Annotated in this window: 49 protein-coding genes, 2 tRNA genes and 5 pseudogenes (1 of these 56 cut by a window edge); 32 read left to right on the forward strand and 24 right to left on the reverse strand. The window is 70.9% G+C overall.

What is annotated here, in order from left to right; translation table 11 throughout:
• Positions 1-104 precede the first annotated feature (104 nt).
• The 4 genes from QA802_RS20625 to QA802_RS20640 all read right to left on the reverse strand — a co-directional run bounded on the left by QA802_RS20625 (position 105) and on the right by QA802_RS20640 (position 3,609).
• Positions 105-653 carry a SigE family RNA polymerase sigma factor gene (locus QA802_RS20625; RefSeq protein WP_334524780.1) on the reverse strand — a complete coding sequence of 183 codons (549 nt, stop codon included), beginning with the start codon at positions 651-653 and terminating at the stop codon, positions 105-107.
• 411 nt (positions 654-1,064) lie between these two features.
• Positions 1,065-2,234 (reverse strand): lipid-transfer protein, encoded by a 1,170-nt coding sequence (locus QA802_RS20630; protein ID WP_334524783.1) that lies wholly within the window; start codon positions 2,232-2,234, stop codon positions 1,065-1,067.
• Positions 2,231-2,674, reverse strand: a complete 444-nt coding sequence (locus QA802_RS20635) for a MaoC/PaaZ C-terminal domain-containing protein (protein ID WP_334524786.1) — start codon at positions 2,672-2,674, stop codon at positions 2,231-2,233. The genes QA802_RS20630 and QA802_RS20635 overlap by 4 nt, the downstream gene beginning before the upstream one ends.
• Positions 2,671-3,609, reverse strand: coding sequence for a bifunctional MaoC family dehydratase N-terminal/OB-fold nucleic acid binding domain-containing protein (locus QA802_RS20640; RefSeq protein ID WP_334524789.1), 939 nt, complete (start codon positions 3,607-3,609; stop codon positions 2,671-2,673). Before QA802_RS20640 ends, QA802_RS20635 begins: the two co-directional genes overlap by 4 nt.
• Before the next feature lie 227 nt (positions 3,610-3,836).
• On the opposite strand from QA802_RS20640, the gene QA802_RS20645 reads away from it, so the two are divergent.
• Complete coding sequence (locus tag QA802_RS20645) at positions 3,837-4,766, forward strand: bifunctional DNA primase/polymerase (protein ID WP_334524792.1); 930 nt, start codon at positions 3,837-3,839, stop codon at positions 4,764-4,766.
• Positions 4,767-4,942: 176 nt separating this feature from the next.
• On the forward strand, positions 4,943-5,248 hold the full coding sequence (locus QA802_RS20650; protein WP_334524795.1) for a hypothetical protein: 306 nt from the start codon (positions 4,943-4,945) through the stop codon (positions 5,246-5,248).
• A 630-nt stretch (positions 5,249-5,878) separates the two neighbouring features.
• Here QA802_RS20650 and QA802_RS20655 read toward each other — a convergent pair.
• Positions 5,879-5,965: transfer RNA gene (locus QA802_RS20655), tRNA-Ser, on the reverse strand.
• A 992-nt stretch (positions 5,966-6,957) separates the two neighbouring features.
• Between QA802_RS20655 and QA802_RS20660 the strand changes: the two genes are divergently transcribed.
• The 4 genes and pseudogenes from QA802_RS20660 to QA802_RS20675 all read left to right on the forward strand — a co-directional run bounded on the left by QA802_RS20660 (position 6,958) and on the right by QA802_RS20675 (position 9,797).
• Positions 6,958-8,457 (forward strand): ice-binding family protein, encoded by a 1,500-nt coding sequence (locus QA802_RS20660; RefSeq protein WP_334524798.1) that lies wholly within the window; start codon positions 6,958-6,960, stop codon positions 8,455-8,457.
• A 233-nt stretch (positions 8,458-8,690) separates the two neighbouring features.
• Complete coding sequence (locus QA802_RS20665) at positions 8,691-8,981, forward strand: hypothetical protein (RefSeq protein ID WP_334535213.1); 291 nt, start codon at positions 8,691-8,693, stop codon at positions 8,979-8,981.
• Positions 8,960-9,178 (forward strand): annotated as a pseudogene (locus QA802_RS20670) (hypothetical protein); the annotation flags it as partial. The gene QA802_RS20665 and the pseudogene QA802_RS20670, both read left to right, overlap by 22 nt.
• 112 nt (positions 9,179-9,290) lie before the next feature.
• Positions 9,291-9,797 (forward strand): DinB family protein, encoded by a 507-nt coding sequence (locus tag QA802_RS20675; protein WP_334524801.1) that lies wholly within the window; start codon positions 9,291-9,293, stop codon positions 9,795-9,797.
• Between the two features lie 165 nt (positions 9,798-9,962).
• On the opposite strand, the gene QA802_RS20680 is transcribed toward QA802_RS20675, so the two are convergent.
• A complete protein-coding gene (locus QA802_RS20680) occupies positions 9,963-11,645 on the reverse strand; it encodes a S1C family serine protease (RefSeq protein WP_334524804.1) in 1,683 nt (560 codons plus the stop codon).
• 294 nt (positions 11,646-11,939) lie between these two features.
• On the opposite strand from QA802_RS20680, the gene QA802_RS20685 reads away from it, so the two are divergent.
• The 3 genes from QA802_RS20685 (at position 11,940) to QA802_RS20695 (ending at position 14,884) form a co-directional block, all read left to right on the forward strand.
• Complete coding sequence (locus tag QA802_RS20685) at positions 11,940-12,776, forward strand: glycerophosphodiester phosphodiesterase (RefSeq protein WP_334524807.1); 837 nt, start codon at positions 11,940-11,942, stop codon at positions 12,774-12,776.
• Between the two features lie 245 nt (positions 12,777-13,021).
• Complete coding sequence (locus QA802_RS20690) at positions 13,022-13,663, forward strand: ATP-binding protein (RefSeq protein ID WP_334524810.1); 642 nt, start codon at positions 13,022-13,024, stop codon at positions 13,661-13,663.
• A 255-nt stretch (positions 13,664-13,918) separates the two neighbouring features.
• A complete protein-coding gene (locus QA802_RS20695) occupies positions 13,919-14,884 on the forward strand; it encodes a DUF5926 family protein (RefSeq protein ID WP_334524813.1) in 966 nt (321 codons plus the stop codon).
• A 290-nt stretch (positions 14,885-15,174) separates the two neighbouring features.
• On the opposite strand, the gene QA802_RS20700 is transcribed toward QA802_RS20695, so the two are convergent.
• Both QA802_RS20700 and QA802_RS20705 read right to left on the reverse strand, forming a co-directional pair.
• Complete coding sequence (locus QA802_RS20700; protein ID WP_334524815.1) at positions 15,175-15,942, reverse strand: hypothetical protein; 768 nt, start codon at positions 15,940-15,942, stop codon at positions 15,175-15,177.
• A 56-nt stretch (positions 15,943-15,998) separates the two neighbouring features.
• Positions 15,999-16,664, reverse strand: coding sequence for a bifunctional DNA primase/polymerase (locus QA802_RS20705; protein ID WP_334524817.1), 666 nt, complete (start codon positions 16,662-16,664; stop codon positions 15,999-16,001).
• Between the two features lie 524 nt (positions 16,665-17,188).
• Here QA802_RS20705 and QA802_RS20710 point away from each other — a divergent pair.
• The 4 genes from QA802_RS20710 (at position 17,189) to QA802_RS20725 (ending at position 23,566) form a co-directional block, all read left to right on the forward strand.
• Positions 17,189-18,742: a PP2C family protein-serine/threonine phosphatase gene (locus QA802_RS20710; protein ID WP_334534778.1), complete on the forward strand. Its 1,554-nt coding sequence runs from the start codon at positions 17,189-17,191 to the stop codon at positions 18,740-18,742.
• Positions 18,743-19,148: 406 nt separating this feature from the next.
• Positions 19,149-20,642, forward strand: coding sequence for an aminopeptidase P family protein (locus QA802_RS20715; RefSeq protein WP_334524820.1), 1,494 nt, complete (start codon positions 19,149-19,151; stop codon positions 20,640-20,642).
• A gap of 134 nt (positions 20,643-20,776) precedes the next feature.
• Positions 20,777-22,144: a MocR-like pyridoxine biosynthesis transcription factor PdxR gene (gene pdxR, locus QA802_RS20720; RefSeq protein WP_334524823.1), complete on the forward strand. Its 1,368-nt coding sequence runs from the start codon at positions 20,777-20,779 to the stop codon at positions 22,142-22,144.
• Positions 22,145-22,225: 81 nt separating this feature from the next.
• Complete coding sequence (locus QA802_RS20725; protein ID WP_334524826.1) at positions 22,226-23,566, forward strand: MFS transporter; 1,341 nt, start codon at positions 22,226-22,228, stop codon at positions 23,564-23,566.
• 71 nt (positions 23,567-23,637) lie between these two features.
• Here QA802_RS20725 and QA802_RS20730 read toward each other — a convergent pair whose 3' ends face one another.
• From QA802_RS20730 to QA802_RS20740, 3 genes are all read right to left on the reverse strand, one after another.
• On the reverse strand, positions 23,638-24,471 hold the full coding sequence (locus QA802_RS20730) for a triphosphoribosyl-dephospho-CoA synthase (RefSeq protein WP_334524828.1): 834 nt from the start codon (positions 24,469-24,471) through the stop codon (positions 23,638-23,640).
• Between the two features lie 9 nt (positions 24,472-24,480).
• Positions 24,481-25,461, reverse strand: a complete 981-nt coding sequence (locus tag QA802_RS20735) for an intradiol ring-cleavage dioxygenase (RefSeq protein WP_334524831.1) — start codon at positions 25,459-25,461, stop codon at positions 24,481-24,483.
• Between the two features lie 155 nt (positions 25,462-25,616).
• Positions 25,617-26,072 carry an ATP-binding protein gene (locus tag QA802_RS20740; RefSeq protein ID WP_319165728.1) on the reverse strand — a complete coding sequence of 152 codons (456 nt, stop codon included), beginning with the start codon at positions 26,070-26,072 and terminating at the stop codon, positions 25,617-25,619.
• A gap of 241 nt (positions 26,073-26,313) precedes the next feature.
• On the opposite strand from QA802_RS20740, the gene QA802_RS20745 reads away from it, so the two are divergent.
• From QA802_RS20745 to QA802_RS20785, 9 genes are all read left to right on the forward strand, one after another.
• Positions 26,314-27,291, forward strand: a complete 978-nt coding sequence (locus QA802_RS20745) for a hypothetical protein (RefSeq protein WP_334524840.1) — start codon at positions 26,314-26,316, stop codon at positions 27,289-27,291.
• Between the two features lie 130 nt (positions 27,292-27,421).
• The gene (locus tag QA802_RS20750; RefSeq protein WP_334524843.1) at positions 27,422-28,204 is read left to right on the forward strand and encodes a YcnI family copper-binding membrane protein; all 783 of its coding nucleotides are present in this window, start codon (positions 27,422-27,424) and stop codon (positions 28,202-28,204) included.
• A gap of 220 nt (positions 28,205-28,424) precedes the next feature.
• Positions 28,425-29,072, forward strand: a complete 648-nt coding sequence (locus QA802_RS20755) for an SCO family protein (RefSeq protein WP_334524846.1) — start codon at positions 28,425-28,427, stop codon at positions 29,070-29,072.
• Positions 29,069-29,572, forward strand: coding sequence for a copper chaperone PCu(A)C (locus tag QA802_RS20760; protein ID WP_334524849.1), 504 nt, complete (start codon positions 29,069-29,071; stop codon positions 29,570-29,572). Before QA802_RS20755 ends, QA802_RS20760 begins: the two co-directional genes overlap by 4 nt.
• A gap of 13 nt (positions 29,573-29,585) precedes the next feature.
• Entirely contained in the window at positions 29,586-31,760 is a 2,175-nt protein-coding gene (locus QA802_RS20765) for a copper resistance CopC/CopD family protein (RefSeq protein ID WP_334524852.1), read from the forward strand.
• Between the two features lie 7 nt (positions 31,761-31,767).
• Complete coding sequence (gene efeB / locus QA802_RS20770) at positions 31,768-33,132, forward strand: iron uptake transporter deferrochelatase/peroxidase subunit (protein WP_334524855.1); 1,365 nt, start codon at positions 31,768-31,770, stop codon at positions 33,130-33,132.
• A 246-nt stretch (positions 33,133-33,378) separates the two neighbouring features.
• Positions 33,379-34,311, forward strand: coding sequence for a prephenate dehydratase (gene pheA / locus QA802_RS20775; protein WP_334524858.1), 933 nt, complete (start codon positions 33,379-33,381; stop codon positions 34,309-34,311).
• A gap of 559 nt (positions 34,312-34,870) precedes the next feature.
• The gene (serS, locus tag QA802_RS20780; RefSeq protein ID WP_334524860.1) at positions 34,871-36,148 is read left to right on the forward strand and encodes a serine--tRNA ligase; all 1,278 of its coding nucleotides are present in this window, start codon (positions 34,871-34,873) and stop codon (positions 36,146-36,148) included.
• Entirely contained in the window at positions 36,145-36,963 is an 819-nt protein-coding gene (locus tag QA802_RS20785) for an HAD family hydrolase (protein ID WP_334524863.1), read from the forward strand. The genes serS and QA802_RS20785 overlap by 4 nt, the downstream gene beginning before the upstream one ends.
• Before the next feature lie 265 nt (positions 36,964-37,228).
• Here QA802_RS20785 and QA802_RS20790 read toward each other — a convergent pair.
• From QA802_RS20790 to QA802_RS20815, 6 genes are all read right to left on the reverse strand, one after another.
• Positions 37,229-37,313, reverse strand: a tRNA-Ser gene (locus tag QA802_RS20790).
• A 330-nt stretch (positions 37,314-37,643) separates the two neighbouring features.
• Positions 37,644-37,889, reverse strand: coding sequence for an SGM_3592 family protein (locus QA802_RS20795; protein ID WP_319165738.1), 246 nt, complete (start codon positions 37,887-37,889; stop codon positions 37,644-37,646).
• A 116-nt stretch (positions 37,890-38,005) separates the two neighbouring features.
• Positions 38,006-38,725: an ABC transporter permease subunit gene (locus tag QA802_RS20800; protein WP_334524866.1), complete on the reverse strand. Its 720-nt coding sequence runs from the start codon at positions 38,723-38,725 to the stop codon at positions 38,006-38,008.
• A gap of 12 nt (positions 38,726-38,737) precedes the next feature.
• Positions 38,738-39,649 carry an ABC transporter ATP-binding protein gene (locus QA802_RS20805; protein WP_334524869.1) on the reverse strand — a complete coding sequence of 304 codons (912 nt, stop codon included), beginning with the start codon at positions 39,647-39,649 and terminating at the stop codon, positions 38,738-38,740.
• Entirely contained in the window at positions 39,646-40,554 is a 909-nt protein-coding gene (locus tag QA802_RS20810) for an ABC transporter permease (RefSeq protein WP_334524871.1), read from the reverse strand. Before QA802_RS20810 ends, QA802_RS20805 begins: the two co-directional genes overlap by 4 nt.
• Positions 40,544-41,521: an ABC transporter ATP-binding protein gene (locus QA802_RS20815; RefSeq protein WP_334534779.1), complete on the reverse strand. Its 978-nt coding sequence runs from the start codon at positions 41,519-41,521 to the stop codon at positions 40,544-40,546. The genes QA802_RS20810 and QA802_RS20815 overlap by 11 nt, the downstream gene beginning before the upstream one ends.
• Positions 41,522-41,802: 281 nt before the next feature.
• Here QA802_RS20815 and QA802_RS20820 point away from each other — a divergent pair, with 281 nt between their 5' ends.
• Together QA802_RS20820 and QA802_RS20825 are read left to right on the forward strand one after the other, a co-directional pair.
• A complete protein-coding gene (locus QA802_RS20820; protein WP_334524874.1) occupies positions 41,803-43,698 on the forward strand; it encodes an SDR family oxidoreductase in 1,896 nt (631 codons plus the stop codon).
• Between the two features lie 218 nt (positions 43,699-43,916).
• A complete protein-coding gene (locus QA802_RS20825) occupies positions 43,917-44,495 on the forward strand; it encodes an RNA 2'-phosphotransferase (RefSeq protein WP_319165746.1) in 579 nt (192 codons plus the stop codon).
• A 161-nt stretch (positions 44,496-44,656) separates the two neighbouring features.
• Here the strand turns inward: QA802_RS20825 and QA802_RS20830 are convergent, their stop codons facing one another.
• Both QA802_RS20830 and QA802_RS20835 read right to left on the reverse strand, forming a co-directional pair.
• On the reverse strand, positions 44,657-45,919 hold the full coding sequence (locus QA802_RS20830; RefSeq protein ID WP_334524879.1) for an ABC transporter permease: 1,263 nt from the start codon (positions 45,917-45,919) through the stop codon (positions 44,657-44,659).
• Complete coding sequence (locus QA802_RS20835; RefSeq protein ID WP_334524882.1) at positions 45,916-46,800, reverse strand: ABC transporter ATP-binding protein; 885 nt, start codon at positions 46,798-46,800, stop codon at positions 45,916-45,918. Before QA802_RS20835 ends, QA802_RS20830 begins: the two co-directional genes overlap by 4 nt.
• 251 nt (positions 46,801-47,051) lie before the next feature.
• On the opposite strand from QA802_RS20835, the gene QA802_RS20840 reads away from it, so the two are divergent.
• Entirely contained in the window at positions 47,052-47,183 is a 132-nt protein-coding gene (locus QA802_RS20840) for a hypothetical protein (protein ID WP_334524885.1), read from the forward strand.
• Between the two features lie 56 nt (positions 47,184-47,239).
• Here the strand turns inward: QA802_RS20840 and QA802_RS41630 are convergent.
• Positions 47,240-47,353 (reverse strand): annotated as a pseudogene (locus QA802_RS41630) (class III lanthionine synthetase LanKC N-terminal domain-containing protein); the annotation flags it as partial.
• 99 nt (positions 47,354-47,452) lie between these two features.
• A pseudogene (locus tag QA802_RS20845) lies at positions 47,453-48,138 on the reverse strand (LLM class flavin-dependent oxidoreductase); the annotation flags it as partial.
• A gap of 23 nt (positions 48,139-48,161) precedes the next feature.
• Between QA802_RS20845 and QA802_RS20850 the strand changes: the two are divergent.
• From QA802_RS20850 to QA802_RS20880, 7 genes and pseudogenes are all read left to right on the forward strand, one after another.
• Positions 48,162-49,595: a recombinase family protein gene (locus QA802_RS20850; protein ID WP_334524888.1), complete on the forward strand. Its 1,434-nt coding sequence runs from the start codon at positions 48,162-48,164 to the stop codon at positions 49,593-49,595.
• 253 nt (positions 49,596-49,848) lie between these two features.
• Positions 49,849-50,040: a hypothetical protein gene (locus QA802_RS20855; RefSeq protein WP_334524891.1), complete on the forward strand. Its 192-nt coding sequence runs from the start codon at positions 49,849-49,851 to the stop codon at positions 50,038-50,040.
• Between the two features lie 138 nt (positions 50,041-50,178).
• Positions 50,179-51,705, forward strand: coding sequence for a DnaB-like helicase N-terminal domain-containing protein (locus QA802_RS20860; protein ID WP_334524894.1), 1,527 nt, complete (start codon positions 50,179-50,181; stop codon positions 51,703-51,705).
• A 403-nt stretch (positions 51,706-52,108) separates the two neighbouring features.
• Positions 52,109-53,098 carry a DUF2637 domain-containing protein gene (locus QA802_RS20865; protein WP_334524897.1) on the forward strand — a complete coding sequence of 330 codons (990 nt, stop codon included), beginning with the start codon at positions 52,109-52,111 and terminating at the stop codon, positions 53,096-53,098.
• A 129-nt stretch (positions 53,099-53,227) separates the two neighbouring features.
• Positions 53,228-53,881: a MobC family plasmid mobilization relaxosome protein gene (locus QA802_RS20870; RefSeq protein ID WP_443042154.1), complete on the forward strand. Its 654-nt coding sequence runs from the start codon at positions 53,228-53,230 to the stop codon at positions 53,879-53,881.
• Positions 53,878-55,576: pseudogene (locus tag QA802_RS20875) on the forward strand (mobilization protein). Before QA802_RS20870 ends, QA802_RS20875 begins: the two are co-directional and overlap by 4 nt.
• Positions 55,577-55,946: 370 nt before the next feature.
• Positions 55,947-56,258, forward strand: a complete 312-nt coding sequence (locus QA802_RS20880) for a hypothetical protein (RefSeq protein WP_334524903.1) — start codon at positions 55,947-55,949, stop codon at positions 56,256-56,258.
• Here the strand turns inward: QA802_RS20880 and QA802_RS20885 are convergent.
• The 3 genes and pseudogenes from QA802_RS20885 to QA802_RS20895 form a co-directional block, all read right to left on the reverse strand.
• Positions 56,236-56,436, reverse strand: a pseudogene (locus tag QA802_RS20885) (IS30 family transposase); the annotation flags it as partial. The gene QA802_RS20880 and the pseudogene QA802_RS20885 sit on opposite strands and share 23 nt — an antisense overlap.
• 80 nt (positions 56,437-56,516) lie before the next feature.
• Positions 56,517-57,074, reverse strand: a complete 558-nt coding sequence (locus QA802_RS20890; protein ID WP_334524906.1) for a hypothetical protein — start codon at positions 57,072-57,074, stop codon at positions 56,517-56,519.
• On the reverse strand, positions 57,071-57,671 hold the final stretch of the coding sequence (locus QA802_RS20895) for a DUF7224 domain-containing protein (protein WP_334524909.1). The gene runs 650 nt beyond the window's last position; the window shows 601 of its 1,251 coding nt (coding positions 651-1,251); its start codon lies off the right edge, out of view — the gene reads right to left on this strand; it ends in the stop codon at positions 57,071-57,073. Before QA802_RS20895 ends, QA802_RS20890 begins: the two co-directional genes overlap by 4 nt.

The raw sequence follows: 57,671 nt of genomic DNA on the forward strand, positions 1-57,671 counted from the left end.
GCACATACCGCGCGGTATGTCACTAGGCGGCGGTGATCGATCAGATCACGTCCCAGCCCCGGCCCGTCACGTTCAAGCCCTGGTCAAAACACCACTTCGGCCCGCTATCTCACAAGTCCCAGCTCAGGGTCCTCGCGCAGCTTGCCGAGCGCCCGCGACACTGCCGACTTCACGGTGCCCACGGAGACGCCTAGCACTTCGGCCGTTTGGGCTTCGCTGAGGTCCTCGTAGTACCTGAGGACCACCATCGCGCGCTGCCGCGCGGGCAGCTTCATGATCGCGTGCCACATCGCGTCGTGCAGTGCCTGCCGCTCGGCCGGGTCGTCGCCGCCGACGTCGGGCTCCGGCTCCGGCAGCTCGTCGCACATGTACTCGTCGACCTTGCGCTTGCGCCACTGCGACGTGCGGGTGTTCACCAGGGCCCGGCGCACGTAACCGTCGAGCGCCCGGTGGTCCTCGATCCGCTCCCACGCGACGTACGTCTTGGCGAGGGCGGTCTGCAGCAGGTCCTCCGCGTCGTTCGGGTTCGCGGTCAGCGACCTGGCGGTACGCAGCAGCACCGGCTGACGGGCTCTGACATACGAGGCGAAGGACGGATACGGTGAGGGCCGCGTCCTGCCGTTCGACGCGCTGGTGCAGACGGATGTGGTCATGGCTCCACGCTAGGTTCGCCTGCCGGGCGGGCGGATCGGCCGCAGGTCCCTAAGACGCGTCCCTCTCAGGTTGTAGGGGTGGCGCCTGCCCCACCTCCTACAGGTGGACGAGCCACCACCCCCCGTCGGGGATGACCCTGGCCCCATCGCCCTTCGGGGATGGCCCTGGGCCCTTCCCCGTCGGGACGACCCTGGCCCCTCCACCCCTCGGGGAAGCCCATGGCCCCTCCACCCCTCGGGGATGACCCTGGGCCCCTGAACCTCGCGGCCGTGCGCTCCTGGGCGTACGCGGGCTCCTTGACCGTGCACACCAGGCCGCCGTCGCGCCACCCCTCGCGCCATCGCCGGATGCTGCCGGCGGCACGGACCCGCTGGGTCCGTCCTCGGGCTCTCAGGACGCCACTCGGGCTCTCAGGCGTCCGAGACCAGTACCAGGCCCGAGGTCGGCACGCCGGTTCCCGCCGTCACCAGCGCCCGTGCGGCGTCCGGCACCTGGTTCACGGACGTGCCCCGCAGCTGCCGTACGGCCTCCGCGATGCCGTTCATCCCGTGCAGGTAGGCCTCGCCGAGCTGGCCGCCGTGGGTGTTCAGCGGCAGCCGGTCCTCCGTCACGAAACCGGCGGCCTCGCCCGGCGCGCAGAAGCCGAACTCCTCCAGCTGCATCAGCACGAACGGGGTGAAGTGGTCGTACAGGATCCCCACGTCGATGTCGGCCGGCGCCAGCCCGGAGGTCCGCCACAGCTGACGGGCGACCACGGACATCTCCGGCAAGCCCGTCAGGTCGTCGCGGTAGAAGCTGGTCATCTGCTCCTGGGCCCGGGCCGCCCCCTGCGCCGCGGCGGCGATCACGGCGGGCGGCCGCGCCAGGTCGCGGGCCCGCTCCACCGAGGTGACGACCAGGGCCTGGCCGCCGTCGGTCTCCTGGCAGCAGTCCAGCAGCCGCAGGGGTTCGGCGATCCAACGGGACGCCGCGTGGTCCGCGAGGGTGATCGGACGGCCGTGGAAGTAGGCGGCCGGGTTGTGCGCCGCGTGCCGGCGGGCCGTGACGGCCACCGGGCCGAAGGCCTCCTGCGCCGTCAACCCGTACGCGTACAGGTACCGCTGGGCCGCCATCGCCACCCAGGACGCGGGGGTGAGCAGCCCGAACGGCAGCGCCCAGCCGAGTGCCGCCCCCTCGGCCGACGGCTCCCGGTGCTGCACCCCCGAGCCGAAGCGGCGTCCCGAACGCTCGTTGAAGGCGCGGTAGCAGACGACGACCTCGGCCACGCCCGCCGCCACGGCCAGCGCCGCCTGCTGCACGGTCGCGCAGGCCGCCCCGCCGCCGTAGTGGACCCGCGAGAAGAAGGACAGCTCGCCCATCCCGCAGGCCTGCGCCACGGTGATCTCCGGGCTGGTGTCCATCGTGAACGTCACCATCCCGTCCACGTCGGCCGGCACGAGGCCCGCGTCGTCCAGTGCGGCTCGTACCGCCTCCGCCGCCAGCCGCAGTTCGCTGCGCCCGGAGTCCTTGGAGAACTCCGTCGCTCCGATCCCGACGACGGCGGCCCGCCCCCCGAGCCGATCGCGCTCCCGCACACTCATCGAGCCCCCGCCTCCGACCCGGCTTCCGCTCCCGCTCCCGCTCCCGCTCCCGCTCCCGCTCCCGGGACGGTGAGCGTGACCGTGCCGGTGACATGACGGCCGACGCCGTTGTCCCCGGTGACCCGCACCACGGCGGTGTCCCCGTCGACCTCCTCGATCCGGCCTCTCAACACCATGGTGTCGCCCGGGTGGTTGGGCGCCCCGAGCCTGATGGCCACCTTGTGCAGCACGGCCGTCGGGCCGAACCGGTCGGTGAGGTAGCGGCCGACCAGGCCGTTGGTCGTGAGGATGTTCATGAAGATGTCGGGCGACCCCTTCTGCCGGGCGAGTTCCGGGTCGTGGTGGACGTCCTGGTAGTCGCGCGAGGCGAGGGCGCCGGCCACGATCAGGGTGCGGGTGACCTCGATCTCCAGCGGCGGCAGCACGTCACCGGCCTTCATACGGCTCCCTCACGCGCGCGGAACACGGGCAGCGTCAACTCGTCGTCGTACGTACGGAACTCCAGCTCCACGGGCATGCCGACGCGCACCTTGTCGTAGGGGACGTCCACCACGTCGCTGATCACCCGGACGCCCTCGGCGAGTTCGATCAGCCCCACCGCGTAGGGCGGGGAGAACGCCGGGAAGGGCGGGTGGTGCATCACCACGTACGAGAAGACCGTCCCCGCGCCGCCCGCCTCGACGACGTCCCACTCGGCCGCGCCGCACGCGTTGCAGCCCGGGAGCCACGGGAACCGGAGGGTGTCGCAGTCGGCACAGCGCTGGATGAGGAAGCGGCGGTCGCGGACGCCCTCCCAGAAACCGGCGTTGTCGCGGTTCACGACGGGGCGGGGGCGGTGCTCGCGCGGTCGCGACGTCCGCTTGGCCGGGGCGTACTTGAGGATGCGGAAGCGGTGGGTGCCGACGAGCGTCCCGGCCACGCGCACATCCGTCCGGGTCGTGACGAAGTAGCCGGCGCCCAGCTTGGTGGTCTTGCGCGGCGAGACCGACTCGATCACCGTGTCGAATGCGACCTCGTCACCCGGCCGCAGGGGGCGCAGATACTCCTGCTCGCAGTCGGTGGCCACCACCGCGGTGCAGCCCGCGCCGTCGAGCAGGGTGAGCAACTCGTCGTAGGCCTGCGCACGCCCCTGGGTGGCCTGGGCGGCCGGATCGTCCCCGCCGCCCAGGCCGCCCAGGCCACGCATGATCCACGCCTGCAGCATGGTGGGCGGGGCGATCGCGCCGAGACCGGTGTACGCGGGGTTGCGATCGCCCATCGCCTCGCACCAGTGCCGGATCATGGGCACGTTGACGGGGTCCCGGCCGGTGCCGGCGACGGCGGCGGGACAGCCCTCGTAGGCCTTGAGCCGCGCGTGGAGATCGTCGTCGTCCACGACCGCACTCCTTCCAGGACCGGGACGGGAGAGGCGTGAGGAGACTGATTGCCGAAGACAGAAGGATTTCTGACTGTCCGTCAGATGACGACCTCTGTCAAGCCTTCGCCAAGCCTTCACCAAGGTCACCGACGCCTCGCATCCCGCCCCGCACCGCACCGCCGCAGACCCCCCGCGCCACCGGCCATCCCCTTCCCCATTTCGAACATATGTACGACAATAGAGGTATGGCCACCACCGACCGGTTCCCCCGGCAGGCCACCACGCTGGCCCTCGCCCATGCCCTGTCGGCCGCCGAACGCGGCCTGGCCGTCATCCCCCTGTCCCGGACCAAGCTCCCGGCCCTGCGCTCCCCCCACCGGGCCGAACACCACGACGACCCCCGCGACGCCCCCACTGCCTCCGCCACCCCCGCCGCCCCGCCCTGCCACGGCGAATGCGGCCGCCCCGGCCACGGCGTGTACGACGCCACCACCGACCCCGCCCGCATTCGCGCGCTCTTCGCCGCCGCCCCCTGGGCCACCGGATACGGCATCGCCTGCGGCCTGCCCCCGCACCACCTCATCGGCGTCGACCTGGACACCAAGTCCGGCACGGACTCCTCATCGGCCTTGCGCGAACTGGCCCTGCGGCACCTCTTCACGATCCCGCCGACGGTCGTCGTCCTCACGCCGTCCGGCGGACGGCACCTCTGGCTCACCGGCCCGCCGGACGTCGTCGTCCCCAACTCGGCCGGCCGGCTCGCCCCCGGCATCGACATCCGCGGCGCCGGCGGCTACCTGGTCGGCCCCGGATCCCGCACCGCCCACGGCGTCTACGCCGCCGACCCCGGCAGCGCCCACCTCCCGCCGGCGCCCTGTCCGCCCTCCCTGCTGCGGCTGCTGGTCCCACCGCCGCGCCCCGCCCGCCCGGGACGGCAGCCTTCGGCGGGCGGTGCGCACGGCCGGGGCCTGATCCAGTTCGTCCTGGCCGCGCACGAGGGTCAGCGCAACACCCGGCTGTTCTGGGCGGCCTGCCGGGCCCACGAGAACGGCATCGCAGCGGAACTGACCGAGGACCTGATCACCGCGGCCGTCCACACCGGCCTGACGGCCCGCGAGGCCCGGGAAACGATCGCGTCAGCCGCCCGAATGACGGCCCACCGCCCAGCTTCGTGAACCCCGCCCACCGGCCGACGCAGCGCCCGTCAGCCCCCTGCCTCCGAGGATTGCTCGTCGGAAAAAGGAACGTCACCCCGGGCAAGGCACAACGAACAAGTGGTCATGATCAGGCGCGCGACTGGTCAAGAATCAGCCTGAAAAGGCTCGTTACCCCGACCGGACTGGAGAGCACCATGCCCCGATGGGCCGTCCTGCAAACCGAAGGCGAGGCGGAGGGCTTCCGGTACTCCGTCCGCGGCGAACTCGAAGGGACCGAGGCCGAAGCGCTGGCCGGGATGCTGTACATGCTCGACACCTTCGAAGAGGCCCTGACCGCCGCGGGTCGGCGACGCCAGCAGAGACAGGTCTACCGCGTCTCCGAACGCAGCTACTTCGTCCGCGTCGAGAACCGGCTGTCGCGCAAGGAGGCCCACTTCACCCTCGCCGAACTCATAGCCGACACCCACGACGAGGGCCTCCCCGACACCGCGTACGCCTGACACGCAGACAAGCCGTCCCGGCCACGCCCTGGCCGGATTCCGGCGCCCACCAGAAGGGACGGCCCTCGTGGGGCTCAGGCTTCTGGCGGGGGGCACCGTTCGCGATCGCCGGCCGATCGGTGGCGTGGCGGGGAGCCACGGCCGAGGTCCAGGGTTCCGGTCAGCGGAAAATGAGGGGAACCGCTTGCACCAGCAGGGGCCAGAAAAACCGAACGCCGATCCTGATGCAGCAAGAGAGCGCTACAACTCAGACATGCAGGCATCACGAGCTGCGGTGCGGAATCTGTTTCGTGTGGAACTGTCCGTCGCCCACATGGGCTTGGCGATCACGATCACCGCAAGCGTCCTTGCAGGGGAAGGCTTGGTCGCCGAGTACGGGCGTGATCATCGCTGGCGGCTTTGCCGCGCTCTTCGTCGTCGCCCTGGCTGTAGTGCTCCTGGCCGGTAGCCGCGGGCGGAACGCCGTACGCACCGCATACGAATCTACCTTCGGCTGGGCAGAGTGGATCTAGCGCCGTGCCCCGACCGTGCCCGATGAACCGGGAAGTCCCAGGGAACAGCGGTGTCCTTCAGCCAAGGACCACGGCGACGGCCCCCGACCGTATTTCCTGGTCGGGGGCCGTTTCGCTGCGGTGGGTGTGGGATTTGAACCCACGGTGACATCGCTGCCACGACGGTTTTCAAGACCGTTCCCTTAGGCCGCTCGGGCAACCCACCTACGCCCCGGCCCACCTGGGGCGGAGCGGGTACAGAGTACCCGGCGCGGGCGGTGCTCGGGGGGCGTGGTCCACACGGGGTCCACTGGCTCTGTCCACACCCGTGCCCAATGCGCCGATCACCAGCACCCGGCCCCCGCGTCACCCAGCCGACGCGAGCAAGCCTGGGGGCTGCGCTGACCTTGTTTGCATCCCCAGAACGTCCGTGTCTACCGAGTTACGACTTTGCTACTGATTCATGGTGGCTCGCCCCGCTCCGCGCCCGCGGAGCGGCCCCCGGTCGACCTGCGCTCAGGTCTCCGCCCCGCTCCAGCCCGGCCGGCGTCCGGGCCGCACGTTCAGCAATCGGCCGCCTGACGCTGGAGAAGGGATATGCCGTGGCTGGGGCTGTCGGCTCCAAGGCCCTACGCACCCACTTGGCGCGAGCCTCGAAGATCACGGCACCAGCGTCGTGCTCACCTGACAGGCCCACAGGCTCCCAACGCGCCGGAGGCTTAAGGGGCCTGATCACTCCCGCCAAAGCAGCTCCAGCCCAAGCCGCTACGCCGGCCTTGCTCGCACTCACGGCAGCCGTGCTCGTTCGCCCCTGAGCCGATACCACCTACTCCGAACGGGAAAGGGCCGAACCCGGAACGGCCTGTCTGAGCCGGTCGGTTCGGCTTTGATCCGGCCGACGCCCGGGCCTCCCGAGACCAAGCCGATGGCTCGGAATCAAGCACCGACACCACCAGCAGGGTGAAAAAACGCACCCCCTTACCCCCTTCAGCCTCTTATCTTCATGTACTTTCATACGCTTATTGCTAGTTTTCGATTGGTAAGTGATGTTTCATCACCCCATCTCCAAGCACTCGCGCCGCGGACCTCTATTCACGGCTACGGCCGCAGAACCTCGACACGAGACACGACTTCTGGCCTGACCGGAACTCACTAGGAGAGCTCGGAATCCCTTTGCCGGGGCGACTGAGCTCAACGGCGACAAGAAAGGTCACCCCCATGGCAGTGGTTGCCAACTCGTCCCGTTCGCCAGGCAAAATCCGTATAATCCATCGCCTCAAGACACGTCTTGCACTCTTGCCGGGTGTAGCGCTGCTGGCCACGGCCACGGTCGCGCTCACTTCAGGCGTAGCGCAGGCCGCAGAAGCCCCCGTCGAACTGGGGACGGCCAAGAGTTACGCGGTCCTGGCCGGTTCCACGATCACCAACACCGGCCCCACCGTCATCAACGGTGACGTGGGACTGAGTCCTGGCTCTTCGGTGACGGGCTTCTCATCCTCGACGCCCTCCGGCCCCGGGCAGATCTTCGGCGATCTGCACGTGGCCGACGCCGAGGCCGCTCAGGCGAAGACGGATCTGACCACCGCCTACAACGATGCGGCTGGCCGAGGCCCTGGAGCCGCTGTTACAGCCGATCTCGGCGGACAGGTACTGGTCCCCGGCGTCTACACGGCCTCGTCGTCAATGGGACTCACCGGAGCCCTCACCCTCAACGCCAAGGGTGATCCCAACGCCGTCTTCATCTTCCAGGCCGGATCGACACTGACCACCGCTTCGGCCAGCAGCGTCATCCTCGTCAACGGTGCACAGCCCTGCAACGTGTTCTGGAAGGTGGGCAGCTCCGCTACTCTCGGGACCAATTCCACCTTCGTGGGCACCATCATGGCCGACCAGTCGATCACGGTAACAACCGGCGCCAAGATCCAGGGCCGTGCCCTTGCGAGAATCGGCGCGGTAACGCTGGACGACAACGTCATCACAACGCCGATCTGCGCGACTGGCCCCACCGGCCCCACTGGGCCCGCCGGACCCGCCGGACCCGCCGGACCCGCCGGACCCGCCGGGCCTGCCGGGCCTGCCGGGCCTGCCGGGCCTGCCGGGCCTGCCGGACCCACGGGAGACACCGGCCCTGCCGGACCCGCCGGACCCGCCGGACCCGCCGGACCCAAGGGCGACACCGGACCTGCCGGACCTCAAGGTCCTGAAGGGTCCCAGGGACCCGCCGGACCTGCCGGACCCACGGGAGACACCGGACCTGCCGGACCTGCCGGACCCAAGGGCGACACCGGACCTGCCGGACCCACGGGAGACACCGGCCCTGCCGGACCTCAAGGTCCTGAAGGGTCCCAGGGACCCGCCGGACCTGCCGGACCCACGGGAGACACCGGACCTACCGGACCTGCCGGACCCAAGGGCGACACCGGACCCGCCGGACCTCAAGGCCCCAAGGGTCCCAAGGGGGACACCGGCCCGGTCGGACCTAAGGGCCCTAAGGGTCCCAAGGGGGACACCGGCCCGGTCGGACCTAAAGGACCTAAAGGACCTAAAGGACCCCAGGGTCCTGCGGGACCTGGCGGTGAAGGTGATCACGGGCACCACGGCGACCACGGCCACCACGGCGACCACGGGCCCAACTGCCAAGAGCACCAAGGCAAACAGCCCTGGTGGCACGACGGGAAGCGCGTGTCGCTGACATCCCCGGCGGCGTGCAGGGACTAAGCGAAACCTCGTCTGCATCTCCTTGAGGCGAAGGGATATACGAGTAAGGGGCGTCTTCTCCGAAGGCGCCCCTTACTGACGTTCACGAGCCAATCTGCCGGCTGTTCGTGCAGAGAACAGGCGATATGGCAGTGACCAGCCAACTTCCAGCGGCCGTCTGGAGCCCCGAACTCCCCAAGCGCATGTTCCCTCATGTGCTCCATGCCTACATCAGAGGAATCCCCAACTGAGCAATGCTCAACGATCAGAAGACCGGTCGCGCGGTGGCTGGTGAAGAGCTGTCAGAGAGCCTTGCCCGCTTCGTGGTCGTCCACAACGGGCTGTCCCCGAGCGCGCCGAGCGGATCGCGGATCAGGCGGTCGGCGTTCCTCGCCACGGCGGCTACCGCAACCGTGCCCATGGTTCCGTCCGACGACGTCGATCTCGGCCTTCACGCGCTCATCCTGCACACGAAGGAATACGCCGGACCGTGCGAGCGGTACGCGGGCCGCGCATCACCACCATGCCGGTGGAGGCGGCCGTGACCCGGAGAAGGTCTCCGCCTCGGCTCATGCCCACGACTCAGCGCTTGGTCGTCAACCGTCGAGGTTCCACGGTGTGGGAGGTGGAGAGCGGCCGGGGCCACTTCGCGGTGAAGCTTGGCTGTCCGATCGAGGCGACTGCTGAGTGGACCGCCCAGCCGTGGACTGCGCTCGCGCCCGCACGGGAGGGCGCTGTCCTGCAGTGACGGAACGTATTCCGACTGCACGCGCGCGGGCGGTGTTCGGGGGGCGTGGTCCGCGGCAGCGGAAATGCCTCGACAAAGCCTGGGGCCGGCCGGGATGCTCGGCGCGATGACGAGAACAGACGACATGCCTGCCGCGTGGGACGAGCGCACCCAGCTCACCACCTTCCTCGACTACGCCCGCGACACCGCTCGCGCCAAGTGCGAGGACCTGTCCGATGCGGATGCCCGCAAGGCGCCCCTGCCGGGGTCGCCGCTGATGACTGCGAGCGGCCTGATCAGCCACCTGCGCTGGGTCGAGTACTACTGGTTCCGGGTGGTGTTCCTCGGCGAGGAGGACGAGGGGCCGTGGACCGACGAGGATCCCGACCGCGAGATGCGCATCGCCGTGGACCTCCCGCTCGCGCGGTTGCTCGAGGAGTACGCCGAGAACGCCGAGCAGCACCGCACACTGGTCGCCCGGCACGACCTCGACGTCCGGGCTCAGCGGGCGACGCGCGACGGCCGTCATGTGGACCTGCGCTGGATCCTTCTGCACCTGCTCGAGGAGACGGCCCGGCACAACGGCCACCTCGATGTGCTGCGCGAACTGATCGACGGCAGGACGGGCGTCTAACCGGTGCGCTGACCGGGCAGGGCGGCCGGACAGTCGGACAGCCGGCTCGGTCGAGCCTCGGGAAGGCTGAGAGACGCTTGCCCCGCCTCCCTCATTTTCACGAGCCGCACGCGCGCGTGCGTTCCGAGGGAATGTGGGAGGCAGCGGAAAGCGCGGCCGCAGCGGTCAGTTGTCGCCCTTGCGGGAGCCGAGGGTCAGGTCGACGGTCTGGGTCTTGCCGCCCCGCTCGTAGGTGATCGTGACCTTGTCGCCGGGCTGGTGGGTCCAGATCTCGCCGATGAGGGTCGGACCGCTGTCGATCACCATGTCGTCGAGCTTGGTGATGACGTCGCCGGGCTTGAGGCCGGCCTTGGCCGCCGGACCGCCGGGCTCGACCGCGGACGCACCGCCCTCGGCCGTGTCCGTGATCTTCGCGCCGCCCGAGGAGTCCTGCAGCGAGACCGACGCGCCGATCTTGGCGTAGACGGGCTCACCGGTCTTGATCAGCTGCTGGGCGACGTACCTGGCCTGGTTGATCGGGATCGCGAAGCCGAGGCCGATCGAGCCGGACTGGGTGGCGCCGCCCAGACCGCCGCCGCCGGTGGACTGGATCGCGGAGTTGATGCCGATGACATTGCCCGAGGCGTCCAGCAGCGGGCCGCCCGAGTTGCCCGGGTTGATGGAGGCGTCCGTCTGCAGGGCGCTCATGTACGAGGCCGAGCTGCCGGTGCTGTCGCTGGAGGCGACCGGGCGGTTCTTCGCGCTGATGATGCCCGTGGTGACCGTGTTGGACAGGCCGAAGGGCGCGCCGATCGCGATCGTCGAGTCGCCGACCGCCACCTTGTCGGAGTCGCCGAGGGTGAGCGGCTTCAGGTTCGAGGGGGCGTTCTTGAGCTTGATGACGGCGACGTCGTAGCCCTGGGCGTGCCCCACGACCTCGGCGTTGTACTTCTTGCCGTCCGCGAAGGTGGCCGTCACCTTGCCGCCGTCGACCGCTTCGGCGACCACGTGGTTGTTGGTGACGATGTGGCCCTGGGTGTCGAACACGAAGCCGGTGCCGGTGCCGCCCTCGCCGCTGCTGGACTCGGCCTGGATGGTCACCGTGCTGGGCAGAGCCTTGGCGGCGACCCCGGCGACGGTGCCCGGGTCGCGCTTGACCTCGCCGCCGTTGGTGGAGGAGGAGACGGTGGTGGAGCCGGTGTTGTCGTCGTTCTTGGCGAGGGTGTAGCCGAGGCCGCCGCCCAGGCCGCCCGCGACCAGCGCGGCGATGAGGATCGCGGCGACGAGCCCGCCACGGCCCCGGCCGGACTTCGGGGCGGGCTGCTGATAGGACGCGCCCCAGACGGTCCCGTCGGCACCACCCGCACCCCCGGCACCACCCGTACCACCGGCCCCGCCCGCGGCGGCCGAGCCGACGTCGCCGTACGGCTGCGTGCCCGCACCGACGTCGCCGTACGCGTGCGTGCCCGCGTCGGCGTACACCGGTGTGGCCGGGGGCGGGCCGGCCCAGTCGCCTTCCGAGGCGGACGGAGTGCTGCTGTGCGGGACGGCGGCTGCGGGCGGGGCGGTCGCCGTGTGCGGCGCCGGGGGCGCCTGCGCCGGGGCCGGCGGCGGCCAGTCGCCGTCCGTCGGCGCCGGTGCGCCCTGGGGCGCGGTGGGCGGCGGCCAGCCCGCCTCGGGAGCGCCCGCCGCGTGGGCGGGTGTTTCCGGCGTCTGTACCGACGTTGCCGGGACCTCGGTGGTGGGCGCGCCCGCGTCCGGCGCGGGCGCTTGCGCGGAGGCCGAGGGAGAATCCACCGGCACGGGGGGTGCGGACGGGGCCGGGGGTACCTGGGTGCCCTCGTTCTTGCCCTCGTTCTCGGTGTTCACAGCTCTTCTCCTCGATCCACGGCTGTTGTCGTCGGTCGCACTCAGGTCACGTTCTGCGCGTTCGACCGCGTTCGTCGCGCTTGTCGCACGCTGTGTTCTCGACCCGGCGCGTTGAAGCTGCGCAGGTGCTCCTGTGTACGTCTCAGCTTTTCCCACGGGCCGTCAGAGCACCATAAGCGGTGCCTGTGGGTCCTTGGCCATTCTTTATAAGGGGTATTGCGCACAATAAGTGCGCATCTTCGAAACATCTCAGAGGGTTCTCAGACGACTGCGCGCCGGTGGCACGATGACGCGGTGACTCACGCACGGCAGCACCACATTCAAGTCGTCGCTCACCGAGGCGCTTCCGAGGACGCCCCCGAGCACACCCTGGCCGCCTACAAGAAAGCGATCGAGGACGGCTCGGACGCCCTCGAATGCGACGTACGGCTCACCGCGGACGGCCATCTCGTCTGCGTGCACGACCGTCGCGTCAACCGTACGTCCAACGGCCGCGGAGCGGTCTCCGCCCTGGAGCTCGCCGACCTCGCGGCGCTGGACTTCGGCTCCTGGAAGACGATGGAGGCCCGCGAGGCCTGGCAGGCGCGCGAGGAGGACCCCGACTGGGAGGTCCGGCCCGAGGACCGCGAGGAGACCTCGGTGCTGACCCTGGAGCGGCTGCTGGAGCTCGTCTCCGACGCCGGGCGCCGGGTGGAACTGGCCATCGAGACCAAGCATCCGACGCGGTGGGCCGGGCAGGTGGAGGAGCGGCTGCTCACACTCCTGAAGAAGTTCGGCCTGGACGCGCCGGCCTCGGCGGCCGAGTCCCCGGTGCGGATCATGAGCTTCTCGGCCCGCTCGCTGCACCGGGTGCGCGCCGCCGCTCCGACGATGCCGACGGTGTACCTGATGCAGTTCGTCTCGCCCCGGCTGCGCGACGGACGGCTGCCCGCGGGCGTCGGGATCGCCGGCCCGTCGATGCGGATCGTGCGCAGCCATCCCGCCTACGTCCAGCGGCTGAAGCGGACCGGGCACCAGGTGCACGTGTGGACGGTGAACGAGCCCGGCGACGTCGACCTGTGCGTCGAACTGGGCGTGGACGCCATCATCACCAACCGCCCGCGCGCGGTGCTCGGACGACTGGGCCGATGATCGGGCCGATGATCCCGCGGGCCGGCCCGAACGCCCCGGCCCGTGCGCTCAGAGGGAGCCGGAATCGGTTCGGAGAAAGGCACAGAAGTCACGGAAGTCCCACTGGCCCCATCCACACCTCTTGACCACAGCACGCGCCTACAGCATTCTCCGTTCCAGCCATACCGTCCAAATTCAGCCACGCACTGAACAGGCCCTCACAGGGAGTGCTCCGGCGCGTTCGCTGTGTGTTCGGTCGCCCGCGAATGCGTCGTCGGACCTGCGTTGGCCGGTTTCCGGTACAGGCCAATGGGGCATCCACTCCGTGGCGTGGGGCGAAGGAGGTCTCGGGGGTGGCGTTGGTGGTGGCACAGGAGGTGCCCGCGTCGTCGAGCATGGCCGTATCCCATGGCCCTGCGGGCGTGGGGAACGCGAGACACCGCATGCGCGATCAGCTGCGCAGCGGCGGAGTGTCGGAATCGGTCATCGACGACGCCGTACTGATCCTTTCCGAACTCCTGAGCAATGCGTGCAAGCACGGCAGACCGCTGGGCGACGCCCTGGCCGGGGACGGCGACGTCCGGGCCGCGTGGCGGGTCGACCCGGGCGGCCGGCTGGTGGTCGAGGTGACCGACGGCGGCGGCCCGACCCGCCCGGCCCCGGCGACCCCCTCCGTCACCGCCCACGGCGGCCGCGGGCTCAACATCATCACGGCGCTGGCCGACGACTGGGGCGTCCGGGACGACGCCCGCGGCGAGGTGACGGTCTGGGCCGTCGTCCACGCGGACGTGTACGACCCTGACGCCGGCTGTCGGCGCGACGACTTCGCCAGCCGGATCGCGGCCCCGTCGGTGGCCTCGATCCCCGGCCTCGACTTCGCGGACGCCTTCGACGACCTGGACCAGTGACCCGATGAGTGCTCCAAGGAGTGACCCGGGGGACGGATCAGACCTCTGGCAGACCTCGTGGCAGACCCCGCGAAGGAAACCGGGGCGCGACTCCGGGTCGCCGCGCGAGCCGTCCGTCGCGCAGGACCGGCGCGCAGGACTGCCGCGTCCGACTGCCGTGCAGGACTGCCGCGTCGTCCACAGGTTCCCGTGACGGAGGGTACGAACGGCTAGGCTCCCGCCGTACCAGACGAGCCGTAACCGGGAGACACCCAGATGGCCAAGAAGCGACCCCAGACGACGGCCAAGCGGCCGCAGCCCACCGACGCGGACATCCCGGTCGTCGGCGCGCGGGAGCCCTGCCCGTGCGGCAGCGGCCGCCGCTACAAGGCCTGCCACGGCCGGGCCGCCGCGCATGCGGTGACCGAGTTGGTGCAGCGTCCCTTCGAAGGCCTGCCGGGCGAGTGCGACTGGGTGGCGCTGCGCGAGCTCGTGCCGGCCGCCACGGTGGAGCTGACGCTGAAGGGCGGCCTGCCCGAGGGCGTCCCGTCCGTCACGCTGGCCACCGTCCTGCCGATGGCCTGGCCTGCCCTGCGCCGCGACGACGGCTCGGTGCTGCTCGGCCTGCAGAACGACACGCCGTCGGGCGACCTCAGCCGCGACCTGGCTGACACCCTGCAGCGGGCGCTGGAAGCGGCCCCCGGCACTCCGGTACAGGCGCGCCGCGCCCCGGCGGACGGTCCGCGGATGCAGGACCTGCTCGACGCCGAAGGCGCGTTCGAGCCAGTTGTGCACAGCGGCTTCGAGTTCTGGGTCCCGGACCCGGAGAACGCCGCGCCGGAGGTGGCCGCCTCCCTGGAGCGGGCCAACGCCGCGGCGATCCCGACCGTGAAGCTGACCGGCGTCGACGCCGCGTACTGGTGCGAGACGCCGGACAAGAACCACCTGCGCTGGGTCATGCCGCACCCGGAGGAGCAGCTTCTGGACGCCCTCGCGCGGCTGCACGCGGCGGGCCGTTCCGGCCTCGGCGAGGGCACGCGCCTGGTGGGCTCGTTCCGGGCGCACGGCGTGACGGTGCCGGTCTGGGACCTGCCGAGCGCGGTCACCGCGGACGACGTGGAGAAGCCGGCCGCCGAGTTCGCCGAGCGCCTCGCCGGGGCGCTGGCCTCGGACGCGCCGCTCACCGCCGCCGAGCGTCGCGCGCGCGGCGGCCTGACCAACCGACAGGTGACGCTCAGCTGACGCACAGGCACGGGCGACGGCCGTGCTGACCGGCCGCGCCGACCGGCCGGTCAGCGGACCGGACGCGGACGGCCGGCGTGAGCCCTCTCACAACTGCCGCCAGAACAAGGCGAGTCGGGGCCCGAAGTGCCGATTCGCCGATGTCCGGAAAGCCGATGAAAACAAGAGATCGAATTTGCGTAGCGCCGATCTCTTGTTACCGTTCGAGTAGCCCGGTTGCTGGTGCATCCCCCGTCGCCAGCAACCGGGTTCTTCTGTTTCCGGACTCGCTCACACCCCGACATCGCACGTCAACTGCCCGTGTCCGACGGGAAGTTGCTCCCGGAGCGCAGCAGTAGCGGACCATCTTGCGTCGCTTCGGCGAACTCCGTCACCGCGGTGTACGCGGCCGGCGTGCCGCGGCTCGGCTCGTGGGGCGTCTCACAGGACTCCGGCTCGTCCTCGGCGGCCACCGGGCACCGCGTCTGCACGGTGCGGCCGGCCGGGCCCATGAGGCTCAGGACGGCGTCCAGAGCGCGTCCGGTGGCGTTGCGGTAGTAGGTGCGCGCCCAGGTGTCCTCGCCCCGGGAGAGCACACAGGTCTGCGCCTCCACCCCCTCGGGGGAGGTCAGTTCGGGGCCGCAGCGGGCGGCGGTGGCCAGGCCGAGTCCCAGCACCAGCGGCCTGGAGGGGGCGGCGGACGGCGCCTTGGGGTCCGCGCCGGCATTCGCGCCGTCGGCGCCGCGCCCGGCGTTCCCGTCGGTCCCACGATGCCCGTCGGCCGCAGGCCCCTCAGCCGCCTCGGCCCCTTCGGCCACCTCGGTCCTTTGGGTCCCAGGCGCACCACCGCGGGCACCGGCAGCGCCCGCGCGCCGGTCCGCCGCGTCGGCGGGCCGCTCGCCTACCGTTCCGGCAGCCTGCTCGCCGGCCTCGCCGGGAGAACGCCTGTCGGCCGCGTGCACGTCGGCCCGGTCGGACGGACGGCCTTCCTCGCCGGCCGGCCCCGCGGACGCCATGGCCAGGGGCAGGGCGACCGCGCAGGCCACGACGCCCCCGAGGGCGAGCAGACGAAGGTTCATGTAGCGGAAGATAAGGGGCGAACGCGGGCGTCCCGGCCGGCGCGCGCCCGACACCCCTACAACTCGGGGGCGCTCACACCCGTACGAGTGAGGGCGTCCACCACGGCGTCCACCACGGCCTCGACGTCGGGAACCCAGGGCGAGGCCGAGCCGGGCAGAGGAGCCCGCTCCCACCGGATGTCCCCGCTCCCCGTCACCGACGGGGGCAGGGCGAGGTAACCGCCCTCGCCGTGGAAGCGCAGGGAGCCCGGCACGAAGTCCTTGGCGTAGAGCAGCTCACCCAGCTGCTCCATCGAGTACGGCCGGACGAGGATGAACCAGCGCGTGGGCGAGGCGACGACCGGTCCGAGGCGCATGCCCTGCCCGTCGAGCGCTACGAGCGCGCGCGACGCCGCGAGGGCGGGGAGGCTGACCGCGCAGGGGGCGGCGCCCCCGGTGGCCAGGATGATCGGTGCGGCCGGCCGATTACCCCACCACCAGCGCACCATGCGCGCGTCGCAGGTGGCGGCGAGAAGGCCGGGGTCGAAGGGGTGAGCACCGGGGACCGTGCACTCCGGGTCGGGGCAGGTGCAGCGGGAGGTGCTCCGCTGGTCGGCCGCCGCTCCCGGAAGGACGGGCCACTGCCAGTCCGTCGCGAAAGTCAGTGCCGAGTCGATCAACTCAGGTCCCGCGTCGCCTGACTGGGACAGGAGCCTGCGTCGCTTTCCGAGGATCTCGCGCATGAGCGCTCGTTCCTTTCCGTTGCACCGCTGGCAACACCGTGGGCCACATCACACCATGTGTCGATCACTTCACTGTGCGTACCTTTTGGCGCATCACACCCCTGTCGTTGACAGGGGGAACCCCTCAGGGTCGAGCGATGGCTGCTCGCGCGGCCACTCGGTCCGACTCGCGTCCATCTCAATGCCGGGCGTGGCGTGGGGTGGCGAAGTCTGGCGTTTAACGTCGCACGTATTTCTCTCCGCCTCCGCCACGGGAGGATGGGGCACGGTCGTCGATGACTATGACGCCCGGCGCGGTCAACCAGGTTCCGGAGGCTCCCGACGAGCTCCCGACGACCCCTGGCCCTTACCGAGTACGTACCCATCACGACCGCTGTGACGCTCCGTTGAGCAAGGCCAGTCGACCGCAATCAACCGTTACCCGAGGCAGTTTTAAGCCAATCTTGCAATTTCGCAAGGGAGCCGGAAGAACCGTGCGCGATTCTCCCAAAGACCCCGTGGACACCAGCGACCCTGGCAGGACAATGCTGGACATCCCCTCACGAGTGCGTGTACATGTGGAGACACCGCTAGCGGCGCAGAATGACATGGGGGTTTGCGATGCTTTTGAGCAATACGCTCCGGTCCGAGAGCCGGACGCCATGAACGCCCCTCACCCTCCGAAAGTGGCCGGAATCGATCCAACGGTTCCGTCGCCCGCACACACTGTCCCGCCCGCGCCCGCCGTCCCGGGCGGTTCCGCCGTCCCCGCGGCCGCCTCCGTCCCTGATCCGTCGTCCGGCCCGCCCGGCATGTCGGGACCGGGAGCCCTGCTGACGGACCGGCTGGCCGGCTGGGTCTCGGACCTCACCACACTGCACGAACTCACCGAACGCCTGGCCCGCACGGCCGCGCTGCAGGACGCTCTCCAGGAACTGCTGCACGCCGGAGCCGCCCTCGTGGGCGCCCGCCGCGGCCTCGTCGTCCTCGAGCCCGCCGACCGGCTGGGCCCCGACACCACCATCGGCCTCGGCCTCGGCCGCGCCGACCTCGGCCACATCGAGACCGTCCCGCGCAGCGCCCTGTCCTACGGCCGCATCCTCGACGGGCTGCCCGGCGGCGAAGGGGAGATCACCGAGCCCGACCTGCTCTCCGGGGACGGCCTCGACCCCCGTCACCGCGAGGTCGCCGCCCGCCTCGGCTACGCCGCCAGCTACGCGCTCCCCCTGGAGGCGGACGGCGCGTCGGGCCGGCTGGGCGCAGCCGTGTGGCTCTACGACGAGCCCGCCGAGCCGGGGGAACGCCAGCGCCACCTGATCGGCCTGTATGTCCGGTACGCCGCCGAGCACCTGGCGCGACTGGTCGAACTCGAGCGCACACGCGCGTGCATGAGGACCATGTCCGAGGAGCTGCTGCCGTCCCGGCTGCCGCGCGTGCCCGGAGTCCAGCTCGCCGCCCGGCACCGCACCGGCCCGCGCGGGGGCGGCGACTGGTACGACGCGCTGCCGCTGCCGGACGCCGCACTGGGTCTGGCCGTCGGGTCCGTCACCGGGTCCGGGCCGAGCGCCGTCGCCGCGATGGGCCGGCTGCGCGCCTCGCTGCGGGCTTACGCGGTGATGGAGGGCGAGGACCCCGTCGCCGTCCTGTCCGACCTGGAGCTGCTGCTGCGGCTGACCGAACCCGCGCGGTCCGCCACCGCGCTGTTCGCCTACTGCGAACCCGCCCTGCGCAAGATCACCCTGGCCGGCGCGGGGCACTGCCCTCCGCTGCTGGTCGGGGAGCGCCGCACGGAGTTCGTGGAGACCTCCGTCTCCGCGCCGCTCGGCATGCTGGCCTGCTGGGAGGCGCCGAGCGTCGAGCTGGAGGCCGAACCCGGCGAGACGGTCCTGCTCTACACCGACGGACTGCTGCACCGCACCGGCGACCCCTCCGACCGCGCCTTCGCCCGGCTGCACGCGGCCGCCGCCGGAGTGCCCAAGCCGCTGCGCCAGGACCCCGGGGCGGTCGCCGACCACGTGCTGCGCACGGTGCTGCCGGACGGCCTGTACGAGCAGGACAGCGACGAGGACGTGGTACTGCTCGCAGCCCGCTTCGAGTAGGACGACGACAAGGACGCGGTACTGCCGACGGCCCGCCTCGAGCAGGACGACGACAAGGACGCGGTACTGCCGACGGCCCGCCTCGAGCAGGACGACGACAAGGACGCGGTACTGCCGACGGCCCGCCTCGAGCAGGACGACGACAAGGACGCGGTACTGCCGACGGCCCGCCTCGAGCAGGACGACGACAAGGACGCGGTACTGCTCGCAGCCCGCCTCGAGCAGGACGACGACAAGGACGCGGTACTGCCGACGGCCCGCCTCGAGCAGGACGGCGGCGAGCACGTGGGTGCTGTCGGCGGCCCGCCTCGAGCGAGGCGGCGGCAGAAGGTAAGTGGTCATTCGGGCCTGGGCCCCCTTCCGTACGACCGTACGATGGAGGGGGTCCAGTGCCGTATCTAGGAGGATGACCATGGCCGACGAGCCCACCCCGGCTGCGCCGGATAACGCTGCCACCGCAGCGGGACCGGAGACGGAGTCCGAGGAGCCCGTCAAGCAGCGGAAGAACGGCCTGTACCCGGGCGTCTCCGACGAGCTGGCCGAGAGCATGAAGTCCGGCTGGGCGGACACCGAGCTGCGCGACCTGGAGCCGATCGCCCAGGCCGGCGAGACCGCCGCCCGCCGCGCCGCCCTCTCCGCGCGTTTCCCGGGCGAGCGACTGGTGATCCCGGCGGGCAACCTGAAGACCCGCTCCAACGACACCGAATACGCCTTCCGCGCCTCCGTCGAGTACGCGTACCTCACCGGCAACCAGACCGAGGACGGCGTCCTGGTGCTGGAGCCCGTCGACGACGGTCACACCGCCACGATCTACCTGCTGCCGCGATCCGACCGCGAGAACGGCGAGTTCTGGCTGTCCGGCCACGGCGAGCTGTGGGTCGGCCGCCGGCACTCGCTCACCGAGGCCGAGAAGCTGTACGGCATCCCCGCCTCCGACGTGCGCGAGCTGGCCGACCGGCTGCGCGAGGCCACCGGCCCGGTACGCGTCGTACGCGGTTACGACGCGGGCGTCGAGGCGGCCCTGACCGACAAGGTCACCGCCGAACGCGACGAGGAACTGCGCGTCTTCCTCTCCGAGGCCCGGCTGGTCAAGGACGACTTCGAGATCGGCGAACTGCAGAAGGCCGTCGACTCCACCGTCCGCGGCTTCGAGGACGTCGTGAAGGTCCTCGACACCGCCCGGGCCACCAGCGAGCGGTACATCGAGGGCACGTTCTTCCTCCGCGCGCGCGTGGAGGGCAACGACGTCGGCTACGGCACGATCGCCGCGGCCGGCCCACACGCCTGCACCCTGCACTGGGTGCGCAACGACGGCCCCGTCCGCTCCGGCGACCTGCTGCTGCTCGACGCGGGCGTCGAGACACACACGTACTACACCGCCGACGTCACGCGCACGCTGCCCGTCGACGGCCGCTTCACCGAGATTCAGAAGAAGATCTACGACGCGGTGTACGAGGCCCAGGAAGCAGGCGTCGAGGCCGTCCGGCCGGGCGCCAAGTACCGCGACTTCCACGACGCCGCGCAACGCGTGCTCACCGCGAAGCTCGTCGAGTGGGGCCTGGTCGAAGGCCCGGTGGAGCGCGTCCTCGAGCTCGGTCTGCAGCGCCGCTGGACGCTGCACGGCACCGGTCACATGCTCGGCATGGACGTCCACGACTGCGCCGCCGCGCGCGTGGAGTCGTACGTCGACGGCACTCTGGAGCCCGGCATGGTGCTCACGGTCGAGCCCGGCCTGTACTTCCAGGCCGACGACCTGACGGTGCCCGAGGAGTACCGGGGGATCGGCGTCCGCATCGAGGACGACATCCTCGTCACGCAGGACGGCAACCGGAACCTGTCGGACGGTCTGCCGCGCCGCTCCGGCGAGGTCGAGGCCTGGATGGCTTCGCTGAAGGGCTGACGGTTCGGGGCGACGGCCGGGTGAGGGGCCGGGTACTGGTGAGTGCCCGGCCCTTCCCGTGTCCGGGTGCCGCACCGTCCGGGGGGACATGTCAGGGTTCAGGGTTGCGGGTTCAGGGTCCGGAGGGGGACTTGGTGAACGATTTCTGGTCCGGGGTCGGCGTCGATCTGCATCTCGAGCCCGACAGCGGCGAGGGGCGGCGAAGCGGGCTGGAGCGGGCGCTGCGGGACGCCGTGCGGGAGGGGCGGCTGACACCCGGGAGCCGGCTGCCGGCCACCCGGCGGCTCGCGGCCGAGACCGGCATCTCCCGAAACACCGTGAAGGCCGCCTACGACCAGCTCGTCGCCGAGGGCTATCTGACGGCGCGGCAGGGCTCGGGCACCCGGGTCGCCGCCCTCCCGTCCGCCGCGGCCGACCCCCTGGACGCCGCCACGCACGCGCGTGAGCCGCGGTTCGACCTGCGTCCCGGCAGCCCCGACGTCGGGACGTTCCCGGCGGCGGCCTGGCTGCGCGCACTGCGCCGCGCCATCGCGACGGCGCCCTCACTCGCGTACGACTACGGCGACCCGCGCGGCCGTATCGAGCTGCGCACCGCGCTTTCGGAGTACCTGGGACGGGCGCGCGGCGTCATCGCGCCGCCCGAGCGAATCGTCATCACGTCCGGATACGTTCAGGGCCTCGCGCTCCTCACGCGCGTGCTGGACGGCGACCGGGTCGCGATGGAGGACCCGGGGCTGCCCTTCCACCGCGAGGTCGTCACGCGCAACGGCGGGACCGTGACGCCGGCGCCGGTCGACGAGCAGGGGGTGCGCGTCACCGACCTGGGCGACGCGCGGGCCGTGGTCGTCACACCCGCCCACCAGTACCCCACGGGCGTGACGCTGGCCCCGGGACGGCGGCGCGCCCTGACCGAGTGGGCACGCGCGCGTGACGCGCTGATCATCGAGGACGACTACGACGGGGAGTTCCGCTACGACCGGCAGCCGGTGGGCGCGCTCCAGGGCATGGCGCCGGGACAGGTCGCCTATCTGGGCACCGCCTCCAAGACCCTCGGGCCCGCGCTACGGCTCGGCTGGATGGTACTGCCCCCGCACCTGGTCGACCCGGTCGCGGACGCCAAGCTGCACAGCGACCACCACACCGAGTCGATCGGCCAGCTGGCGCTCACCGAGCTGATCGACGGCCACGCCTACGACCGGCACGTACGCGCGTGCCGACTGCGCTACCGGCGCCGCCGGGACCTGCTGCTGGACCGGCTGGGAAAGCGCCGGGGCGTACGCGGGATCGCGGCCGGACTGCACGCTCTGGTGGACGTCGGCGACGAGGCGGCGACGATCGCGCGGGCGGAGGCCGAAGGGCTGGCGGTGGGTCGCCTCGGCGATCACTGGCACACACTCGGCGCCGGATCCGCGCAAGGGCTGGTCGTCGGGTACGGCACCCCCCGCGAGCGGCTCTATCCGCAGGCGCTGGACGTGCTGGCGAAGGTGCTGGACGGCGAGTGACCGGACCACTTCGACTGGACCAATACTCCGGACCCTGATTGGTGCTGTCGAGCGGCCCACCCGGGTCCTAGCGTCATGGGTATGCCGAAGACTCGCAACCAGCGGACAAGCCCCCGGCGACTGCTCGCGCTCGCCCAGCTGAGCAACTCGGTCGGGGACGGGGCGTACTACACGACGTCGGCCCTGTACTTCACGCAGATGATCGGTCTCGCCCCCGCGCGCGTGGGGCTCGGTCTCACCCTCGGGTGGGCGGTCGGCTCGCTGGCCGGGGTGCCCCTGGGCCGACTTGCCGACCGGCATGGGGCGAGGGGGACGGCTGTGCTGCTGGCCCTGGCGACCGGGCTCGCGGTGGCGTCGTTCGCCCTCGTGCGCGGGTTCGTGCCGTTCGTCCTCGTGGCGTGCGGTTACGCGGCCGCCCAGTCGGGGCTCGCGGCCGCCCGGCAGGCGCTCCTGGCCGGGCTGGTGCCGGCCGGGGAGCGGACGGGGCTGCTGGCGCGCCTCCAGGCGACGCTGAACGCGGGGCTGGCCGTGGGCGCCGGGCTCGGCGGGCTGGCGCTGCACGCCGGCACGCGCGCGGCGTACCTCGGCGTGTTCGCCGTCGACGCGGTGAGCTTCCTGGTGTGCGCGCTGCTGCTCGCGTCACTGCCCCGGGTGGCGCCCCGGCCGAACCGGGCGATCCGACCGATCCGACCGATCCGGGCACCCCGGGTGATCCGTCCGCGCGGGAGCGGCCCGGGTGTGCTGCGGGACCGCCCCTATGCGCTGGTGGCGCTTCTCAACACCGTGCTGTTGCTACGGATGCCGCTGCTGAGCCTCGTACTGCCGCTGTGGATCACCGAGCGGACCGGGGCGCCTGCCTGGCTGGTCTCCGCGCTGTTCGTGCTCAACACGGCCGCGGTGACGATGTTCCAGGTACGGGCGGCACGCGGGGTGACCGGGCTGGAGAGCGCCACGCGCGCGGTGCGCCGCGCGGGCTGGGTGATGTGCGCCTCCTGCGCGGTGTTCGCCCTGTCAGCGGGGGCGTCCCCGTGGGTGGCGGCGGGCATCCTGGTGCTGGGGTCGGTGCTGCAGGTGGCGGCGGAGATGGGTCAGTCCGCGGGTTCCTGGCAGCTTTCCTTCGACCTCGCCCCGGCCGACCGGGTCGGCGAGTACCAGGGCCTGTTCGGCACCGGCGTCACCGTGGCCCGCACCCTCGGCCCGCTGGTTCTGACCTGGCTGCTGGTCGAGTGGGGCACGCCGGGCTGGCTGCTGCTGGGCGCGGCGATGGTGGCGGCGTCCTACGCCATGGGCCCGGCGGCGCGAAGGGCGGCGGCCGGACGGGACGCGGAGGCGGCCCGGGCTGCGGCGACGCCGACTGCCGCGGCGGCTACAGAGACGGCTACGACGGCGACGGCACCGGCGCCGGCGACGGCGACGGGGTGACGCGGTTCCCGGGGTGAGCGGTTGACGCGGCGTGACGCGGTGGCCGGGTGGGGAGGACGCGCCGCGCCCCCTCACCCGGCTCCCGTCGCTGCGGCGGCCGGGAGGGTGTCGACGAAGAGGGCGCCCGACAGGAGGCCCGCGCTGCCGCGGGGGCTCCACGCGCGCGCGTGGAGGTCGGTGTCGAAGGCGACCAGGGCCTTCGCGCCCGCTTCCGTCGACGTCCCGCCGGCTTCGAGGACCGCGCGGGCGCCGGCCTGGACGTGCCGCAGCCCCAAGGGCCCGGCGGTGTGCAGGAGTTCGGTGTCCTGGAGGGTCGACATCACGGTGAGCAGGGCGTCGAGGCGGGCCTCGGCCTCGCCTGCGCCGGCGGTGCGCGCCCGCGCCAGCGCGTCCAACGCCCTACGCACGTGCGGGAACCCGGCGCGGGCCTCACCGCGGGCGCCGGCCGCGCCGTACCTCGCCGAGACCGTCGCGCCCCGCGAGGGCCGCCGCGGGGCCGCACGGTCGGGGTGCGCGGCGATCCGCTTGGCGGTCGCGGCGACCTCTACGCCCCGCGCCCGGGGATCGAGGGCGGCCGCCGCCACCAGCAGACCGAGCGTCCACAGGGCGCCCCGGTGCCCGCCGCCGGCGAGGCCCACCGAGTGCTCGGTGCACCGTCCGATCGCGCCCAGCTCCGCGCGGAGCCGGGGCGTGGGCTCGCCGGTGCGGCGGGCGGCCGCGGCCATCGCCGCGAGTCCGGGTGCGAGCGCCTTGGCCGACCAGCGCAGCCCGCGGTGGTCCCTGCGGGTGACCCGGGCGGCCAGGTCGCGGGGATCGGGCAGGCCCGGTTTGGGGGCCAGCGCCAGCTGGCCCGTCAGCGCGGCCACCGCGGCCTGCGCGAGCACCTCGTCCTCACGGCTGGGCATGCCCCGTCCTCACGAGGACGTCGAGGACGTCGAGGACGTCGAGGACGCGGACGACGTCGGGGCGTCGCTCGGCGGGGCTCCCGTGGGGGCGCCGCTCGGGGGCGTGCCGCCCGCGCCGCCGCCTTCACCGCCACCACCACCCGCGCCGGTGTTCTCGGCGTCGGGGTCGACGCCCAGGGTGAGGAACCCCTTGTAGCCCTTGGACGGGTCGGCCTTGTGGACGGCCTTCAGCGTCAGCAGCCCGCTGGACGCGCCGCCGCCGTCGTAGACCATGTCGTCGGCGAGCACGGTGTAGCTGCCGGTGTGCTTGGCGTAGGGCTCCAGGGTGAAGATCTCCTCGGCGACGTCGTCGGGGAAGAACAGCTGGCCGGTGTGGTTGACCTTGCCTCCTTCGTAGGTGCCGTCCTCCTTCTGGCCGCCGGTGTGCACCTTGAGGTGGATGCGGCAGGTCCGAGGCGTGTACCAGCCGGGGAAGATCGTCTCGAACTTGACGACCCCGTTGGCGTTGGCGATCTGATAGCCGCGCAGATAGGTGCCGTCGTTCGCGGTGGAGCCGTCCTCGCTCTCCGCCGGCGCCGAACCGCCGGGGTTGGCGGTGGTGTAGCCGGAGTAGTAGCCCCAGGCGTCGCAGTGCCAGATCTCGACGGCCGCGCCCGCGACCGGGGTGCAGCCGTCGGTGGCGTCGACGACGGTGAGCCGCAGGCTCAGCGGCACTCCGCTCTTGCCTTCGGCGATGTCCTTGCGCACCAGGGCGCCGTCCAGGTAGTACGGCCCCTCCGTCACGCTCGTCATCAGGGTCATGCAGGTGCTGTCCGTCGAACCGGCGGAGGCCGACGTGCTCGCCCCGGTAGTCGTGCCGGCGGTCGTGCCCGTGTCGGCGAAGGCTGCCTGGCAGCCGGCGGTGGCGAGTCCGGCGGCCGCGACCGTGCCGCCGGTCACCGCGAGTGCGCGCCGCCGGGTGATGGAGGTGTCCTGGTGAAGTCCCGTCATGGACATGAAAGTAGGAACGCCGGCCGTCAGCGGGCTGAATGTCCGCTGAGAGGAACCTGTGAGTGCCGGCAAACCTGAAATCGTGCTCCGCCGGGCGGGTCTGACGGTCCGAAGGCGGAGGGCGGACGTCGCCCGCGCACACGCACGCTGTCGGGTCACACGGCCATCAGCGGGGCGTCCTTGCGCCACTTCAGGATTTTGTCGAAGCTCACGACCGCGCCGCCCCGCCCCGGCTTGTTGCCGATGTGGACGTGGTCGGCGAGTTCCTGGATGAGGAACAGGCCCCGGCCCTGCTCGGCGTCGGCGTTCGTGCGCACCGGCGCGGGAGCGGGGCGCTCCCCGGCGAACCCCGGGCCCGAGTCGGCGACCTCGATGCGGCACGTCTCGCCGTCGAGGTAGGCCGTCACCCGGTACGCCTCGGAACAACCGTCGATCGCGGTGTCCCCACCATGCTCGACAGCGTTGGCGCAGGCCTCGCTCAGGGCGACGGAGAGGTCGTAGCTGACGTCGGGATCGACGCCCGCCGTCTCCATCGTGCCGAGCAGCAGGCGGCGGGCGAGCGGCACGCTCGCGGCTTCGCGCCGCAGATGGAGTGACCACCAGATGCTCATGCTCCAGCCTCCTGGCTGCGGCTCGACATACCGATACGTATTGCCGCCCGCAGCCGTATGTAAGCGTGAATTCCGCGTGATGCCGCCCATATGGGGGATGCCCGCAGGCAAGGAATCGGTGTATGTGGGACGCAGCGGCATCAGTCGTACCACTCATCACAGAAGATGATCTTCCGTATCGCGGGGGCCCGGTGGACCTGCCGTGGGGCGGCGGTCGGGCCAGTGCGATGATGAGCCCGCCATGACTGCCCCCTCCAGCGAGCGCTCCGGTCGCGATCTCCGGCTGCTGCGGGCCGCGGTGTTCGCCGCGGTCTGCGTCGTGCTGGCCGCCGCCGGGCACACGATGGCCTCCTGCGCCGCCGTTCCGCTGTGGACCCTGGGCGCGGGCTTCCTGGCCGCGCTCGCGGTGGTGGCGCCGCTCGCGGGACGCTCTCGCTCGCTGCCGGGCATCGTCGCCCTGCTCGCGGTCGGACAGACCGTGCTGCACACCGTGTTCGGGATCGGGCAGCACACCGCCTCCGTCTCCGCCGCCGCTTCAACGTCTGTTTCGGGCGCTGTTTCCTCAGTTTCTTCCGCTTCTGCCTCCACCTCCGCCGCGCTGTCCGCGTCCGACGCCTCGCTCGTCGAACGGGCGGCCCGACTGGTGTGCGGCGCCACGGCAGCGCCGATCAGTCCGGCTCAGGCCCTGAAGATGCTCGTCGACGCGCGGCTCTACTCCCCCGGCGACGGCACGGTCGGCGGCACGGGGAGCGGCGGCACCGCCATGGGCGGGATGAGCGGGATGAACGCCATGCACGGGACGAACGGCATGAGCGGGACGGGCGGGATGGGCGGGACGGGCTCGATGCAGCATGCCGGGGACGCTCTCACCTCCGCCGGCTCGACGCTGTCGCTGCTGCCGTCCCTGCCCATGCTGCTCGGCCACGTCCTCGCGGCCGTCGCCGCCGGGTGGCTGCTGCGTCGCGGCGACACGGCCCTGGTGCGGCTGCTCGCCCTGTCCGCGCACGGCGTCGCCGAGGGGGCGCTCGTACGGTCCCTGCGCGGAGCGCTCGCGCTGGTGCGCGCCCTGCTCGCGGGGCTGCCCACCACGCCGGGCACCGAAGTGCGCGTCCCGCGCACCGCGCTCCTCACGCCCGACTCACCCCGGACCGTCGCACTCCAGCACTCGGTGATCAGACGAGGCCCGCCGGACGTATCCGTACTCGGCCTCGCTGCCTGACGCGACGCGACCCGCACTCCACACCGTGGGGGTGGCCGCCGTCGTGCGGCAGCCGCGCGTGCGCACCTGCGTGCCCACGCCTCACCCTCACCCTCACCTCGGACTCACTCAGAGTGGAGTGCTCGCTGTCATGAAGGCCTCACGTACCGCTTCCCGCACTGCTTCCCGTACGGCCTGCCGCGTCGCCGCCGCTGCCGCCGCCGCCGGCTGCGCCGTGCTCGTCCTGTCCTCGCCCGCCTTCGCGCACGTCAGCGTCGCCGCCGAGGGCTCGGCCGCGAAGGGCGGCTACGCGGTCGTCGACTTCAAGGTCCCCAACGAGCGGGACAACGCCTCGACCACCAAGCTCGAGGTCGCCTTCCCGACCGATCACCCGCTGGCCTCCGCGATGCCGGAGCCGATCAACGGCTGGAACATCGTGGTCACCAAGGCCAAGCTCGCCAAGCCCATCGAGCTGCACGGCAAGCAGATCTCCGAGGCGGTCTCCAAGATCACCTGGACCGCCACCGGCGACGGCGTCAAGCCGGGCTTCTTCCAGAAGTTCCCCGTCTCCGTGGGCGCGCTGCCCGAGGACACCGACGAACTGGTCTTCAAGGCGATCCAGACGTACTCCAACAAGGAGGTCGTGCGCTGGATCGAGGTGCCTGCGGCCGGCGCCGAGGAGCCGGAGAACCCGGCCCCGGTGCTCGCCCTGACCGCCGCCTCCGAGGACGGCCACCACGGCACGGCCGCTTCCGACGACGCCGGGAAGCCCGACGACGCCAAGGCCGCCGCCAAGACGACCGAGGCCGCCTCCGACGGGAACGGCAGCGACACCACCGCCCGCGTACTCGGCGTGGTCGGCATCGTCGTCGGCGCCGCCGGTGTGGCGTACGGCGTGCTCGCCGGTCGCCGTCGGACCACCACCGAGGCCTGAGCCCCCGGCCGGCGCGGGCAGCCGCCACCGCCCGCGCCGGCTCCTCGACGGCGTGCCACCGGGCGCGCGCACGGTTCGTCCGGCGCGCTCTCGCCGTACGCCCGGCGTTCTCGCCGTACGCCCGGCGTTCTCGCCGTACGCCCGGGGCACCGCCGTACACCCGGGGGCACCGCCGTACACCCGGCGCCCGCCCGATTTCACACATCTGGGACATTCCTCTATGCGCAAGAAAACGTTCGCCGTGGCCGCGCTGTTCGCCGCCGCCACCCTCACCCTCTCCGCCTGCGGAACCGACGACAGCACGAGCCCCGTGGCGGTCGTCTCCCAGGAGGGCAAGCGGCAGGCCGCGACCGTGCTCGACCAGCCCTTCACCAAGCCCGCCCTGATCCTCACCGACACCCGGGGCGCCTCGTACGACCTCCGCAAGGAGACGGACGGCCACCCGACTCTCGTCTACTTCGGCTACACCAACTGCCCGGACGTCTGCCCGCTGACGATGAGCAACATCGCCGTCGCCAAGAAACAGCTGCCCAAGGCGGAGCAGGACGACCTGCGCGTCGTGTTCGTCACCACGGACCCGGACCGCGACACCCCCGCCGCGCTCGGCGCATGGCTCAAGGGCATCGACCCCCAGGTCGTCGGCCTGACCGGGAAGTTCGCGACGATCCAGACCGCCGCCCGCTCGCTCGGCATCTCCGTCGAGGCGCCGCACAAGGACAAGAACGGCAAGATCGTCTCGACCCACGGCACCCAGGTCGTCGCCTTCTCCCCGAAGACGAACGGCGGGTACCTCCTGTACGGCGAGAGCGCCAAGGTCGACGACTACATCAAGGACCTGCCCAAGATCATCAAGGGTGAGAACCCGTGAGTACGGCAAGGTCCGGTCGGGCGGGGCGGGCGCGGTTGCTGGCCGCGTCCTCCGCGGTCGTCACCGGGACGCTGCTGCTGGCGGGATGCGGATCGGACGGGGACGGGAACGGAAACGGAAACGGCCGGGCGGAGTTGTCCGTCCGTGCCGCCTACATTCCGCAGCCCGTCTCCGCCACCATGGCCGCCGGTTTCCTGACCATCGTCAACAAGGGTGGCGCACAGGACGAGTTGACGTCCGTCACCAGCACCGCGGCAGGCAGCGTCACCCTCCACAAGACCGTCGGGTCGTCGATGGAGGAGGTCACCGCCTTCGACATCCCCGCCCACGGTCAACTCGTGTTCAAGAGCGGCGGAAACCACCTGATGTTCGAGAACCTGAAGAGCAAGCCGGTACAGGGCGGCACAGTGACCGTCGAACTGCACTTCGCCGCTTCCGACCCGCTCGAGGTCGAGATCCCGGTGAAGTCCGCCACGTACGACCCGACGACCGGCCACTGAGGGAGGGACCACCTTGACGCAGACCATCGCCCCCCGCGTCCGGATGCTCGTGCTGCTGTTCCTGGCGGTCACCGGCGCGCTCCTCGCCGGCGCCGGACCCGCCTCCGCGCACGCCGCGCTGACCGGCAGCGACCCCGCGCAGGGGGTGGTGGTCGACAAGGCTCCCACGCAGGTGACGCTGACCTTCTCCGAGACCGTCTCGACGAACGACGACTCGTTGCGCGTCCTCGACCCCAAGGGCGCCAGGGTCGACGACGGCAAACCCTCCGAGGTCAGCGGCACCACCTACGCCGTCCAACTGCACTCGGGGCTGCCCGACGGCACGTACACCGTGACCTACCAGGTGGTCTCCGCCGACAGCCACCCCGTCGCCGGCGCCTACACCTTCTCGATCGGCGCCCCCTCCGCGACCAGCGTCTCGGTCTCCGACCAGAAGGCCGGCGGCGGAGTCGTCGGCCAGCTGTACGGCTTCGGCCGGTACGTGTCGTACGCCGGGTTCATCGTGATGGTCGGCGGCGGCGCCTTCGTGCTGGCCTGCTGGCAGCGCGGCACCGGAGTGCGGTCCCTGCAGCGGCTCGTCGTCTCCGGCTGGCTCGCGATGACCGCGGCCACCCTGTTCCTGCTGCTCCTGCGCGGCTCCTACACCCGCTCAGGCACGCTCGGGGACGTCTTCGACCTCGACCTCCTGGGCGAAGCCCTGCAGACCAAGACCGGCGCGGCCCTGGTCTCCCGGCTGCTGCTGCTAGCCGCGGCCGCCCTGTTCATCGCCGTGCTCTTCGGCGCCTACGACAAGCGGGAGGCCGAGGAGAAGCGGGACCTGACCTTCGGGCTGGCCGTCGGCGGAACCGTCGTGGCAGCCGGGCTCGCGGCGAGCTGGGCCATGTCCGAGCACGCGTCGACCGGACTACAGCCGGGCATCGCCATGCCGGTGGACGTGCTGCACCTGCTGGCGGTCGCGACCTGGCTCGGGGGGCTCGCCGCACTGCTCGTCGCGCTGTACCGCGCGCCTGCCGACCGTCCCGTCGACGCCACGGCCGTCCGGCGGTTCTCCCAGGTCGCCTTCGGCAGCGTCCTCGCCGTGGTCGCCACCGGCATCTACCAGTCCTGGCGTCAGCTCGGCTCCTGGTCCGCCTTCACCGACACCCGTTACGGGCAGCTGCTGCTCGTCAAGATCGGGCTCGTGGCGCTGCTCGTCGGCATCGCCTGCATCTCCCGTGGGTGGACGGCGCGGCTAGCGGTTCCGACCACGGCCGGGACCGCGGCCCGCGAGTCCGCATCCGGAACGTCGCCCGCCGGGCCATCGGCCGCCGGGGCGTCCGCATCCGAAGAGTCCTCACGCGAGAAGGAGCGTGTCCCAGCGGCGGCTGCCGGAACCGGCGACGCCGCCGGGGCGGCCTCGGGCAAATCCCGGAACGCCGAGAGCCCCGCGCCCGCCAAGGGCTCCGGGGGCTCCGGAGGCTCCGAGGACTCCAAGGGCGCCGAGGGCTCCGAAGGTTCCGAGGGCTCCGAAGGTTCCGAGGACTCCAAGGGCTCCGACGGCTCCGAGGCCAAGGACAAGAACGGTGCCGAGGGCACCGGGACCGACCGCTCCGAAGGCGGCGAGCGGGTCGCACAGCTCGCCCGGCAGCAGGCAGCCGTCGACGCCGCACGGCAGAAGCGGCTGCGGGACGCTGACGGCGAGAGGTTCGGCCTGCGCCGCTCGGTGCTCGCCGAGACCGCCGTCGCCGTCGTCCTGCTCGCCGTCACCACCGTCCTGACATCGACCGAGCCCGGCCGTACGGAGCAGGACGCCGCCAAGGCCACCCGATCCTCCTCGTCCTCGGCCTCCAAGGCAGACTCCGCCTCGGGCGCCCTCACCCTGGACATGTCGTTCGACACCGGCGGCGCCGACGGCAAGGGCGTGGTGAGCGTGGACCTCGATCCCGCACGCACCGGCGCCAACGAGATGCACGTGTACGTGACGCGGCCCAACGGCCGTGCCTTCGACGTGCCCGAGGTGAAGGTCGCCTTCACCCTCGAGTCCAAGAGCATCGGGCCGCTGCCCGTCGCCCCCGACCACATCACCACCGGCCACTGGTCGGCGAACGGCGTACAGATCCCCATGGCCGGCGAATGGAAGATCGCCGTGACCGTGCGGACCTCCGACATCGACCAGGTGACCGTATCCAAGAACGCGCAGATCGGCTGACCCTCACATGCCCGACCAGTCCCTCCCCGAGGCGCCCACCCCCGTGACCCGTTCCACCGGATCCCGTGCCCCCGAAACCCCCGCCTCCACCGCCACCGCCGCCGCCCCGGCCGACGGGAGCACCCAGCGGCCCGCCTCGACGGAGACCCCCGCCAAGGACCTGACGCGACGCCGACTGCTCGGCGCGGCTGGCGCCTCCGGACTCGTCCTCGGCGCGGCAGGCACGGCCGCGGGATACGCGGCGGCACCCGCAGAGGCGACCCCTCTGTCCTCGGTCGGGGCCGGGCAGGCGATGTTCCACGTGAAACATCAGCCCGGCATCACCCAGGGCCTCCAGGCCCGCGGCCACCTCATTGCCTTCGACCTCGCGGCCGGCGCGGGGCGCAAGGAGGCCGCCGCTCTGCTGCGCCGCTGGTCGGAGACGGCCCGACGGCTGATGGCGGGCGAGGCGGCCGCGCACGACGACACGGATGTCGCCCGGGACGCCGGACCGTCCTCGCTGACGGTCACCTTCGGTTTCGGCAACAGCTTCTTCACTCGCACCGGCTTGGAGAAGCAGCGCCCGGTCGCTCTCGACCCCCTGCCCGCCTTCTCCTCCGACCATCTCGACGCCGCCCTCAGCAACGGCGACCTCTGGGTGCAGATCGGCGCGGACGACGCCCTGGTCGCCTTCCACGCCCTCCGGGCGATCCAAAAGGACGCGGGCAGCGCGGCGAAGGTCCGCTGGCAGATGAACGGCTTCAACCGCACGCCGGGTGCGACCGCCCACCCCATGACGGCCCGCAACCTGATGGGTCAGATGGACGGGACCCGCAACCCCAAGCCGGCCGAAGCCGACTTCGACCAGCGCATCTTCGTCCCGGCGGACAGCGCGAAGGACCCGGCGTGGATGGCGAACGGCTCCTACGCCGTCGTCCGCCGGATCCGGATGCTCCTCGACGACTGGGAGAAGCTGTCGCTGAAGGCGCAGGAGCAGGTCATCGGGCGGCGGAAGGCGGACGGGGCACCTCTGTCGGGGGGCACCGAGACGACCGAGATGGACCTGGAGAAGACGGACGCGAACGGCGATCTGGTCGTCCCGATCAACGCACACGCCCGCATCACCCGCCCCGACCAGAACGGCGGCGCGGCGATGCTGCGACGCCCCTTCTCCTACCACGACGGCATCGACCCGGACGGCACTCCGGACGCAGGCCTGTTGTTCGTCTGCTGGCAGGCGGACCCGCTGCGCGGCTTCGTGACCGTGCAGCGCAAGCTGGACCGCGGGGACGCCCTGTCGCAGTACCTCCGCCACGAGTCGAGCGGACTGTTCGCGGTGCCGGGCGGAGCGGCGAAGGGCGAGTACGTGGGACAGCGACTGCTGGAGGCGTGAGACGGACGGTCCGGACCCGGCACGACGAGCGGGGACCGCGACGCGACGGACAGCGGCGGCGGCATCAGCTGCTGCATCGGCGGCGGCTGCTGCTTCTGTATCGGCTGGGGCTGCTGCTTCTTCTGCATCGGCCGCTCCTGTATCGGCGGCAGCGTGAGGTTACGCCTTCGCGCGCGGATTCATTCCTGCGAGGGGGAGTGGTGAGACGCATGCGCCCGGACACGCAAGGGCCATTAGGGTGAGGTCATGCCAGCGAGCTATGCGTATCTCGGCCCCGAGGGCACCTTCACGGAGGTCGCCCTGCGCACGCTTCCGGAGGCGGCCACCCGGCAGCTGATCCCTTACGTGTCGGTGCAGTCCGCGCTCGACGCGGTGCGCGCCGGCGAGGCCGAGGCCGCGTTCGTGCCCATCGAGAACTCCGTCGAGGGCGGGATCACCGCCACGCTGGACGCGCTGGTCTTGGGTACGCCGTTGATGATCTACCGCGAGGTACTCCTGTCGATCACCTTCGCGCTGCTCGTCCGGCCCGGCACGGAACTGTCGGACATCAAGACGGTCTCCGCCCACCCGGCGGCGCAGCCCCAGGTGCGCAACTGGCTGAAGGCGAACCTGCCGGACGCCGTCTGGGAGTCGGCCGCCTCGAACGCGGACGCCGCCCGGCTGGTCCAGGAGGGCCGTTACGACGCCGCTTTCGCGGGCGAGTTCACGGCCGCCCGGTACGGGCTCACCGCCCTGGAGAGCGGGATCCACGACGCCGAGAACGCGCAGACCCGGTTCGTGCTGGTGGGCCGGCCCGCCCGGCCTGCCGCGCCGACCGGCTCGGACAAGACGTCCGTGGTGCTGTGGCAGCGGGACGACCATCCCGGCGCTCTGCGCGACCTGCTGGGCGAGTTCGCCACCCGGGGCGTCAACCTCATGGTGCTGCAGTCCCGGCCGACGGGTGCCGGCATCGGCAACTACTGCTTCTGCATCGACGCCGAGGGGCACATCACCGACCGCCGGATGGCCGAGGCGCTCATGGGCCTGAAGCGGATCTGCCGCGAGGTGCGCTTCCTGGGCTCGTATCCGCGTGCGGAAGTGAGCCCGACGGACGTCACCGTGCCGCTGCCGGGGACCTCGGACAGCGAGTTCGTGGCAGCGGCGGACTGGGTGGCGCGCTGCCAGGACGGCCGCTTCTAGCCGCTTCCAGCCGGTCCTACCTGCATATCTTCGTTATCCACAGAAGTTATCCACAGGCTCGCTTCTCGACCTGGGGACAAGTCGACAACGAAGCACCACACAGTCGACAAATCGGCCTGTGTCACCTCAAGGCGGCCCGCAACCCGCACATCACCCTTCGTCCACCTGTTTCCTTCGATCAATCCCTTGGGGCGACCCAATTCCACCCGAAAGTGCCTACGAGTGGCGTTCGGGCAAGGAATTCGACCCGGAACGGGCGGACATCGGAATGATCCATTCCGATGTCCACAGAGCTTTCGCACACCCTGTGGATAACTCACACGAGGTGCGGAGCCCTGTGGACAACCCGGCCCTCAAATCCCGTGCGCCGCAAGGAAATCGAGTCAATGAGACGCCCGTCACATAATCCGTCCCAGGGAGTGAGACGCGCTTTATTGACACGCTCGGCAATTACGTCATAACAGAACGTAAGGCGCGATTCGGAACACCGGACGGCGGTTCGGAACGGGACCGGAATGGGAGTCGTGAGCGCCGACCCCGCACGGGTAGCCTTGACCGCGTGATTGACCTTCGCCTGCTCCGTGAGGACCCCGACCGTGCGCGCGCCTCCCAGCGCGCCCGTGGAGAGGACGTCGCGCTCGTCGACGCTCTCCTGTCTGCCGATGAACGGCGCAGGTCGTCCGGCGTCCGTTTCGACGAGCTGCGCAACGAGCAGAAGTCGCTCGGCAAGCTCATCCCCAAGGCCTCCGCGGACGAGAAGGCCGAGCTGCTGAAGAAGGCGAGCCAGCTCGCCGCCGACGTCAAGGCAGCCGACGCCGAGCGCGACGCCGCCGACGCCGAGACCCAGGAACTCCTGCAGCGACTCGGCAACCTCGTGCACCCCGACGTGCCCGTGGGCGGCGAGGAGGACTTCGTCACCCTCGAGACGCACGGCACGATCCGCGACTTCGGCGCCGAGGGATTCGAGCCCAAGGACCACCTGGAGCTCGGCCAGATCCTCGGCGCGATCGACGTCGAGCGCGGCGCGAAGGTCTCCGGCTCGCGCTTCTACTTCCTCACCGGCGTCGGCGCCCTGCTGGAGCTGGCCCTGGTGAACGCGGCGATCGCGCAGGCCACGGCGGCCGGGTTCACCCCGATGCTCACCCCCGCGCTGGTACGCCCGCAGTCGATGGCCGGCACCGGCTTCCTCGGCCAGGCCGCCCAGGACGTCTACCACCTCGACAAGGACGACCTCTACCTGGTCGGCACCTCCGAGGTCCCGCTCGCCGCGTACCACATGGACGAGATCATCGACGCGGACAGGCTGCCGCTGCGGTACGCGGGCTTCTCGCCCTGCTTCCGCCGCGAGGCCGGCTCGCACGGCAAGGACACCAAGGGCATCTTCCGCGTCCACCAGTTCGACAAGGTCGAGATGTTCTCGTACGTCACGCCGGAGGACTCGCAGGCCGAGCACCAGCGGCTGCTCGCGTGGGAGAAGCAGTGGCTGTCCGCGCTGGAGCTGCCGTTCCGCGTCATCGACGTCGCGTCCGGCGACCTCGGCTCCTCGGCCGCCCGCAAGTTCGACTGCGAGGCCTGGATCCCGACGCAGGGCAAGTACCGCGAGCTGACCTCGACGTCGGACTGCACCGAGTTCCAGTCCCGCCGTCTGTCGATCCGTGTCCGCGAAGGCAAGCAGATCCGCCCGCTGGCCACGCTCAACGGCACGTTGTGCGCCGTCCCGCGCACGATCGTCGCCATCCTGGAGAACCACCAGCAGGCCGACGGCTCCGTGTACGTGCCCGAGGTGCTGCGCCCGTACCTCGGCGGCCGGGAGGTCCTGGAGCCGGTCGCCAAGTGAGCACCGAGCCTGCCGCCGGACAGTTCCCCCACCGTCTGATCGCGACCGACCTCGACGGGACGCTCCTGCGCTCCGACGACACGGTCTCGCAGCGCACCCGTGACGTCCTCGCCGCGGCCACCGCGGCGGGGGCCGTGCACATCGTCGTGACCGGCCGCGCGGTCCCGTGGACCCGGCACATCCTCGACGACCTCGGCTACGACGGCCTCGCGGTCTGCGGACAGGGCGCGCAGGTGTACCACGCGGGCGAGCACCGTCTGCTGACGTCGGTGACCCTGGACCGGCAGCTGGCAGGCGTGGCGCTCGCCAAGATCGAGGCAGAGGTCGGTCCACTGCACCTGGCGGCCAGCCGGGGCGGTCTGGACGGGGAAGTGCTGGTGGGGCAGGGATACGCGCTCAGGGGCGCCCTGCAGTCGATCCCGCTGACGGACGCGTCCGAGCTGTGGTCGGCCCCACTGAACAAGATCTTCATCCAGCATCCCGAGCTCTCGGACGACGCCCTGGCCGAGGCGGCCCGCAGAGCCGCGGGAGGTTTCGTCACGGTCGCCGTGGCCGGGGCGGGCATCGTGGAGCTGCTCCCCCTGGGCCTCTCCAAGGCCACGGGCCTCTCGCTGGCCGCCCGCCGTCTGGGTCTCAAGGCCGCCGACACGATCGCCTTCGGCGACATGCCCAACGACATCCCGATGTTCGCCTGGTCCGCCCACGGCGTGGCCATGGCCAACGCCCACGAGGAACTGAAGTCGGTGGCGGACGACATCACCGCCTCCAACGACGCCGACGGCATCGCCACCACCCTGGAACCCCTCCTCCCCTGACCCACCCCGACCAACCAACGCAAGGAGAGGTGCAGGCAACTGCGCAAACATGACCGCAAGCGACCAGCCACGCCAGCGGGGACACGAGGAACCGCAGACATGACCGCAAGCGATCAGCAGCGCAGCTAGGGGCGCGGGGAACCGCGCGACCGGCCCCCACCGGCGCGCAGGACCGAACCAGCCCGCAGTCTCCGGCGCGTTGGAGGGAACACCCCCTCAAGAACCCTTGCGCCGAACCTCGCCCGATCCCAGTGACAACGTCTCGCGGAGGATGCACGGATCGAACGTGCGCGGGGGTCACCCCGACCACGGCTTAGCAAGCCGGTGCCTTGCCTCTCGGCCAATCCTCCGGGTGGGCGGCCCACGCGAGAGCGACATCGCGTGCTCGAAGCGGCCGCCCCGGGCAGTCCCCGTATGCGGTGCGGTTCGTCGGAGGGGTAACTACTCCGGAACCCGCCGCCGGCTGCCCTGAAGGGAGCTCGACGCATTGCCGTGCATGGACATCGCCGAACTCCTCTCCCGGTCTGGTGACGCCGGATCCCCTCCGGCCGTCCGCGCCGCGCGCCTTGCGGCCCTGCGCGCCTTGCGTCGCGCGCCCTGCGCGTACAACCACTGTGCCCGGGGGGCGAGTCGGACGCCACCGAATAAAACAGCCGTGCGAAAGCGGCCCCGACCCGGCACTACCGGCGGCGCCACCTGCGTCGGCGCGCCTTGCTGAAGAACCAGCCGGCCGGCGGCTCGTCCGACCGCCAGGGCTGGGGCTCCGGCTCCTCAGCGCGCCACCGCGCGGCGAGCATCCGGGCCCGGGCGGACGGCTCGGAGGTCCCGGCGGCCCGTACGAAGTCCTCGTCCAGGACGAGGTCGTCCCAGACCTCGCCCTCCTCGGACCGTTTACGGGCGTCGTCCGCCGCTATGTCGTCCGCCATCCCCGTCCTCCTAGCCGTGTCGGGCCATGCCATGTCACGCCGTGCTGTGTCCAGTGTGCGAAGGCGCCCGTGAAGTCACCGTCAAGAACGGTCCGGGCAACCCCGGCAGGGGCCGCTCACTCCTCCCCGGCGAGCGTGAGCGTCCGCAGCTTCTGGCCGGCGTACCAGGTGGCCAGTACGGTCACCGCGACCAGCAGCACCGTGGCCGTGGTCAGTCCGACGTCCGAGGTGACCAGGTCCCCGCCCGCCGTCTTGTGGGCGACGGCCAGCGACCACTGCTGGACGCTGAGCGTGCGGGCGCCCGGTACCAGGGAGCCGAACAGGGCCTCCCAGACGAGGGCGTAGACCAGACCGAAGACCACCGCGTGCCGGGACACCGTGCCCAGCAGCAGGAACAGGGCGGCGTAGGCGATGGAGGAGACCAGCGCGGCCACCGTGTAGGCCACGGCGATCTGCTGGCCGTTGCCGTTGAGGATGAACCCGGCGATCAGCGTCGGCAGGGCCGAGAAGACCATCGTGACCGCGATCGCCACGATCAGCTTGGTGAAGATGATCGTGGACCGCTTCAGCGGCTTGGACAGCAGATAGACCACGGAGCCGTCGTCGATCTCCGGGCCGATCGCGCCCGTGCCGGCGATGACGCCGATGATCGGGACCATCGTGGCGAGCGCGAGGCCGCCGAGCAGGTCCGACGCGGTCTGGTCGTCGGCTCCGGCCAGGCCGCGCACTACCACGGAGATCGCGATGAGCAGCAGGGGCAGGGCGCCCAGGATGAGGGCCCGGCGCTTGCCGAGCAGAGCCCGGTACGTGAGCCGGGCGACTGTGGGGTCGTACATCTCCAAGGCCTCCTACGCCGCGACCAGGTACGAGAACACGGACTCGAGGGACTCGTCGGACGGCGAGACCGTGAGCAGCCGGATGCCGTGGTCCCTGGCGACCTTCGGCAGCAGCGTGGTGAAGCGGCCGAAGTCGACGGCCTGGACGCGCAGCGCGCCCTCGGCCACGTCGACCTCGATGCCGGAGGTCGACGGGTCGGCGATCAGCGCGGCCGCGAGGGCGCGGTCGTCGCTGGAACGCACCAGGTAGCGGTGCGGCCGGTCGGTCATCAGGCGGCGGATCTTTCGGAAGTCGCCGCTGGCCGCGTGCCGGCCGGCGACGACCACCTCGATGTGCCAGGCGAGTTGCTCGACCTCTTCGAGGATGTGCGACGAGAACAGCACGGTGCGGCCTTCGTCGCCCATCCGCCGCAGCAGGTCCATCAGCTGCATGCGCTGGCGCGGGTCCATGCCGTTGAACGGCTCGTCGAGGAGCAGCAGCGACGGGTCGTGGACGAGGGCGCTCGCCATCTTCACGCGCTGGCGCATGCCCTTGGAGTACGTGGCGATCTTGCGGTCCTGCGCGTACTCCATCTCGACCGTGGCCAGCGCCTTCTGCGCGGCCTTGGCCCCCAGGCCGTGCAGTTCGGCGTTGGCGACCACGAACTCGCGGCCGGTGAGGAAGTCGTACATCGCCTCGCGTTCGGGGACGACGCCGATGTGCCGGTAGATCTCCTCGTTGCGCCAGACGGGCTGTCCGTCGAGGGTGACCGTGCCGGTGGAGGGTGCCAGGAAGCCGCCCATCATGTTGATGAGGGTGGACTTGCCGGCGCCGTTGGGGCCGAGCAGGCCGGTGACGCCGGGGCCGATGGTCATCGTGACGTCGTTGACGGCGACGACGTTGCCGAACCAGCGGGAGACGTGGTCGATGCTGAGCGTGGTCACAGGCCCACCTTCCGGTAGCGGCGGATCAGGAGGCCGTAGCTCGCGGCGATCAGGCCGAGGAGGACGAGGACGTAGGCCACGCCCTCTCCGTTCGTGGGACCGACCCCGCCCGGGAAGGCGGATGCGGCGCCGAGGAACGCCGACTGCACGCCGTCGATCAGCGTGACCGGCGAGAACAGGCCGATCCAGGCGATGGATCCGGTGCTGTCCTGCGTCTCCGCGATGGCCTGGAGCGTGGAGACGGCGCCGTAGGAGATGGTCAGGACGGCGATGACGGCGGCGATGCCGAAGCCTCGCCGCGGTGTCGCCGAGGCGATGACCAGGCCGATGCCGGCGAAGAGCAGGGAGAGCAGTGCCACGGAGACGAGTCCCTGACCGAATCCCTCGGTCTGGTCGGCGAAGTCGAGCTTGGCCAGCAGCGCGCCGACGTACAGCACGAGCAGCGGGGCCGCGGTGAGGACGAACAGGGCCGAGGCCAGCGCCGCGAACTTGGCGCGCACGTAGTCCGCGGTCTCGATGGGCCGCGAGAAGTACAGCGGCACGGTCTTGAAACGCAGGTCGCGCGAGACGGACTGGGGTGCCTGCGAGGCGACGTACAGGCTGATGACCGCCTGCATGATGATCGCGTACCGCGTGTAGTCGACCGGCAGTTCCTTCGCCTTGGTGGCGACGGCGACGGCGACCATGATGGCGGCCGGCACGCACATGACGACGAACAGCAGCATCGGCAGCACCTTGGACTTCACCGAGCGGCCGAGGCCGTAGGCGCCGCGCAGGGACTGCGAGTACAGGGAGCGGCGGGCGTAGGCGCGGCCGAGGCGGGGGCCGTCGTAGCTGCGGTAGCCGATGTTGTGGATACGGGTCTGGTCGCCCGAGGGGGCGGTGACCGGGTGTTCAACTGCCATGGCCGACGGCCTCCTTCCGCTGCTGGTCGCTGCTGGCGTCGCTGTCCTTGAAGACCTCGGCGATGTGGTGCCGTCGCTGTTCCATGCGCACCAGGCCGAGTCCGAGGTCGGCGACCGTGTCGCGGACGACGTCGTAGGTCTCCTCGCCCTGTGCGGTCAGCAGCAGGATGTGGCCGGCGCCCGGCAGGCCGCTGCCGGCCTCGGCGACCTCCACCCCACGCGCGTGGAGCGCGTCGCGGACCGCGCGGGTGCCGTCCGGGTGGTCGTCGGTGTCGGTGACCTCGATGGCGAGGGTGGTGGTGGTCTGGGTGAAGTCGGTGGTGGAGCTGGAGCGCAGGAGCTTGCCGCCGTCGACGACGACGACGTGGTCGCAGGTGCGCTCCAGTTCGCCCAGCAGGTGGGAGGTGACCAGGACCGAGATGCCGAAGTCTGTGTGGATGCGGCGGATCAGGCCCAGCATCTCGTCGCGGCCGACCGGGTCGAGGCCGTTGGTCGGCTCGTCGAGGAAGACCAGCTGCGGGTCGTGGACGAGGGCCTGGGCGAGCTTCACGCGCTGCTTCATGCCGGTCGAGTAGCCGCCGATGGGGCGGTAGCGCTCCTCGTACAGACCGACGTGGCGCAGGGTGTCCGCGGTGCGTTCGCGCGCCGCGGTGGGCGGCAGGCCGGACATGCGCGCCATGTGCACGACGAACTCGGTGGCCGAGACGTCGGGCGGCAGGCAGTCGTGCTCCGGCATGTAGCCGACCCGCTCGCGGATGTCGGCGCCCTTGGTCGCGACGTCGAGGCCGAGCACTTCTGCGCGGCCCTCCGTGGCGGGCGACAGACCCAGCAGGATCTTGATCAGTGTGGACTTGCCGGCCCCGTTGGCTCCGACGAGCCCGGTCACACCGGGCCCGACATCCACGGAGAGCCGGTCAAGAGCGGTCACCCGGGGGAACCGCTTGCTCAGGCTTTCGGTCGCGATCACAGTCACGTCCTCAAAATTAGTGACGCACGCCACGAAGTTCGTCAACCTTCAGAGCCGTCTTCGCCTCAGACCTCAGATGTACGGGCCCGTAGGGGATCCCATGCCTGAGAGCTACGGATCGCGGTCGCACGGCTCACGCCCGCCCTGTTGACGACTTCTCTAACAAGTGCCAGATTCAGCGTCGTCGGGTTACGAACGCGTCGGGTTACGGACTCGTCGGTTACGAACGCGTCGGCTTACGGACGCGAACCGCGGTCGGCGTCGACCGGGGCGGAGGAGAAGTGACGATGCTGGAGGGCGCGCGCGAGCGCCGGGTGCGGACCGGCGGGATCGAGCTGTGCGTCGTCGAACTGGGCGATCCGCGGCGGCCGACGGTGGTGCTGGTGCACGGCTACCCCGACAGCAAGGAGGTGTGGTCCGAGGTCGCGGCCCGGCTGGCCGGCCGCTTCCACGTGGTGCTGTACGACGTCCGGGGCCACGGCCGGTCCGAGGCGCCGAGGCCGCTGCGGGGCGGGTTCACCCTGGAGAAGCTGACCGACGACTTCCTGGCGGTCGCGGACGCGGTCAGCCCGGACGGACCGGTGCACCTGGTGGGGCACGACTGGGGTTCGGTGCAGGCCTGGGAGTTCGTGACCGTCCGGCGTACCGAGGGCCGTATCGCTTCCTTCACCTCGTCGTCCGGGCCGTCCCTCGACCACTTCGGCCACTGGATCGCGACGCGCGTGAACAAGCCGACCCCGCGCCGGGTCGGCCAACTCCTCGGCCAGGGAGCCAAGTCCTGGTACGTGTATCTGCTGCACACCCCCGTGCTGCCCGAACTCGCCTGGCGCGGGCCGCTCGGCAAGCGCTGGCCGGGCATCCTGCGACGGGTGGAGAAGGTTCCCGCCGACGCCTATCCGACGCCCTCGCTGCCGTCGGACGCGGCCAACGGCGCCTGGCTGTACCGGGACAACGTCAGGACCCGGCTGCGCCGTCCGCGCGCCGACGCGCACGCGCACGTGCCGGTGCAGCTCATCACTCCTCTCGGCGACCGGTTCCTGTCGGAGCGGCTGTACGACGGATTGGAGGAGTGGGTACCGCGGTTGACGCGGCGCACCCTCCCTGCCGGACACTGGGTCCCGCGCACCCGCCCCGACCGACTCGCGTCCTGGATCGACGACTTCGTCTCGTCGGTCGAGAAGGAACGGGACGGAAGCAACCCCGCAAGCGACGCCGGAACCAACCCCGCAAGCGCCATCGGAAGCAGCGCAGGAAGCGCGGCCGGAGGCAACGGAAGCGGAGTGGAAACGGTCCGGACGACCCGCAGGAGCGGTGGCCGGCCGGGGCGCGTGCGTGCCGTCGCCGACCGGTATGCCGAACGTTTCGGCGGGCAGTTGGTCCTCGTCACCGGTGCGGGCAGCGGCATCGGACGGGCCACGGCGCTCGCGTTCGCCGAGGCGGGCGCACGCGTCATCGTCGTCGACCGGGATGCGGACGGCGCGGCCCGCACCGCCGAGCTGTCCCGCCGGGTCGGCGCACCCGATGCCTGGGCGGTGGCAGTTGACGTCTCCGACGAGCAGGCCATGGAGAAACTCGCCGCGAAGGTGCACACCGACCACGGCGTGCTGGACGTGCTGGTGAACAACGCCGGCATCGGTATGGCGGGCTCCTTCTTCGACACGACGTCCGACGACTGGCGCCGGGTGCTGGACGTCAACCTGTGGGGCGTCATTCATGGTTGCCGTCTCTTCGGGCGGGCGATGGCCGAGCGCGGGCAGGGCGGCCACATCGTCAACATCGCGTCGGCGGCGGCCTTCCAGCCCTCCAGGACGCTGCCGGCCTACAGCACCTCCAAGGCCGCGGTGCTGATGCTGAGCGAGTGCCTGCGCGCCGAACTGGCGGGCCGGGACATCGGGGTTACGGCGATCTGCCCCGGTCTGGTGAACACCGGCATCACGGCCACCGCGACCTTCGTGGGAGTCGACGCGGAGGATGAACGACGTCGGCAGAAGCGCGCGGCGCGCCTGTACGGGATGCGCAACTACCCGCCGGAGAAGGTCGCGCAAGCGATCCTGCGCGCGGTCGTGCAGGACGATGCGATGGTCACGGTCACTCCGGAGGCGAAGACCGCGCACGTGCTGTCCCGTTTCCTGCCGCGGGCGTTGAGGGCGCTCGCGCGCGTGAGTCCGCCCGTGTGAGAAGCCCTCACGCCCGAACGGGCCGTGTTCCACGGTGGGGTGCCCCGCCCGCCTCGAGTAGTGATGCTCCATCAGGACGTTGGGGAACTCCGTTGTGGCGTACGTCGGTTGTCCACAGAATCATCAAGTACCCTGTGGATAACTCGAGTTGCTTGTGGATCAAACCTCGGCGTCAAAACAAAATGCGTGATGCGCGTCTCTCCCGTCATGCTGAGTGGATGAACGAAAAGGACGGTCCTGACAGCGGCAGGGACGACAGACGCACCGTGAAGGTGTCGAAGTACCTCTCGAAGCACCTGCGCCACCAGCCCGAGCGGATCGGCCTCACACTCGACGAGGCCGGCTGGGTCGAGATCGACGAGCTCATCGCGGCGTGCGCCGCCCACGGATTCCGCTTCACCCGTGACGAGCTGGACCACGTCGTCGCCGCCAACGACAAGAAGCGCTTCGCGATCGACGGCACCCGGATCCGCGCCAGCCAGGGCCACAGCGTCGAGGTCGACCTCGGGCTGGAGCCGGCCGTCCCACCGTCGTACCTCTACCACGGGACCGTGGCCCGCTCGCTGGACGCCATCCGGGCCGAGGGGCTGCGGCCGATGAACCGGCACGACGTGCACCTCTCGGCCGACCGGGAAACCGCCACCAGGGTCGGTGCCCGCCGGGGCCGCCCCGTGGTGCTCTCCGTCGACGCGGGTGCCATGCACCGGGACGGCCATGTCTTCCATCTCAGCGCCAACGGCGTCTGGCTGACGAAGGCCGTGCCCCCGCAGTACCTGCGGTTCTCAGCCCGTGGCTAGTGCCGCGAACGGAACTAGGCGGGTGCGCCCGATGACCGTTTCACGTGAAACCTGGCACGGACGGTTTCACGGAAACGGGTGACGCGGGGGTGCGGGTGGCACGGGGGTGCGGGTGGTACGGGTGACGTGGTGGTGCGGGTGGTTCCCTTCGTTGTCCGCGGTCAGTCGGTCAGCTTCATGACCTGACGGAACGAGAGCTTGCGGTCGGTCTGGAGGAGCGCCCGGCGGTACACCCGGCTGCTCACCCCGACGATGAGCACCGCGGCGGCGATCGACAGGCCGAGCGCGGCGGCCGGCTCCCACCAGGCGGTCTCTCCCGCCAGGACACGGGCCGGCATGGTGACGGTCGAGGTCAGCGGGATGAAGGAGAGGATCTCGCGCACGTTGCCGGACACGGTGACGCCGACGATGAACACCAGCGCGGTGATCGCGTTCACCGGCGTCGTGGTGGACTGGATGTCCTCGCTCCGGGTGGCGAGCGCGCCCGCCGCGGCGAACAGGCAGGCCAGGACGACGATGCCCACGACGTAGAAGACGAGGAACCAGCCCAGCCCGGAGCTGATGTCGGCGAGGAAGTCCTGCTCGCCCGTGGCCACCAGACCGCCGATGCCGACCAGGCAGAACAGCGCCATCTGGGCGAGTGCCAGCAGCGTGGAACCGACGATCTTGCCGACCAGCAGCGACCGCAGCGGCACGGAGCTCGCGATGAGCTCGACGATGCGGTTCTGCTTCTCCTCCACGACGCTGGTCGCCAGCGCGGCGCCGAGCAGAACGGCGGCCAGGTAGAAGAGGAACCCGAAGAAGTACGTCGTCATCCGGACCGCGCCCTCGGGCGTCTCGTCGGCCGACAGCAGGACGTGCTTGACCTCCGCCCCTTGGGTGAGGGCCGTCAGGCTGGTTCCGGCGGCCTGCGCGTTGTCGGCGAGGGCCTTCGACTGCACAGCGGCGCCGATCCAGGTGGCGGCTATGTCGTTCTGACCGGTGTCGCCCACCAGGACCCAACGCCCGCCCTCGAACAGGAGCCCGGCCTCGGCGTCGCCGGACCGCACGGCTTCGCGGACCTGAGCGGCGGACGACTCCTGCCGGACCGTGATCTCGACGTCCTGGTCCGCCTGGACGGCCAGTTGCTCGGCCTGGTCGGCGATCCGGCCGGCCTGCTGGTCGGCCACCGCGACGGTGATCTTGCCCATCGAGTCCGCCAGGTAGAGCTGCAGTCCGATCGCACCCACGATCAGAGCGAGGGTGACCAGCGTCGACAGCAGGAAGCTGCGGTTGGTGAGCTTCACCGAGATCTCGCGGGCGGCGACGATCCGCCAGGCGGACGTGCCGGCCGTACGGGGCGGGGTACCGGAAGCCGCGGGCGTGCCCTGCGGATCGGGCGGCGTCTCGGACCGGTGCGCAGAGTTCGAGGTCACGGTGCTCATGCGGAGGTCATCTCCCGGTAGACGTCGGCGATGCTGGGAACGACAGGGGTGAAGGCGTGCACGGGTCCGCGGCGCAGGGCCTCCGTCAGGAGCGCGCCGTGATCGGCGTCGGCGGCGAGCTCGACGTACGCTCCGTCGGGCAGCTCCTCGACGTCGGTCACGCCGGGGACGTCGCGCGCCCAGCCGGCCGGAGCTCCCGTGACCAGGTGGTACCGGGGCTTGTCGCGGTGCCGGAGCTCGTCCGCGGTGCCCTTGCCGACGACATGTCCGGCGGCCATGATCACCAGGTCGTCGCAGAGCCGCTCGACCAGGTCGAGCTGGTGGGAGGAGAACAGCACCGGGATGCCCGCGGCGGCGTACTCGCGCAGCAGCTCGGCCATCGTGTCGACGGCGTGCGGGTCGAGTCCGGAGAAGGGCTCGTCGAGGACGAGCAGTTTGGGGGAGCCGAGCAGCGCGGCCGCGATCTGCACGCGCTGCTGGTTGCCCAGGGACAGCGACTCCAACCGGGCCTGGCTCTTCTCCGCGAGGCCCAGACGGTCGAGCAGTTCAAGGATGTGGCGGCGTGCGTCGGCGGCGCTCTGGCCTCGGAGCCGGGCCAGGTAGACGAGCTGGCTGAGGACCGTCTGCTTGGGGTAGAGGCCCCGCTCCTCCGGCATGTAGCCGAAGTCCCTGCGGTCGGCGGCCGTGACGGGGTCGCCGTCCCAGCGGATCTCGCCGCCGTTCGCGGCCAGTACGCCCATGATCATGCGCATGGTGGTGGTCTTGCCCGCGCCGTTCCCGCCGACGAACCCGGCCAACCGGCCCCTGGCCACCCGGAAGGACACCCCGTCGACGGCACGATGGTCGCCGAAGTCTCGTACGAGTTCTTCCAGTTCCAACATTCGTGTCTTCTCTCGGCTCGGTTGATAGGAGGCTGTGGTGGAGGGGATCGAGCGGCGGCGGACACCGTCAAGTCAGGGCTGCGGCTGCGGGTGCGGGGCCTCTTCGCATGGGTCGCGCAGGCCGGCGGCGCAGCCGGTGCGCTCCGGCGCCGACGCCGGGCGCGGCAGGTGCCGGCTCCACAGGTGCCGTCTCCACAGGTGCGTCTCGTCCGTCCGCGGGCTCTGGTAGCCGGGTCCGGCGCCTTGACGACATGCCGGCCCATGGCGGCGACGGCCGACGGGAGACCTGGTGTGAGGCCCACCGCGAGGAGACCCGCGCCATCCTGGGCTTCATCGGCGTGAAGCTGCTGACGGTGGCGGCCCCGCCGGATCCTGACCCATGAGGAGCGCGAAGCCGGGGGTGCCGCTCGTCGGGGACGAGTTCGCCGTTCGGCGCTGTGATCGCGGGTGCTGGGGTGCCATCCTCGAGGCGGGTGGTCTTCAGCACGAAGTCACCGTAACTCACGTGCAACGGCCCCTGCTCGCAACGGAGATCACTCAGCACGGACGGTGCGGGCGTCCCTCCGACGAGGCCGTCGAGGTCGTCCGCAGCGGTGCGCGGAGCTTTCTCGTCGACCTGGTCCGCGGGCCATGGCCCGCCCGTCCCCGCCCCTCAGCCCAGCCGGGTGAGGGCCTCGGTCGCGATGTCCTCGAAGACGGCCTGGTCGGCGGCGAAGTCGGAGTCCGCGATCGGCCAGTGAACCACGATCTCGGTGAAGCCGAGTTCGCGGTGGCGCCCCGCGAAGTCGACGAAGGCCTCCACGGACTCCAGCGGCCGGCTCCGGTCCGGCGTGAACCCGGTCAGCAGGATCCTGTCCAGCTCCGCCCCGTCGCGCCCGGCGTCGGCGCACGCCTTGGCAAGGTTGGCGAGCTGGCCGCGCAGCGCCGCGTCCGACTGCTCCGGGGTCCCCTCCTCGTACAGCTTGGGATCGCCGGTCGTCACCCACGCCTGCCCGTACCGGGCCGCCAGCTTCAGCCCGCGCGGCCCGGTCGCGGCCACCGCGAAGGGAAGCCGGGGGCGCTGGACGCAGCCCGGAATGTTGCGGGCCTCGTCGGCGGAGTAGTGGGCGCCCTGGTGGCTCACCGCGTCCTCGGTGAGAAGACGGTCGAGCAGCGTACGAACTCACCGAAGCGGTCCGCGCGTTCCCGCGGCGTCCACGCAGGCCGGCCCAGTACCGTGGCGTCGAAGCCGTTGCCACCCGCGCCGATGCCCAGTGTGACCCGGCCGCCCGAGACGTCGTCGAGCGAGATCAACTCCTTGGCGAGGGCCACCGGGTGGCGGAAGTTGGGTGAGCCCACTCCGTGCTCATACCATCGGTCCCATGCGACGACCCAGGCCCCACGAGCCGACCATAACCTCAGGTGAGCCTGCGGCTCTCTACTGCCGGATATCCCAGGCAGACGACGACGATCAGACCGGCGTCGATCGGCAGGAACGTATCTGCAGGGAGATCGCCGAACGCCGGGGCCTCACCATCGACCCCGCCCACGTCTTCGTCGACAACAGCCGGTCGGCGTGGAGCCGGGGCCGGAAGCGGCCTGGCTGGGACCAGCTTCTCGAACGTGCCCAGCGGCACGAGTTCCGGCACGTCATCGCGTACCACCCGGACCGGCTGATGCGGCAGCCGAGGGACCTGGAGGAACTGCTCCAGGTCTCCGACGAGCACCGGATCACGCTGCACGGCGAGGCGAACCGACGGGACCTGTCGGACCCCGACGACCGGTTCATCCTTCGCATCGAGGTCGCCCATGCCTGCCGGTCGTCCGACGACACCTCCCGGCGGCTCAAGTCGGCGCTGAAGGAGCGCGTCGAGAACGGTCTGCCGCACTCGGGCAAGCGCCGCTTCGGGTACGAGACGGACGGCGTGACGATCAAGGAGGACGAGGCCGAGATCGTCCGAGAGGTCTTCGACCGGTACCTCAAGGGCCAGAGCCCGAGCGCGATCGCCCTGGTCTTCCACAAGCGCGGCATCAAGACCGTGTACGGCAAGGAATGGTCACAGGGCACGGTCCGCGCGCTCCTCGACTCCCGCCATGTCGCCGGCATCCGCATGCACCAGGGCGAAGAGGTGGGCCCGGGCAAGTGGCCCGCGATCATCGACCAGGGGGTGTGGGAGGAGACCCGCGCACGGCGCGAGTACCGGTCCGCCGTGCACCAGACGAACCTGGAGCTGCGGCGCTTCTACCTGCTGCGCGGCCTGGTGATGTGCTCGCGCTGCGGCACCCTCATGTCCGGCACGAAAATCGGCGGGGTGCCGTCGTACCTCTGCACGCGGAAGAGCCGCAACGGCACCAAGAAGTGCGTGCGGCGCATCGCCGCACTGAAGCTGGAGGAGTTCGTCACGGAGGCCGCCATCGACCTGCTCGGGAGGCTCACCGTCTCCGGCCAGCTCGCGTCGACCTCGCTGCCCGACGCGGCGGCCGAGTCCGTCGAGGCCGACCAGCGGCAACTCGACGAGCTCAACGAGATGTGGACCGCGAAGGAGATCTCCACGGCGGAGTTCCGCAAGATGCGCAAGGAGATCACCGACCGCATCGCCAAGGCGCAGCGCCGCCTCGTCGTACGGCCGATGAAGCTACTCGACGGGCTGACGGGCGCGGGCGCGAGAGACGCCTGGAACGCCGCGGAGATGACGGACGAGCGGCGCAACGCAGTGCTGCGGTTTCTCTTCTCCGGCGTGGTGATCGACGCCTCCGGCAAGCCGAGTGGGGTCTTCGACTGGGACCGGATCGCCATCGCGCAGAACCCGCTGTAGGCGAGGCGATGAGGCGAAGACCAGGAGCACAGCTGGGCGCGGCGGCGGAGCAACATAGCAGCAGATCGCCGGTTACCCAAACCGGCGATTCTCCGGAAACTGAAGGCCGCCTCGGAGGACCTGCCAGTCCTTCGTACGCGGCACGCACGGCCCAGGCGTTGGAGCGCCTCGGGCCAAGCGCGCGACAGACCGCCCATCGAACGACCGGCGGTGCGGAGCCTGCCAGCTCCGTACCGCCAGCAAGGACCTGCTCATGCCCCTGTCGTCCGCCCGCCAGGACGCCGTAGCCGCCCCCCGCACGCCGAGTCGCCGCGAAGCCCAGGCAGCAGCCCGTACCCAAGCCCTGACGCGCGTGTGCGCGGGATTCACGACGACGATCAGCCCGCACAGCGCCTCGCGACTGGCCGACCTGATGTCGACCACGACGTACGCGAAGGCCGCGTAGACGCGGCAGCCGCAGACATGGGAGCGGCCCCCGGCGTTGGAGCGCCGAAGGCCGTAACGACTCCCAGACGACCGCCCATAAACGATCTGCCCCGGTGCCGGGACTGCCATCCCGTACGGCACCGAGTGAGGAAGTTCTGTGCCCCAGGGTACGTTCCAGCCTGCCCGTACCGCATCCCCACAGACGAACTCCCGGTTCGACGCCGACGAGGGCCCTGGTCTGTCCATGCCGCCCCACCACCTGGAGGCGGAGCAGGCCGTCCTCGGCGCCTGCATGTACACCCCCGCGGCTGTCGACGCCGCCCGCCCGATCCTTCAGGCCGCCGACTTCTACCACCCGGCGCACGCCGACATCTGGCGTTCAGTGCTCTCACTGAGGGACGAGGGTTCGCCCACCGACCCCATCGCGCTCGGCGAGGAACTCGGGCGGATCGGCGCACTCGCCCGCATCGGCGGTGCCGCCTACCTCCACACACTCGCCATCGCGACGCCGGGGCCGGGCAACTGCGACTACTACGCCGAGATCGTGCGGGAAAAGGCGGAGCTTCGCCGTCTGCAAGCGGTGGCAGTGCAGACCTTGCAGCAGAGTGGGGCCGAGGGTGCCGATCCCGATCAGATACGCACGCACTTGCAGAGTGCCCTCGACACCACCGCTGGGCGAGGGGTGTCCGGTAGCGGCAGGCTCGGTCGGTTCGCCGTCGACGGCTGGGACTTCGTCAGCGAGTACGGCGCCCAGGTTCCGCCGATCTGGGGCACGCCCGAGCAGACGGGGTGGGCGAGCGGCGAAAGCATGATGTTGGTCGGCCCGCCGGGCGTCGGCAAGAGCACCATCGCGCACCAGCTCGTCATGGCCAGGCTCGGCTTCCAGAGGCTGGTGCTCGGCATGCCGGTCACCGAGGGCAGGCGCGTGCTGTACCTCGCGATGGACCGACCTCCGCAGATCGCCCGCGCTTTGCGCCGCCTGGTACGGCCGATCGACGAGGAGATCCTCCGGGACCGTCTGGTGGTCTGGGCCGGGCCCCTGCCGACCACGCTCGACCGCGAGCCGAACCTCCTCGCCGAACTAGCCGCCCACCACGACGCTGACACCGTCGTCATCGACAGCATCAAGGACATCGTCGGCAAGCTCACCGACGACGAGGCTGTCGGCGCGTACAACCGAGCCCGGCAGCAGCTTCTCCGCTCCGGAGCGGAACTGCTGGAGCTGCACCACCAGCGCAAGGCCACGGCCGACGCCAAGCCGGGCGGACGTCCGACTCTGGACAGGGTGTACGGCACCACGTGGTTCACCGCCGGCGCGGGCAGCGTGATGATCCTCAGCGGGGGAGCGGGGAACACGGTGGTCGAACTTCACCACGCAAAGACGGTGACCGGCGAGATAGGCCCGCTCACGGTGATCCACGACCACCAGCGTGGCACGTCGAGGGTCGACGAGCCCCTCGACCCGTACAAGCTCCTGTACGACGCACCCAACGGACTGACCAGCAAGGAGCTGGCCGCACAGATGACCGGCGAACTGGACCCGAGCGCCAAGGACCAGGAGAAGGCGCGGCGAGTGCTCAAGGGTCTGTTCGAGGCCGGGCAGGCCACCAAGGACCAGGAGCTCGGCGGCAACCGCCAGGTGCGGTATCGGGCCAGGGCTCGGCACATGGTCGCCGTTTCCTGAGGAAACGGGGCTCGGCGGACGGGCACCCCGGCATTGGACCGGCAGCTCACGCGAGCACTCACGGACCACGCCCCGGAGAACGCCCCGCACACTCCTCACATGGCTCACGCCGCCGAGGAAAGTGCAGATCAGAGGCTCACGCGGGCCCGCACACACCTCACACCACCGGTCACTCACGCGCGGTCCCCTCCTTGTAGAGGGGGCCGCGTGGGAGCCGACGAGTAACGAACGTCTCCTACGACTCCTTGACGAGCCGTATCGCACTGCCCTGGAGAAGCCGTCTTGCCTTCCTTCCGCCCGATAGCCCTGGCCGCCGGCCACGGCAGCCGCCTTATCCGCGTCAGCACCGCCCTGCGCCCGCTGGCCCCGGCGGTCGAGCACTCACATCCAGTGGGGGCGTAGCGTGAACCGCAAGGGACGCATCACCCTCGTCGTCGGCTTGGTGGCCGTCGTCCTCATGGCCTTCCGGGTCTCGTGGAACGCGCTGTCCGACGTGGCCCGCGCCATCGGCGCCGACTCCATCGCCGCCCTGCTCTACCCGATCGTTGTCGACGGGCTGATGGCCCTCGCTCTGGTCGCCACGCTCGTGCTGACCGGTACCGACCGGAAGTTCGCGCTGCGGGTCCTGGCGACCTACACGATCGCGAGTCTCCTGCTGAACTACGTGCACGGCCTCATTCCGGCCCTGCACACCACGTCGATCCGGTGGGGCCGACTGGCCGACTGGGACCCTGCGAACTGGGCCCTCGTACTGCTGGCGAGCTCGCTCCCGGTCGGGTCGATCTACTTCGGGTCGGACCTCGTGGCGAAGGTGTTGCACCACAACCCCGAGTCGTCCGACTCCGCCGAAGCAGCCTCTGCCAAGTCGGTTAATCCGGTAGCCGACGAGCGGGCCGCACGGTCGGCTTCTGACCAGGCCGAACCGGTCCCCGAGCAGCCGACCGAGTCGGCCGCCGTGAAGGTCGCCGAGGCGGCCGTGACGAGGCCGACCGGGGCCGACGAGTCGGCCTCCGCCACCCGACCGCCCCCGTCGGCTTCCGCAGCGAAGTCGACCGGAGCCGCCCCGCGTCGGGCGACCGGTCGGGTCCGCGACACCGCCAAGTCGACCGCCGAACGCACGCGCACCCGCACCGACGCCGAAGTCCTCGACGAGGCCCGACTCCTGACCGCCGACTGGAGCGACGACCGGCTAACCGCCGAGCGTCTGCGCAGCGAACTACGGATCGGCCAGAAACGCGCCCGCGCCCTGCGCGACCAGCTGCAGGCCGAGCGCACCGGCCAGGACGCCGAGCCCACAGCGTACGACGGCTTCGAGGCCGGGCCTCTCGACGGACTCGACGAAGCCGCCCAGCGGCAGAGGGAACTCGACAGAGCCCCCGCCGGCACCGCCTGACCCTCGCTAGTGAACCGATCGCCCCACCCCGCCCGCTCACCCCCATGCCTCCGTGCCCACGAGCGCAGGGGCACGGGGGTTGTGCACAGCGAACGCATCCGGCACCAGCACCCCACGGAGAACCGATCGATGCACAACCGGCACCACGAACCCCCATCGCACCGGCAGGAGATGATCACCACTCCAGCCACAACCGCGCCAGCAAGGTATCCCGCTGGACCGTCCAAGGACGGCCGCAACGGGGAAGTCTCCGCCCCGAGGGTGGCGGAGGACCTCGGGCGCCAGGGGGCACCCGAGGGGGAACAGATCGCCGACACCGCCGCCGCCCAGCTGCCGCGCGCTGCCGAAGCCGCCGCGCTGCACCGTGTCGCCCGCCGCCGCCAGCCCGACCCGAACGGCCAGCGCAAGCAGCGTGTCGACGCCCGCTACAGCGTCGACGAGAAGACCGAGATCCTGCGCATGGCCCGGTCGCTGAACATCGCCAGCGCCCACTATGTCGGCGCTGTCGTCATGGCCCACGTCCAGGGCGACCTCGCCCTGCCCGGCCAGCGAACCCCGCTCGACGACTACATCGACGAACTGACCGCCCTGCGCAGCGAGGTCGCCAAGATCGGCCACAACATCAACCAGATCGCCAAGAAGCTCAACTCCGGCGGCCATCCACAGCCTGGGGATACCGCCGTCCTGGCCCAGGCCGAACGCACCCTGACCGCGGTCGGCGCCACCGTCCGCCACATCGCCACAGCCGCGAACCAGGCCGTCACCAAGAAGGCCGCCCGATGATCGCGAAGATCCGCAGCGGCAAGGAAACCGCCGGACTGATCCGCTACCTGTTCGACACGAAGAAGGCCAAGGACCACACCGACCCCCATCTGGTCGCCTCCTGGGACGGCTTCGCCCCCGACCCCGGCCGCGCCGACGACTTCGACGCCACCAGGAAGCTCCTCGTGGCCGACCTCGACCTGCACGTCAAGCAGGCCAGACGGCTCGGCCGCGCGCCCGAGCAGCACGTGTGGCACTGCTCGATCCGCGCCGCCGAGAGCGACCGCATCCTCAGCGACGAGGAGTGGGCCGACATCGCCCGCCGCGTCGTCGCCGCCACCGGCATAGCACCGCAAGGCGATCCGGACGGCTGCCGCTGGGTCGCGGTCCGTCACGCCCCCGACCACATCCACATCGCCGCCACCAAGGTCCGCGCGGACCTGCGCACCGCACGCCACTGGAACGACTACCTCACCGCTCGAGAAGGAATACGGCCTGTTCCAAGTGGTCCGCGGAGACCGCACCGCTGCGAAGCGGACCACCCGTGCCGAGCAGGAGAAGGCCCGCTGCGCCGGCCAGGACAAGCCCGCCCGCGAACGGCTGCGCACCACCGTGCGCACCGCCGTGGCCGCCGCCACCAGCGTGGAGGAGTTCGTCCACCTGCTCAACCACCTCGACGGCGTACTCGTCGAGATCGTCCACTTCCCCTCGGGTGACGTGCGCGGCTACAAGGTCGCCAGCGAAGACACCACCACCGCCGACAACGAGCCCGTCTGGTTCTCCGGCTCCGAACTCGCCCCGGACCTCTCCTTCCCCAAGATCCAAAAGCGCCTGGAGAGCATCGACCCACAGCCCGCCGACCAGCCAGGCCGGCGCAGGCCCAACCCTTGGCACCAGGCCACCGCCGCCGCCGAACGCATCCCCCACCACCTCGACCAGACGGACGACGAAGCCTCCCAGGCCCACCTCGCCGCCTTCGGCGAAGCCCTCGACGCCCTCCCCCTCCTCGCACCCCAGCCCCTGCGCCCCCAACTCCGAGAGGCAGCGACCGCGTTCGAGCGCGCCACCCGCTCCCGCATCATGGCCGAACACCACCACGCCCGCGCACTGCGCGGCACCGTACGCGCCATGCTCCGCGAGCCCGCCCCCAAGGACGGCGCCGTCCTGGCGATGTTCCTGGACGCGGCGATCCTCGTGGTCCTTGCCGCTGCCCGCTGGCACCAGCTCCGCCACCACGACCAGCAGGTCGCCGCCGCCCAGCAGACACTGCTCCACCTCCAGGCCGCCTACGACCAAGCCGCAGCCGCACCCCTGGCCACTCTCGCGCAGCGCCAGCCACCCCAGCAGGCCGTGGAACGGCAGATCCGCCGCCTACGCCAAGTCGTGCCCGAGCACGCCGAGCAGATCATCGAAGACCCCGCTTTCGCGGCTCTCACCACCGCTCTCGCCGAGGCAGAAGCAGCAGGACACGACCCGGAACGGCTCCTCCAGCAGGTCGCCGACCAGCGGGCCCTGAACGACGCCCGCCGCCCCGCACGAGTCCTGGCCTGGCGCATCCAACGCCTCAGCGAAAGGCCGGCACCCAGCGCACAAGCCCGCGCAGCACAAGCCCACAGCCCAGCCCGGGCCGACAGCGCAGCACAGCGACCCGACACCCCACAGCACACGCCCTCTGCCGCCCCGGCCCCGCAGCCGTCACAGGCACGGCGGCGCTGATCACGACCGCACGCACGGCCTGGGAGTGTCCCGTCCCGTCATGGGTGTGTGGGCCATGACCGGGGCGCGGCAGTGGGTCTTTCGGAGCTCAAGGTGCGGCAGGGCTGGCAGGGCAAGGGCTGAGCCCGTCGGTGAACGCGTGCCCACCTTGCCCAAGAGCCCTCACGACACATCCGTCCGAGGCAACCGGCGCCGCCGTCCCCGGCGCTCACGCACCAGCGGCGACCAGCGCAGTGAACGACTCCAGCCGCTGGCGCTGACCGGCGGAAAAGGGCGAAACATAGCCAACGATCGCCGGTTGGGCAAACCGGCGATCCGCCGGGCCATTGATGCCTGCACCCACCCGACTCCCGTACAGGGGAGCACCCGTATGCCCGAAACCGACATCCGATCCCGACCCCGACCCCGACCCGACATCGTCGCCCTCCTGTGCGACGCGGACTTCAAGCGCCGGCCTGACACCAACGCCTACAGCCACCGCGACGGACGCCCGTTCAGCAAGGAGGAACAGGCCCTTGCCTTCACCGCCACCCGCGTCGAACTCGAAGAGGTGAGCGAACAGCTCACGCGGTACCGGGAATACCGCCGTACATGGAAGGAAGCGCCGGAAGCCTTCCAATGTTTCCTCGCCCCGTTCAAACAGCTCACCGAGAAGACGCTTACACCATCACAGGGGACGTGACCATCTTGCGGGGTCGGTTATTGATCGCCAGGGCGACGGCTTCGAGGTCCTCGGCGGACCACCGGGACAGGTCGGTGTCCTTCGGGAAGCACTGACGCAGCAGCCCATTCGTGTTCTCGTTCGTGGGTCGCTGCCAGGGCGAGTACGGATCGGCGAAGAAGACCTTCGTCCCGGTCTCGAATGTTGAAAACCCCAAGTCCGGACGTGCCGTGCCGGACAAAGGCCGGGGTCGTGGTCCCACCACGACCCCGGAGGGGGCTACGGCTTTCCGGAGGCTGTCATAGAACGGATGCCTGCGGCTGCCAGCAGCACCGCTGTCAGGGCCCACGCTGGGATGCTGTTCGACGGATACAGGACCACAGCCCACCAGGCATGACTTCCTGCCGGGCCCCGTCCCGCGACGATGCTGGCGATCAGCAGCATCATGCCCGCAGCGATCCCTGACGCGGTGTTGCCCACCTGGGCGATCAGGAGACCGACGCAGGTCAGCAGCATGACGTTGCGGGCGGTGTCGAAGCCTGTGATGTAACCCGCTGCCAGACACAGGGCGAAGGCGGACGCTACGAATGCCGCATCGATAGCGACGACAGGAACTGCAGCGGTCCGTTCGATGTGGTCGGCGCGTCGGTTGAGGCAGTACAGGACCGCGGAAGACACCAGCAGGGGAGTGAAGTAGGCGAAGGGCGCGACGCCACTGCCGTTGAGAGCGGGCAGCTCGATACTGCTCGTTCCTGAAAGCTGGCATACCACGGCCATCAGGATGATCGCTCCAGCTGCGGTCCACCACTTCCGCACTGCTGTCACATAGAGTCTCACTGCGCTCCCTGCAGCAGGCAGGCATGGTTGAGGACCTGCTGCGTGAACCAGGCGGACTGCTGCTTCACTGGCTTGTCGAGGACAGGACCCACGAGGCTCCACAGCTGCGGATCGGTTATCTGGCGTACCTCATCCTTGTCGCCTGCAACGGCAGTGGCCCATACGAGCTCTGGAGCGGACGGGCCTCCGCATGCCTGCTTCCCATGCTGGGCTGCAGTTCCTTCGACAGCCGATATCGCCATGACATCGCCAGCCGTTTGGTACTGGGCCTGCTGGTGAAGGGCAGGGAGTGCCCAGTGCAGCCGCCATACACCTGGCGCGAGTTTCACTGACGGCGAGAGGATCTCCATCCGCTTCGGTTGTGTGACGCCAGCGGCGACCAGGGCGTTGAGCGGATCGCGGGTGCTGCGGCGGATCTGCGGGAGGTAAGAACGGTACTCCGGTGGCACACAGATCTGCGGGGCGGTGCCGGAACATACGGAATCAACTGCACGGCCCCTTGACGGGTTGCTGAAGCCCCATCCGCTGACTGCGGCATGTCCGACAAGGAGTGCTGCTGCGACGACCGCTGCGCCGGCGGGGAAGAAGATACGGCGG

This window comes from Streptomyces sp. B21-105, from assembly GCF_036898465.1.
Classification (GTDB): Bacteria; Actinomycetota; Actinomycetes; order Streptomycetales; family Streptomycetaceae; genus Streptomyces.

Coding starts and splice junctions, on each gene's coding strand:
- QA802_RS20625 (WP_334524780.1), bottom strand. CDS start 653: ATGACCACATCCGTCTGCACCAGCGCGTCGAACGGCAGGACGCGGCCC.
- QA802_RS20630 (WP_334524783.1), bottom strand. CDS start 2,234: ATGAGTGTGCGGGAGCGCGATCGGCTCGGGGGGCGGGCCGCCGTCGTC.
- QA802_RS20635 (WP_334524786.1), bottom strand. CDS start 2,674: ATGAAGGCCGGTGACGTGCTGCCGCCGCTGGAGATCGAGGTCACCCGC.
- QA802_RS20645 (WP_334524792.1), top strand. CDS start 3,837: ATGGCCACCACCGACCGGTTCCCCCGGCAGGCCACCACGCTGGCCCTC.
- QA802_RS20650 (WP_334524795.1), top strand. CDS start 4,943: ATGCCCCGATGGGCCGTCCTGCAAACCGAAGGCGAGGCGGAGGGCTTC.
- QA802_RS20660 (WP_334524798.1), top strand. CDS start 6,958: ATGGCAGTGGTTGCCAACTCGTCCCGTTCGCCAGGCAAAATCCGTATA.
- QA802_RS20665 (WP_334535213.1), top strand. CDS start 8,691: ATGCTCAACGATCAGAAGACCGGTCGCGCGGTGGCTGGTGAAGAGCTG.
- QA802_RS20675 (WP_334524801.1), top strand. CDS start 9,291: ATGACGAGAACAGACGACATGCCTGCCGCGTGGGACGAGCGCACCCAG.
- QA802_RS20690 (WP_334524810.1), top strand. CDS start 13,022: ATGCGTCGTCGGACCTGCGTTGGCCGGTTTCCGGTACAGGCCAATGGG.
- QA802_RS20695 (WP_334524813.1), top strand. CDS start 13,919: ATGGCCAAGAAGCGACCCCAGACGACGGCCAAGCGGCCGCAGCCCACC.
- QA802_RS20700 (WP_334524815.1), bottom strand. CDS start 15,942: ATGAACCTTCGTCTGCTCGCCCTCGGGGGCGTCGTGGCCTGCGCGGTC.
- QA802_RS20705 (WP_334524817.1), bottom strand. CDS start 16,664: ATGCGCGAGATCCTCGGAAAGCGACGCAGGCTCCTGTCCCAGTCAGGC.
- QA802_RS20710 (WP_334534778.1), top strand. CDS start 17,189: ATGCTGGACATCCCCTCACGAGTGCGTGTACATGTGGAGACACCGCTA.
- QA802_RS20715 (WP_334524820.1), top strand. CDS start 19,149: ATGACCATGGCCGACGAGCCCACCCCGGCTGCGCCGGATAACGCTGCC.
- QA802_RS20725 (WP_334524826.1), top strand. CDS start 22,226: ATGCCGAAGACTCGCAACCAGCGGACAAGCCCCCGGCGACTGCTCGCG.
- QA802_RS20730 (WP_334524828.1), bottom strand. CDS start 24,471: ATGCCCAGCCGTGAGGACGAGGTGCTCGCGCAGGCCGCGGTGGCCGCG.
- QA802_RS20735 (WP_334524831.1), bottom strand. CDS start 25,461: ATGACGGGACTTCACCAGGACACCTCCATCACCCGGCGGCGCGCACTC.
- QA802_RS20740 (WP_319165728.1), bottom strand. CDS start 26,072: ATGAGCATCTGGTGGTCACTCCATCTGCGGCGCGAAGCCGCGAGCGTG.
- QA802_RS20745 (WP_334524840.1), top strand. CDS start 26,314: ATGACTGCCCCCTCCAGCGAGCGCTCCGGTCGCGATCTCCGGCTGCTG.
- QA802_RS20750 (WP_334524843.1), top strand. CDS start 27,422: ATGAAGGCCTCACGTACCGCTTCCCGCACTGCTTCCCGTACGGCCTGC.
- QA802_RS20755 (WP_334524846.1), top strand. CDS start 28,425: ATGCGCAAGAAAACGTTCGCCGTGGCCGCGCTGTTCGCCGCCGCCACC.
- efeB (WP_334524855.1), top strand. CDS start 31,768: ATGCCCGACCAGTCCCTCCCCGAGGCGCCCACCCCCGTGACCCGTTCC.
- pheA (WP_334524858.1), top strand. CDS start 33,379: ATGCCAGCGAGCTATGCGTATCTCGGCCCCGAGGGCACCTTCACGGAG.
- QA802_RS20795 (WP_319165738.1), bottom strand. CDS start 37,889: ATGGCGGACGACATAGCGGCGGACGACGCCCGTAAACGGTCCGAGGAG.
- QA802_RS20800 (WP_334524866.1), bottom strand. CDS start 38,725: ATGTACGACCCCACAGTCGCCCGGCTCACGTACCGGGCTCTGCTCGGC.
- QA802_RS20810 (WP_334524871.1), bottom strand. CDS start 40,554: ATGGCAGTTGAACACCCGGTCACCGCCCCCTCGGGCGACCAGACCCGT.
- QA802_RS20825 (WP_319165746.1), top strand. CDS start 43,917: ATGAACGAAAAGGACGGTCCTGACAGCGGCAGGGACGACAGACGCACC.
- QA802_RS20830 (WP_334524879.1), bottom strand. CDS start 45,919: ATGAGCACCGTGACCTCGAACTCTGCGCACCGGTCCGAGACGCCGCCC.
- QA802_RS20835 (WP_334524882.1), bottom strand. CDS start 46,800: ATGTTGGAACTGGAAGAACTCGTACGAGACTTCGGCGACCATCGTGCC.
- QA802_RS20840 (WP_334524885.1), top strand. CDS start 47,052: ATGCCGGCCCATGGCGGCGACGGCCGACGGGAGACCTGGTGTGAGGCC.
- QA802_RS20850 (WP_334524888.1), top strand. CDS start 48,162: ATGCGACGACCCAGGCCCCACGAGCCGACCATAACCTCAGGTGAGCCT.
- QA802_RS20855 (WP_334524891.1), top strand. CDS start 49,849: ATGCCCCTGTCGTCCGCCCGCCAGGACGCCGTAGCCGCCCCCCGCACG.
- QA802_RS20870 (WP_443042154.1), top strand. CDS start 53,228: ATGCACAACCGGCACCACGAACCCCCATCGCACCGGCAGGAGATGATC.
- QA802_RS20880 (WP_334524903.1), top strand. CDS start 55,947: ATGCCCGAAACCGACATCCGATCCCGACCCCGACCCCGACCCGACATC.